This window comes from Sphingobacterium sp. HSC-15S19 (assembly GCF_050433745.1).
In the GTDB taxonomy this organism is placed as follows: Bacteria; Bacteroidota; Bacteroidia; order Sphingobacteriales; family Sphingobacteriaceae; genus Sphingobacterium; species Sphingobacterium siyangense.
Genome location: NZ_JBNPWQ010000016.1, coordinates 1 through 56,579, shown reverse-complemented (window position 1 = coordinate 56,579; position 56,579 = coordinate 1). Strand labels below are relative to the sequence as shown.

The 56,579-nt window shown below is 38.3% G+C and carries 64 protein-coding genes (1 of these 64 running past the window's edge); 24 read left to right on the top strand and 40 right to left on the bottom strand.

The window, feature by feature from the left end:
* The 6 genes from L1283_RS14665 to L1283_RS14640 form a co-directional block, all read right to left on the bottom strand.
* A protein-coding gene (locus L1283_RS14665; RefSeq protein ID WP_145327090.1) for a cryptochrome/photolyase family protein crosses the window boundary here: on the bottom strand, positions 1-792 show its 5' portion. The gene continues 507 nt to the left of window position 1, outside the view; the window shows 792 of its 1,299 coding nt (coding positions 1-792); its start codon is at positions 790-792; its stop codon lies off the left edge, out of view.
* A 159-nt stretch (positions 793-951) separates the two neighbouring features.
* A complete protein-coding gene (locus tag L1283_RS14660; RefSeq protein WP_088162051.1) occupies positions 952-2,007 on the bottom strand; it encodes an NAD(P)-dependent alcohol dehydrogenase in 1,056 nt (351 codons plus the stop codon).
* 242 nt (positions 2,008-2,249) lie between these two features.
* Positions 2,250-2,480, bottom strand: a complete 231-nt coding sequence (locus tag L1283_RS14655; protein WP_046674596.1) for a hypothetical protein — start codon at positions 2,478-2,480, stop codon at positions 2,250-2,252.
* Positions 2,481-2,487: 7 nt separating this feature from the next.
* A complete protein-coding gene (locus tag L1283_RS14650) occupies positions 2,488-2,781 on the bottom strand; it encodes a hypothetical protein (RefSeq protein ID WP_088162052.1) in 294 nt (97 codons plus the stop codon).
* A 153-nt stretch (positions 2,782-2,934) separates the two neighbouring features.
* Positions 2,935-3,522 (bottom strand): TetR/AcrR family transcriptional regulator, encoded by a 588-nt coding sequence (locus tag L1283_RS14645; RefSeq protein WP_070565398.1) that lies wholly within the window; start codon positions 3,520-3,522, stop codon positions 2,935-2,937.
* Positions 3,523-3,771: 249 nt separating this feature from the next.
* Positions 3,772-4,575 (bottom strand): AraC family ligand binding domain-containing protein, encoded by an 804-nt coding sequence (locus L1283_RS14640; protein WP_145327089.1) that lies wholly within the window; start codon positions 4,573-4,575, stop codon positions 3,772-3,774.
* Between the two features lie 73 nt (positions 4,576-4,648).
* On the opposite strand from L1283_RS14640, the gene L1283_RS14635 reads away from it, so the two are divergent.
* Both L1283_RS14635 and L1283_RS14630 read left to right on the top strand, forming a co-directional pair.
* The gene (locus L1283_RS14635; RefSeq protein ID WP_145327088.1) at positions 4,649-5,704 is read left to right on the top strand and encodes an SDR family oxidoreductase; all 1,056 of its coding nucleotides are present in this window, start codon (positions 4,649-4,651) and stop codon (positions 5,702-5,704) included.
* Positions 5,705-5,844: 140 nt separating this feature from the next.
* Entirely contained in the window at positions 5,845-6,528 is a 684-nt protein-coding gene (locus L1283_RS14630) for a dihydrodipicolinate reductase C-terminal domain-containing protein (protein WP_429626284.1), read from the top strand.
* Between the two features lie 739 nt (positions 6,529-7,267).
* Here L1283_RS14630 and L1283_RS14625 read toward each other — a convergent pair.
* Both L1283_RS14625 and L1283_RS14620 read right to left on the bottom strand, forming a co-directional pair.
* A complete protein-coding gene (locus L1283_RS14625) occupies positions 7,268-8,407 on the bottom strand; it encodes an acyltransferase family protein (protein WP_088162057.1) in 1,140 nt (379 codons plus the stop codon).
* 105 nt (positions 8,408-8,512) lie between these two features.
* Positions 8,513-9,310: a hypothetical protein gene (locus L1283_RS14620; protein ID WP_429626283.1), complete on the bottom strand. Its 798-nt coding sequence runs from the start codon at positions 9,308-9,310 to the stop codon at positions 8,513-8,515.
* Positions 9,311-9,899: 589 nt separating this feature from the next.
* On the opposite strand from L1283_RS14620, the gene L1283_RS14615 reads away from it, so the two are divergent.
* Together L1283_RS14615 and L1283_RS14610 are read left to right on the top strand one after the other, a co-directional pair.
* The gene (locus tag L1283_RS14615; RefSeq protein ID WP_157698512.1) at positions 9,900-10,958 is read left to right on the top strand and encodes a transglutaminase-like domain-containing protein; all 1,059 of its coding nucleotides are present in this window, start codon (positions 9,900-9,902) and stop codon (positions 10,956-10,958) included.
* 75 nt (positions 10,959-11,033) lie between these two features.
* A complete protein-coding gene (locus L1283_RS14610) occupies positions 11,034-11,486 on the top strand; it encodes a DUF1569 domain-containing protein (RefSeq protein WP_088162060.1) in 453 nt (150 codons plus the stop codon).
* A 60-nt stretch (positions 11,487-11,546) separates the two neighbouring features.
* On the opposite strand, the gene L1283_RS14605 is transcribed toward L1283_RS14610, so the two are convergent.
* Positions 11,547-11,993 carry a GNAT family N-acetyltransferase gene (locus tag L1283_RS14605; RefSeq protein ID WP_145327084.1) on the bottom strand — a complete coding sequence of 149 codons (447 nt, stop codon included), beginning with the start codon at positions 11,991-11,993 and terminating at the stop codon, positions 11,547-11,549.
* Between the two features lie 247 nt (positions 11,994-12,240).
* Here L1283_RS14605 and L1283_RS14600 point away from each other — a divergent pair, with 247 nt between their 5' ends.
* Complete coding sequence (locus L1283_RS14600; protein ID WP_088162062.1) at positions 12,241-12,786, top strand: hypothetical protein; 546 nt, start codon at positions 12,241-12,243, stop codon at positions 12,784-12,786.
* 110 nt (positions 12,787-12,896) lie between these two features.
* On the opposite strand, the gene L1283_RS14595 is transcribed toward L1283_RS14600, so the two are convergent.
* Positions 12,897-13,100: a hypothetical protein gene (locus L1283_RS14595; RefSeq protein WP_145327083.1), complete on the bottom strand. Its 204-nt coding sequence runs from the start codon at positions 13,098-13,100 to the stop codon at positions 12,897-12,899.
* Positions 13,101-13,386: 286 nt separating this feature from the next.
* Between L1283_RS14595 and L1283_RS14590 the strand changes: the two genes are divergently transcribed.
* Positions 13,387-13,587: a YqaE/Pmp3 family membrane protein gene (locus tag L1283_RS14590; RefSeq protein WP_075994862.1), complete on the top strand. Its 201-nt coding sequence runs from the start codon at positions 13,387-13,389 to the stop codon at positions 13,585-13,587.
* Between the two features lie 34 nt (positions 13,588-13,621).
* Here L1283_RS14590 and L1283_RS14585 read toward each other — a convergent pair whose 3' ends face one another.
* Genes L1283_RS14585 through L1283_RS14575 form a run of 3 tightly spaced genes read right to left on the bottom strand, consistent with a single transcriptional unit; the run spans position 13,622 to position 14,886 of the window.
* Positions 13,622-13,936, bottom strand: a complete 315-nt coding sequence (locus L1283_RS14585; protein ID WP_429626282.1) for an alpha/beta fold hydrolase — start codon at positions 13,934-13,936, stop codon at positions 13,622-13,624.
* Complete coding sequence (locus L1283_RS14580) at positions 13,933-14,406, bottom strand: alpha/beta fold hydrolase (RefSeq protein ID WP_429626281.1); 474 nt, start codon at positions 14,404-14,406, stop codon at positions 13,933-13,935. Before L1283_RS14580 ends, L1283_RS14585 begins: the two co-directional genes overlap by 4 nt.
* Before the next feature lie 45 nt (positions 14,407-14,451).
* Positions 14,452-14,886 carry an SRPBCC domain-containing protein gene (locus L1283_RS14575; protein ID WP_088162064.1) on the bottom strand — a complete coding sequence of 145 codons (435 nt, stop codon included), beginning with the start codon at positions 14,884-14,886 and terminating at the stop codon, positions 14,452-14,454.
* A gap of 304 nt (positions 14,887-15,190) precedes the next feature.
* Here L1283_RS14575 and L1283_RS14570 point away from each other — a divergent pair, with 304 nt between their 5' ends.
* Positions 15,191-15,640: a hypothetical protein gene (locus tag L1283_RS14570; RefSeq protein WP_145327082.1), complete on the top strand. Its 450-nt coding sequence runs from the start codon at positions 15,191-15,193 to the stop codon at positions 15,638-15,640.
* Position 15,641: 1 nt separating this feature from the next.
* Here L1283_RS14570 and L1283_RS14565 read toward each other — a convergent pair whose 3' ends face one another.
* From L1283_RS14565 to L1283_RS14540, 6 genes are all read right to left on the bottom strand, one after another.
* Complete coding sequence (locus L1283_RS14565) at positions 15,642-16,088, bottom strand: hypothetical protein (protein ID WP_088162066.1); 447 nt, start codon at positions 16,086-16,088, stop codon at positions 15,642-15,644.
* Between the two features lie 114 nt (positions 16,089-16,202).
* A complete protein-coding gene (locus tag L1283_RS14560; protein WP_145327081.1) occupies positions 16,203-17,405 on the bottom strand; it encodes a hypothetical protein in 1,203 nt (400 codons plus the stop codon).
* 210 nt (positions 17,406-17,615) lie between these two features.
* On the bottom strand, positions 17,616-18,110 hold the full coding sequence (locus tag L1283_RS14555; protein ID WP_088162068.1) for a hypothetical protein: 495 nt from the start codon (positions 18,108-18,110) through the stop codon (positions 17,616-17,618).
* A 21-nt stretch (positions 18,111-18,131) separates the two neighbouring features.
* Positions 18,132-18,299, bottom strand: coding sequence for a hypothetical protein (locus L1283_RS14550; protein WP_158638787.1), 168 nt, complete (start codon positions 18,297-18,299; stop codon positions 18,132-18,134).
* Between the two features lie 10 nt (positions 18,300-18,309).
* Complete coding sequence (locus L1283_RS14545; protein ID WP_088162069.1) at positions 18,310-19,068, bottom strand: DUF1266 domain-containing protein; 759 nt, start codon at positions 19,066-19,068, stop codon at positions 18,310-18,312.
* A gap of 33 nt (positions 19,069-19,101) precedes the next feature.
* The gene (locus L1283_RS14540; RefSeq protein ID WP_145327080.1) at positions 19,102-19,749 is read right to left on the bottom strand and encodes a hypothetical protein; all 648 of its coding nucleotides are present in this window, start codon (positions 19,747-19,749) and stop codon (positions 19,102-19,104) included.
* A 224-nt stretch (positions 19,750-19,973) separates the two neighbouring features.
* Between L1283_RS14540 and L1283_RS14535 the strand changes: the two genes are divergently transcribed.
* From L1283_RS14535 to L1283_RS14520, 4 genes are all read left to right on the top strand, one after another.
* The gene (locus tag L1283_RS14535) at positions 19,974-20,498 is read left to right on the top strand and encodes a Crp/Fnr family transcriptional regulator (protein WP_088162071.1); all 525 of its coding nucleotides are present in this window, start codon (positions 19,974-19,976) and stop codon (positions 20,496-20,498) included.
* Between the two features lie 51 nt (positions 20,499-20,549).
* A complete protein-coding gene (locus L1283_RS14530) occupies positions 20,550-21,107 on the top strand; it encodes a DinB family protein (RefSeq protein WP_429626280.1) in 558 nt (185 codons plus the stop codon).
* Positions 21,108-21,275: 168 nt separating this feature from the next.
* Positions 21,276-21,902, top strand: a complete 627-nt coding sequence (locus tag L1283_RS14525; RefSeq protein WP_088162073.1) for a hypothetical protein — start codon at positions 21,276-21,278, stop codon at positions 21,900-21,902.
* Between the two features lie 40 nt (positions 21,903-21,942).
* Positions 21,943-22,851, top strand: a complete 909-nt coding sequence (locus L1283_RS14520) for an alpha/beta fold hydrolase (protein ID WP_145327079.1) — start codon at positions 21,943-21,945, stop codon at positions 22,849-22,851.
* A 161-nt stretch (positions 22,852-23,012) separates the two neighbouring features.
* On the opposite strand, the gene arsC is transcribed toward L1283_RS14520, so the two are convergent.
* Positions 23,013-23,363, bottom strand: coding sequence for an arsenate reductase (glutaredoxin) (gene arsC / locus L1283_RS14515; RefSeq protein ID WP_088162074.1), 351 nt, complete (start codon positions 23,361-23,363; stop codon positions 23,013-23,015).
* 183 nt (positions 23,364-23,546) lie between these two features.
* Between arsC and L1283_RS14510 the strand changes: the two genes are divergently transcribed.
* Positions 23,547-24,455, top strand: coding sequence for a helix-turn-helix domain-containing protein (locus tag L1283_RS14510; RefSeq protein WP_088162075.1), 909 nt, complete (start codon positions 23,547-23,549; stop codon positions 24,453-24,455).
* A gap of 82 nt (positions 24,456-24,537) precedes the next feature.
* On the top strand, positions 24,538-25,539 hold the full coding sequence (locus L1283_RS14505; RefSeq protein ID WP_088162076.1) for an aldo/keto reductase: 1,002 nt from the start codon (positions 24,538-24,540) through the stop codon (positions 25,537-25,539).
* Positions 25,540-25,667: 128 nt separating this feature from the next.
* Here L1283_RS14505 and L1283_RS14500 read toward each other — a convergent pair whose 3' ends face one another.
* The 9 genes from L1283_RS14500 to L1283_RS14460 form a co-directional block, all read right to left on the bottom strand.
* Positions 25,668-27,404 carry a HAMP domain-containing sensor histidine kinase gene (locus L1283_RS14500; protein ID WP_075993223.1) on the bottom strand — a complete coding sequence of 579 codons (1,737 nt, stop codon included), beginning with the start codon at positions 27,402-27,404 and terminating at the stop codon, positions 25,668-25,670.
* Between the two features lie 24 nt (positions 27,405-27,428).
* Complete coding sequence (locus tag L1283_RS14495) at positions 27,429-28,550, bottom strand: histidine kinase (protein ID WP_075993224.1); 1,122 nt, start codon at positions 28,548-28,550, stop codon at positions 27,429-27,431.
* A 62-nt stretch (positions 28,551-28,612) separates the two neighbouring features.
* Positions 28,613-29,698, bottom strand: a complete 1,086-nt coding sequence (locus L1283_RS14490) for a porin (RefSeq protein ID WP_088162077.1) — start codon at positions 29,696-29,698, stop codon at positions 28,613-28,615.
* A 47-nt stretch (positions 29,699-29,745) separates the two neighbouring features.
* Positions 29,746-30,312 carry a K(+)-transporting ATPase subunit C gene (locus tag L1283_RS14485; protein WP_088162078.1) on the bottom strand — a complete coding sequence of 189 codons (567 nt, stop codon included), beginning with the start codon at positions 30,310-30,312 and terminating at the stop codon, positions 29,746-29,748.
* Between the two features lie 25 nt (positions 30,313-30,337).
* On the bottom strand, positions 30,338-32,347 hold the full coding sequence (kdpB, locus tag L1283_RS14480) for a potassium-transporting ATPase subunit KdpB (protein WP_145327077.1): 2,010 nt from the start codon (positions 32,345-32,347) through the stop codon (positions 30,338-30,340).
* A gap of 25 nt (positions 32,348-32,372) precedes the next feature.
* Positions 32,373-34,058: a potassium-transporting ATPase subunit KdpA gene (kdpA, locus tag L1283_RS14475; protein ID WP_075993228.1), complete on the bottom strand. Its 1,686-nt coding sequence runs from the start codon at positions 34,056-34,058 to the stop codon at positions 32,373-32,375.
* Between the two features lie 141 nt (positions 34,059-34,199).
* Entirely contained in the window at positions 34,200-34,277 is a 78-nt protein-coding gene (locus L1283_RS14470; RefSeq protein ID WP_075994865.1) for a potassium-transporting ATPase subunit F, read from the bottom strand.
* The gene (locus L1283_RS14465; RefSeq protein ID WP_075993229.1) at positions 34,278-34,655 is read right to left on the bottom strand and encodes a DUF7674 family protein; all 378 of its coding nucleotides are present in this window, start codon (positions 34,653-34,655) and stop codon (positions 34,278-34,280) included.
* 27 nt (positions 34,656-34,682) lie between these two features.
* On the bottom strand, positions 34,683-34,805 hold the full coding sequence (locus L1283_RS14460) for a hypothetical protein (protein ID WP_257786997.1): 123 nt from the start codon (positions 34,803-34,805) through the stop codon (positions 34,683-34,685).
* Between the two features lie 681 nt (positions 34,806-35,486).
* Between L1283_RS14460 and L1283_RS14455 the strand changes: the two genes are divergently transcribed.
* The 3 genes from L1283_RS14455 to L1283_RS14445 all read left to right on the top strand — a co-directional run bounded on the left by L1283_RS14455 (position 35,487) and on the right by L1283_RS14445 (position 37,676).
* A complete protein-coding gene (locus L1283_RS14455) occupies positions 35,487-36,218 on the top strand; it encodes a 3-keto-disaccharide hydrolase (protein ID WP_075994866.1) in 732 nt (243 codons plus the stop codon).
* A 384-nt stretch (positions 36,219-36,602) separates the two neighbouring features.
* Entirely contained in the window at positions 36,603-37,163 is a 561-nt protein-coding gene (locus L1283_RS14450; protein ID WP_341831860.1) for a hypothetical protein, read from the top strand.
* Between the two features lie 51 nt (positions 37,164-37,214).
* The gene (locus L1283_RS14445; RefSeq protein ID WP_145327074.1) at positions 37,215-37,676 is read left to right on the top strand and encodes a hypothetical protein; all 462 of its coding nucleotides are present in this window, start codon (positions 37,215-37,217) and stop codon (positions 37,674-37,676) included.
* Between the two features lie 75 nt (positions 37,677-37,751).
* Here L1283_RS14445 and L1283_RS14440 read toward each other — a convergent pair whose 3' ends face one another.
* From L1283_RS14440 to L1283_RS14425, 4 genes are all read right to left on the bottom strand, one after another.
* A complete protein-coding gene (locus tag L1283_RS14440; RefSeq protein ID WP_075993232.1) occupies positions 37,752-38,222 on the bottom strand; it encodes a hypothetical protein in 471 nt (156 codons plus the stop codon).
* A 160-nt stretch (positions 38,223-38,382) separates the two neighbouring features.
* Entirely contained in the window at positions 38,383-38,700 is a 318-nt protein-coding gene (locus L1283_RS14435) for a DMT family transporter (RefSeq protein WP_088162084.1), read from the bottom strand.
* A gap of 78 nt (positions 38,701-38,778) precedes the next feature.
* Positions 38,779-39,336: a Crp/Fnr family transcriptional regulator gene (locus L1283_RS14430; protein ID WP_145327073.1), complete on the bottom strand. Its 558-nt coding sequence runs from the start codon at positions 39,334-39,336 to the stop codon at positions 38,779-38,781.
* 17 nt (positions 39,337-39,353) lie between these two features.
* Positions 39,354-39,896, bottom strand: coding sequence for a DUF4269 domain-containing protein (locus L1283_RS14425; protein ID WP_088162086.1), 543 nt, complete (start codon positions 39,894-39,896; stop codon positions 39,354-39,356).
* A 123-nt stretch (positions 39,897-40,019) separates the two neighbouring features.
* On the opposite strand from L1283_RS14425, the gene L1283_RS14420 reads away from it, so the two are divergent.
* From L1283_RS14420 to L1283_RS14410, 3 genes are all read left to right on the top strand, one after another.
* A complete protein-coding gene (locus L1283_RS14420) occupies positions 40,020-40,388 on the top strand; it encodes a DUF1801 domain-containing protein (protein ID WP_145327072.1) in 369 nt (122 codons plus the stop codon).
* 189 nt (positions 40,389-40,577) lie between these two features.
* Positions 40,578-43,844, top strand: coding sequence for a TonB-dependent receptor (locus tag L1283_RS14415; protein WP_429626279.1), 3,267 nt, complete (start codon positions 40,578-40,580; stop codon positions 43,842-43,844).
* Between the two features lie 63 nt (positions 43,845-43,907).
* On the top strand, positions 43,908-44,852 hold the full coding sequence (locus tag L1283_RS14410; RefSeq protein ID WP_429626278.1) for an MBL fold metallo-hydrolase: 945 nt from the start codon (positions 43,908-43,910) through the stop codon (positions 44,850-44,852).
* A 42-nt stretch (positions 44,853-44,894) separates the two neighbouring features.
* Here L1283_RS14410 and L1283_RS14405 read toward each other — a convergent pair whose 3' ends face one another.
* A complete protein-coding gene (locus L1283_RS14405; RefSeq protein ID WP_145327068.1) occupies positions 44,895-45,494 on the bottom strand; it encodes a nitroreductase family protein in 600 nt (199 codons plus the stop codon).
* Positions 45,495-45,636: 142 nt separating this feature from the next.
* Between L1283_RS14405 and L1283_RS14400 the strand changes: the two genes are divergently transcribed.
* The 3 genes from L1283_RS14400 to L1283_RS14390 all read left to right on the top strand — a co-directional run bounded on the left by L1283_RS14400 (position 45,637) and on the right by L1283_RS14390 (position 47,693).
* Positions 45,637-45,933 (top strand): winged helix-turn-helix transcriptional regulator, encoded by a 297-nt coding sequence (locus L1283_RS14400; protein WP_198385931.1) that lies wholly within the window; start codon positions 45,637-45,639, stop codon positions 45,931-45,933.
* A gap of 34 nt (positions 45,934-45,967) precedes the next feature.
* Positions 45,968-46,534, top strand: a complete 567-nt coding sequence (locus tag L1283_RS14395) for a Crp/Fnr family transcriptional regulator (protein WP_341831858.1) — start codon at positions 45,968-45,970, stop codon at positions 46,532-46,534.
* A 73-nt stretch (positions 46,535-46,607) separates the two neighbouring features.
* Positions 46,608-47,693, top strand: coding sequence for a DUF418 domain-containing protein (locus tag L1283_RS14390; RefSeq protein WP_341831857.1), 1,086 nt, complete (start codon positions 46,608-46,610; stop codon positions 47,691-47,693).
* 107 nt (positions 47,694-47,800) lie between these two features.
* Here the strand turns inward: L1283_RS14390 and L1283_RS14385 are convergent, their stop codons facing one another.
* Together L1283_RS14385 and L1283_RS14380 are read right to left on the bottom strand one after the other, a co-directional pair.
* Positions 47,801-48,709: an NAD(P)/FAD-dependent oxidoreductase gene (locus tag L1283_RS14385; protein ID WP_286736154.1), complete on the bottom strand. Its 909-nt coding sequence runs from the start codon at positions 48,707-48,709 to the stop codon at positions 47,801-47,803.
* A 10-nt stretch (positions 48,710-48,719) separates the two neighbouring features.
* Entirely contained in the window at positions 48,720-49,328 is a 609-nt protein-coding gene (locus L1283_RS14380; RefSeq protein WP_313261389.1) for a class I SAM-dependent methyltransferase, read from the bottom strand.
* A gap of 267 nt (positions 49,329-49,595) precedes the next feature.
* On the opposite strand from L1283_RS14380, the gene L1283_RS14375 reads away from it, so the two are divergent.
* Positions 49,596-50,258: a DUF1349 domain-containing protein gene (locus L1283_RS14375; RefSeq protein ID WP_313261390.1), complete on the top strand. Its 663-nt coding sequence runs from the start codon at positions 49,596-49,598 to the stop codon at positions 50,256-50,258.
* Positions 50,259-50,309: 51 nt separating this feature from the next.
* Here L1283_RS14375 and L1283_RS14370 read toward each other — a convergent pair whose 3' ends face one another.
* From L1283_RS14370 to L1283_RS14355, 4 genes are all read right to left on the bottom strand, one after another.
* A complete protein-coding gene (locus L1283_RS14370; protein ID WP_145327064.1) occupies positions 50,310-51,089 on the bottom strand; it encodes a helix-turn-helix domain-containing protein in 780 nt (259 codons plus the stop codon).
* Between the two features lie 35 nt (positions 51,090-51,124).
* On the bottom strand, positions 51,125-53,680 hold the full coding sequence (locus tag L1283_RS14365) for a BamA/TamA family outer membrane protein (protein ID WP_429626277.1): 2,556 nt from the start codon (positions 53,678-53,680) through the stop codon (positions 51,125-51,127).
* A 90-nt stretch (positions 53,681-53,770) separates the two neighbouring features.
* Positions 53,771-54,196, bottom strand: a complete 426-nt coding sequence (locus L1283_RS14360) for a GNAT family N-acetyltransferase (RefSeq protein WP_286851808.1) — start codon at positions 54,194-54,196, stop codon at positions 53,771-53,773.
* A gap of 55 nt (positions 54,197-54,251) precedes the next feature.
* Positions 54,252-54,707, bottom strand: a complete 456-nt coding sequence (locus L1283_RS14355; protein WP_088162099.1) for a DUF1572 family protein — start codon at positions 54,705-54,707, stop codon at positions 54,252-54,254.
* A 499-nt stretch (positions 54,708-55,206) separates the two neighbouring features.
* Here L1283_RS14355 and L1283_RS14350 point away from each other — a divergent pair, with 499 nt between their 5' ends.
* On the top strand, positions 55,207-56,325 hold the full coding sequence (locus L1283_RS14350; RefSeq protein WP_429626276.1) for an ATP-binding protein: 1,119 nt from the start codon (positions 55,207-55,209) through the stop codon (positions 56,323-56,325).
* Positions 56,326-56,579 lie beyond the last annotated feature (254 nt).

Genomic DNA, 56,579 nt, shown 5'->3' with positions numbered 1-56,579 from the left:
AAAAAATTCACGCCAGATCAATTCAGACAACCAGGTCGCATTGTGTTTTAAAGCAAAAGTAACACATTGACGAACACTGATTGTTCCAAAACGAAGTGCGATCCCCAATTTGGTTGTGCCCATTAATGCCGGATAATCGCGGGTGGTATCATAATGGTCAATAATCGTCGCATTCAGCTCTGGTTCTTCAAAAATAAGGTCAGTCTCCAAAAATCCTAAATTCGCCAAAGAAATAATCTGCTGATGGTTCTGCTGAAAGAAAAATCCCGTTGTGTAGGTATTGGAAAGATGGTCCTCAGGACGTAATTTCTCCCGCCATTTTTTTGCATACGGCGTATAAACCGTATAGGGTGTTCCATCATTCTTTAAAATATCTCCTTTATCGAAAATAACCTGATCTTTCACAGCTTTGAAAGGAATTCCCATAGCTGTACAAAGCTCGAAAATCTCTTTGTCCCGACGAATTGCTTTCGGTTCATAATCCCGATTACAATAGATTCCCTGCACATCGAATTTTTCAATCAACTCCCTGTAGATAGCGATAGGTTTACCATAGAACGTATTCAAAGTTGCTCCACTTTCTCCGAGTATGGTATTGATACGGATTAAAGCCTGATGGATGTAATGAAGACGTCGATCCCTCCTATCCTCCAATTGCATTAGAATATCCTCGTCAAATATGAATATAGGCAATACAGGATAGCCCGAAGCTAAGGCGCGAGTAAGCCCAGCATTATCATCCAGACGTAGATCCCGACGAAACCAAAACACAATAATTTTATTTTTTTCCATAAAAACGACCAATAGTTGACTTCACTACCCCATATTAACAATTTTAAAGGGTAAAAGGTTAGCTCAATAATTAGGTGAAAATACCTATATAAACAAACTGAACCATCAAAGGTACTCGAAATTCCCCTTGATGGTTCAGCATTGAATAATTTTCTTGTGCTAGTTTTTCAAACTCGCCATGTCAATAACAAACCTGTATTTAACATCGCTTTTCAATAGTCTATCATAGGCATGATTGATATCCTGCATTTTAATCAGCTCTATATCGGATATAATATTGTGTTTACCACAAAAATCAAGCATCTCCTGTGTTTCGGCTATCCCTCCGATCATAGAACCTGAAAAACTCTTACGTGTTGGAATCAGACTAAAAGGAGCCACAGGAAGTGGATGCTCCGGAGCACCAACGAGAGTCAAAGAACCATCTCGTTTCAATAAACTTAAATAGGCATTGATATCATGTTGTGCCGAAACACAGTCCAAAATGAAATGTAATGTTCCTGCATGTTCCTTCATTTGTTCTACATCAGTTGACAAGATCACTTCGTCAGCACCCAAACGTTTGGCGTCATCAACTTTAGAAGCAGACGTTGTAATAACAACGACCTGCGCTCCCATTGCTTTCGCGATTTTGACTCCCATGTGTCCCAAGCCACCGATACCCACTATACCAACTTTTTTTCCTGGTCCCACATTCCAATGCCTCAAAGGTGAATAAGTGGTAATTCCAGCACATAATAAAGGTGCTGTCGCTGCGAGATCCAAATTTTCAGGAATGTGGAGCACAAAATCCTGATCTACTACAACACGTTCAGAATAACCACCAAATGTCTGTTTATTAAGGTGCTTATCGTGTCCGTTGTATGTTTGGATATTTCCATTTTCACAATACTGTTCCAATCCTTCCTTACAACTTTCACATTCGCGACAACTATCGACCATACAGCCTACGCCGGCCAAATCACCAACTTTAAACTTGGTTACAGCGGATCCAACTTTAGTAATTCGACCCACAATTTCATGACCGGGTACATTCGGATAAACGGTTCCGCCCCATTCATTTCGCGCTGTATGTAAATCCGAATGGCAAACTCCACAAAATAAGATATCAATCTCGACATCTTTATCCGTCACTTCACGGCGTTCAATATCCATCTGTTTTAGATCAGCCGTTGGTGCGCTTGTTCCAAAAGCTCTAATTGAAAATGTACTCATACTTGATAAAATTGTTGTTTTCTGTTTTAAATAAATGCATAAAATTCCTATGATGCAACACAGATTCCATCCGCACGATAAAATTAACCAATGGATGTGAAAAATGTTTTGAAGGAACGATATCAAAAGTAAAAAGTAACTTTCAGAATGATTTTGCTATAAAGCTCAAATTGATATTTCTTTACGGCTCATCGTATCATGCCTGAACATCTCTAATAGGCTAGCTTTGTAAATCGGAAAACCTAATCAGTATCCTCGACCTGTACAAATTGCATTGCCAAGCCCTGCTTCTGGCATATATTCAGAATAGAAAATTCCAATCGGGTGCTAATCCGAAGGACAAGCAAAAATTGCTGGTCATCCAACAATAAATCAATATTTTTTATCTCCGGGAAACTTTGATAGAGAAAATGATAAATCTCGCTGGCTTTCCACTTCAGCTTACGAGATAAAGAATAAACAACTTTATACATATTTAGATTATTTCAAAATTTTAACGGCAATTTGTTGTAATGGGTGGTTCAAAAAACGCATCTGTTTCAGTTCCTCAAAATCTCGGGCTAGTCGAACCTTTTTATTTTCATTTTCCAGCGCAAGAGCTAGGCTATCCAAGCGCTCCACATCGTTGTGTATTAATAAATAACAATCAATATCTGGATCCAACAATCCCATCATTTCAGGGCGGATTGTTTCCTCTGTCTCCACCATGACCAAAACGCATCTTTCTGATGCAAAGCTATTTACCGACTTTCCTACTTTCGCATTTAACACCATAGTTGTAATCCTGTTTATTGTCTGTATAAAAAGAATCGACCAATCAAAATAGACATATTTTGTATTTTTGTCGAAACAAGCTTCAAAAAAAAGAACAATAAATCTACATCCTTACTGTTCAAAATAATTACTTCGCGCTACACTGCCTAATTGTTAGCGCAACCCCTTAACACATATACTTGTCAACCAGGAAAGCCTAGCTTCAAAATCTGGAAAACGATCAAAAAGTAAAACTTCCTGCTCAAAACAACGTGATGTTGTCACTAACATTTCGGATAAAAACAGGATATCCTTTTCCTCTAAGGCCTGAATTTCTTCTTTCCTAACGGCTAATTCAATCATTTCACGAATCAACTTAATCTCGTCGTCCAGCATATAACGTGTTTTCGAAACCATCAAGGCTGGATCGGATTTCATATCTTCGAATGCGAGATGAAAACGTTTCGTAATTAAATTAATCTGACGTAGTTTTGCTTGTAAAAAACCGACTAAATTATCTTCCAGTGAAGCGTCCCTGTTATAAGTTTTACTCGCGACCTCAAACACTTGCTGACATAGATACTCAGCAATTGCATCAAAGACATCCATTTTACTGGTAAAATAGTAATATAAGGTGCTCCGCCCCTTTCCACAAGCTTTTGAAATATCCTGCATAGAAACCCTTGCAAATCCATATGTTTCAAACACTTTCATGGATGATAAGATAATTTCCTCTTTAATATTTTCCTGTTGACCTGTCATTACTCGACAAATCTACAAAAAATGTCGAAAAATCAACTCCCCCAGCCAAATTTTTTCGCTAGGCGTTATTGGCGCCATTTTCCTAATCCAGCAATAGAATTCGCTCCACAGGTTCAATTTTATTCATTTCTGTAGGGTTAGGTAGTAAAAGGTTCATACCGTTTCTCCATATTTTTATTGCATTTTTATCTTCTACGGGATAAATATTATAGATTAAATTTGATTTCAATGCTTTTCGATGGAAATGGGCTACGTTTTATGTATAATCTTCGTCAGGTGACTTACATCGGTCAGCCCAAATTCAACAGCAATTTCCTTTAAGGTAACTCTTCCTGTTGCTATTCTTTGACGTATCAATGTACTGCGGTAGTTTTGAATATAGTCCCGTAAGGTAATTCCCGCCTGACGTTTAAAATAAATACCGAGATAATCGTTAGCAATGTTAAAGTGCTCCGCCATCATTTGTATCCGCAGACAGTTGGGATCGTAAATATTTTTATGAATATAGCAAAACATAGCCTGCAGATCGCGACTTTTGGTACTACTACTACGCAATTCAGGCATATTTCGCTGCAGAACATGTGCAATGCTGAATAATTGCAACCAAATAAGTTCCTGATTTCCGATTTGATCTTTCTTAAATAAAAGGAGTATATCAAAGATCTGTTCTATCACCATCTTATCTTCCCCCGCTAATTGAAACCCCATCTGATGGGTTTCTCTACTTTTTATGATATATTCCAGCTGTTGTATTGCGGGCGTAGCACCCGAAGTGTCACGACCAAGGTAGGCGTCGGTAAATTTAAGATAAACAAAATGTGTGAGTTGTTCGATTTCAAAATAATGCTGATCATCTGGCCCAAGTAGAAAGATCGTTCCTGCCCCGTAGGGAAATGAATGTCCATTAACGATATGTCGTCCTGAACCCTCCCGAATAAAAATAAACTCGTAATGATTGTGATTGTGTTCAGGATGGTTCCATTCGAGCATCTTAAATCCTGAAATAAGCACCGGTTCAAACTGACGATAACGTTTCATTTCAGAAATATACATAATTATGTTGGATTTTTACATTAAACCCCACTAGGCTTCCAACTAACTTTGGCTTTATAAATAATAGACAAAGATGAAGACTAGAAAAAACACAGCTTTAGTTGTGGGTGCCAATGGCGTCATAGGCAACAATCTCATAGACTACCTTGAAAAGACGGAAGAATGGGAAATTATAGGTTTATCAAGACGAACAAATGCCGATCGGAATAAGGTGCGTTTTATCGCTGTAGATTTATTAGATATAGCCGATTGTATCAAAAAACTAGGCAACTTGGATGCAGGGACTCATATTTACTATGTTGCATATCAGGATAGACCGACCTGGGCTGAGCTGGTAGAGCCCAATATGAGAATGCTAAGCAATGTTTTGACTGTGGTGGAACCAATAGCAAGTAATCTTCAACACATCAGCTTAATGCAGGGGTATAAAGTATACGGTGCTCATTTGGGCCCTTTCAAGACACCGGCCAAAGAATCAGATGCCGGACATATGCCGCCTGAATTCAATACCAGTCAACAGCAATACCTCGAACAACTGCAAAAAGGTAAGAAATGGACTTGGTCGGCGATCCGTCCGTCCGTTGTTGGTGGAACGGCTCCCAATAATCCGATGAATCTAGCGTTGCTCATTGCTGTATATGCATCTATCTCAAAAGAACTCGGTATTCCGCTTCGGTTTCCAGGAAAAATTGGCGCTTTTCAGACATTGATGGAAATGACCGATTCAACACTATTAGCCAAAGCAACGGTATGGGCCTCGACCAATCCACAAGCGGCCAATCAAGCCTTCAACATTAACAATGGCGATCTCTTCCGCTGGAAGGAACTATGGCCCAAATTAGCAGCCTATTTTGATATGCAAAGTGCTGACCCGATCCCGCTATCACTCGAAACGATGATGGCAGATAAGGAACCTGTATGGCAAAAATTAAAAGAAAAGCATGCATTAAGCTATAACTATGCGCAGGTTTCAGCTTGGACTTTTGGCGACTTTGTCTTTTCTTGGGATTATGATTTTTTTGCCGACGGCACAAAGGCGAGACGACTCGGCTTCCATGAATTTATCGATACTGAACAAATGTTTTATCAACTCTTTGACGAAATGCGTGAAAAAAGAATAATTCCGTAATAGCAAAGACTAAATTTTACAGTCTATTTTTGTAACTTACCTCACTCAAGCACAACCTTTACTTCTTTACAAATTCATCCGGTATCTTTTTATCGATTCACAGTTAAAAGGATAGCGGATGGTGTGATAAAACAAGCAATATGAATACAAAAAAAGCCTTTGTAGTAGGATCAGGAAAACTGGCAAACGCAATATTGGAAGCCGATTATTCCATTCCCTGTGTAGAAATTTCACCTTGGCAACCATCCATTACAACGACGTCTCCATCTATTGTTATACATGCCGGATCGGGCCGGGAGTTACAAGATTGTCTTGATTTTTGCGCACGTACGGGCTCGGTATTAATTGAACTTTCGACGGGCCTAGAGACCGAAAAGCTCGAGACTGCTTTTCCACTTATCATTTGCCCGAATACCTCCATACTTTTGCTAAAAACGCTCCATATGCTTCAACAATTTGGTCATAATTTCAAAGACTATGAAATATCTATTATGGAGTCTCATCAGGCCTCCAAGAATACTGAACCAGGTACAGCTTATCATATCGCCAACTCTTTACAGGTCGCTCATGAACGTGTTGTCTCTATTCGCGATGCGAAAACACAAGCTTATAAAATAAATATTCCCGTTGCCTACTTAGAGAAACATGCCTACCATCAGATTGTGATCAAAGATAAAAATGATGAAATTAAAATTGAGACCAAGGTCCTCGGACATGATTCCTATTCAAATGGTGTCAAAAAAATTCTTGAAGCATGTGTCAAGAATAAATTGGACAATAGAAGGTATACTGTGTTGGATTTGGTAGCTATGGGGCTACTTTAGTTAAAACTTTCAATTTAGAAAGTAGGTTTCTATAAGAGGAGTAAAAGAAAATCCATTTGGTTTTCTTCGAAGCCACAACAATTTATAAAATGGGATTTGGGGCCAATTTTTTCATTGTTTTTATTTTTCTACCACTGCTGGTAATTTTAATGTTATGCGGAATTTTCACAGAAAGACGCTTCTTTGGTTACGCAATTTTATCTCTCATCGGTGGCGCAATTCTACTTTTTTCTTTGTCTCAACTTTTTCAATGGATAGCTAGCCCAAAAATCTTAAAAAAAGAAGATTATTATGGGACTTATCATATAAAACGTGACCTATTCCCAGGAAAACAAACTGACTGGCAATATGATAGCCATAATTTTATCATAAAGGATAACGATTCGATTTATTTCAACGTCGTAAGCGCAGGTAAAATATCCAAAGTTTACAAGGGCAAGATCGAAACAGTAAGTCCTTATGAATCCGCACGCTTAAAGCTGTGTATGGACTCTCCCACTCATCATATTCTTGCGTCAGATCCAACGGTGTACCGAAGTCCTTTAGGCTTTTATTTGGTATTTTATTCGTCGAAATATAACAACGTTTTTTTTGAAAAAGACTGACATTCAAGCGTTATTTAACATGACAAGATATTTTCTTTATGTACAGGTCACTGTCCTACGTAATATGCATAAAAAAACACCATAAATTGGTGTTTTTTTATTTTATAATGAATATAGGATTAGTTTGCCGGTGGCTATTTCCCTTTTGATCTTAGAAATCGTTTTGACAGATATCGCCGTACGGGTATATCGTATAACTTCAAACAGCCGTATGCAAGCACAATACTTCCGATCACAACAGCTGCTGCTCCTGGCAGAGATTCTTCAAAACTCAGATTTTCATTCTTGACCCAAGCATAGTATAGATAAATAAAGGGATAATGTACCATATACAAAGGATAGGATATATCGCCTAAAAACTTGCAAAGCCAACTTGTAATACCGCTTTCTCCCTTGCCAGATGCTCCTAAAACAACAAGCAAAGGGAAAACAACAACACAACATAACGTGTCGTACAGACCATTCATCCATAAATGCTCAGCCCCGCCAATGCGCGGCATAGCCAAAAGAGGTACTAAGATCAAACTACAAATCCAAAATGCCCCCTTGATCTGTAAAGATTTAAATATCCTCGATAGAAACAGGCCCGCTGTAAAAGAAAATAAAAGACGAAGTGAACCTGCCGTAAATTCTGTTCCTGTGAGTGAAAAACCAGCACATATATCTCCCAAGGGTCCCAATATCGCAAATGCAGCCAAACCTATTCCGAATAAAATAACGAGTCCGGCTAATGCTTTGGTCGAAAATCTTCGAATGACCAATGCATACAGGATATTACCGATGTATTCAAAAAACAACGACCAGCTTGGTCCATTTAATGGAAACATCTCCCCAAGCCCTCTCACCTCATGTCCAGGAATCGCAGGAATTAACAAAGCATTCAATAGGGTTGCGATTGCCAGCGAAGAAAATGTCACTTTTGTCACATCCCAAACAGAACAACCCTGAAAATAGAACATAACTGCTCCAATGATCGCTCCCATAACAACCATCGGATGTAAACGTATTATTCTTCGTTTTATAAATTCTTTTGTTGTCATCGTCTTCCAGCGATCATCATAAGCATAGCCCACGACAAACCCTGAAAGCATAAAGAAAAAGTCGACCGCCAAATAACCATGATTAATTCGCTGATCTAAATGGCTTGTTGCAAAGGCTTCAAAAATATGAAAGCAAACCACGGTAATAGCTGCGACCCCACGTAACCCATCAAGTACAGCATAGTGTGGTTTGGTATCTGCATAGGCGGAAGTCGGTATTTGAGTATCTGACATAAAAATAAAACGATTTGATTGATTTTTTTACAAGGAAGTAAATATAAACAAATTCGCTTATGCAGGTTTGTAACAAGTTTGACGGTTACCAATTATCTACATCTGTCATTTGATAATGGGAATATAATCCGGTAAGTAAACCTGCTCTTTTTGCATATTTTGGATGTAAATTTTAGAATAAATTTCCAAACGGATATCGGTGATGTCTGTAGTCGTCGGCTTGTCGTCTTCATCTTCTCCAAACGAAAAAATCTGTTCTTCCCTTCTATTTTTTTTATGCAAAAAATAGTAAAAGTCTTTATTTTCCCAACCTTTTATACCACTTCCCGCATCATCTTGAAGCTTCAATTTTGTAAACGTCTTCTGTAGATAGTTGTAGATATTTTGAAAATCATCTTTATTTTTTGAAGTCTTCAGTGCATATAGATAAGCAAATTCACCATTTTTATCCTCCGCCACAGTCAAGGCTGGAAAAGAAATTCCGTTTAATATCGCTACGGTATCTTTTTCTTCATTATAAGAAACAGTTGTATAACGATAACCGAAATCTTTAACTGGCTTTAATTTCCGTGTTCCCCAAGCTGCGGTAGATTCGATATAAAATAATGTTGGCAGACTCCCTTCTGAATTAAAAATAGCAAGCGTATCCTTTTTAAATATGGCGGTTTCAAAGACTTCTTTCAACTCTTTCTTATCCATACTTTTAACGTCCGCATGCAGCAACTCTTCGCTCCTTTTTATTTTGGGGCCATAAAATTTGGATGCATTAAAGGTCCTATCCAATTTTTCAAGTATCACCCGATCCGGATTTTGCGATTGCCAGGAATACAGCATACCAGATAAAAGGATCAGACAGCATACACTATAATATAGAAAATGAAACGGCTTCATCGGAATTGTCATTCAAATTATTTTTTGGGTTATGATCTTTACTTCGACGTAAAGATCTTCAAACTAAAATAAATTTGTATTCATTTGCAAATGAAATTGTGCGGGATTAACACCTTTTGACTTTTTAGAAGTGCAGCGCAATCCAAAAGTACATCGTCGTACTTCGTTCGCGTTGGGTCCACGTTGAGTCCACCTTAATAAAGGGCTGTCACTCCAAGAGAATGTCGGATTCATCTCGGATTCACAGGGACTGTGATACGGCTCTGTCCCAATGCAGGCAGCTATCGGGCTAGAACAGAGGCTCACAGGCTGTCAAAGAAGAAATTATGCAAATTGGGCTTCTAAGTTACGAGCCAGACTATAAAACGTATTTTTGCATATAAAAATCAATTTATCTATGTTTGAAATATACAAATCGTATTAATTTAAATAGATAAAGAACAAGCAAGCGTATATTATTATGTTCAAAAAGGTATTTTCTTTAGTTTTCTGCTGTTTATCTACAGCCATTTTTTTCAAAGCATCTGCACAAGATTTCAAGCTTTCCTCTTTACCAAGTCAGTATCAAAAACCGGTCAAAAACGCACTAAAAGCTGCCGGCATGAATCGTAATGAATTGGAGAAAGTACTAGAGAAACTGCCCAAAGAAATGCGTGAAGGCGCGGCTTTTCTCATAGCTTATATGCCTAAAAATGACTTAACGACGATTAAGAGTGATCATCTTATCCATAATATTGAAAAGGCTTACCAGGCAAAATCAACATTTTCCTGGGCAAAGGAAATTCCAGATTCTATTTTTCTAAATGAGGTATTGCCCTATCGTGTATTTTCTGAAGATCTAGACGACTGGCGTGGTGATTTCTACGATCGTTTCTCAAAATATGTAACAAATAGCAAAACGATAAAAGATGCCGTTGTAGCCATAAATAAGAATATCAGAGATGAAGTAAAAGTCGATTACAATACCCAACGAAAAAAAGCTGATCAAAATCCATCTGAATCGATAAGCCAAGGGATGGCATCTTGTACCGGATTATCCATTTTACTGATCGATGCATTGCGATCAGTAGGTATACCGGCCCGGATTGCAGGTACACCAAACTGGCATGACAATCGTGGTAACCACAGTTGGGTCGAGGTATGGATTAATGGTAAATGGTATTTTACTGAATATTATCCGGACAAAGACCTAAATTACAGCTGGTTTTTGGCCGACGCAGGAAAAGCCGATCCGAATAGCAAGGAACATTCCATTTATGCGGCTTCCTACAAACCGGCAGCTACCTCATTCCCAGCATGGAGCGAAACAGAAGTATATGCAGATAATGTTTCCCAGCGCTATATTGATCTATTCAATCAGCAATATAGCCAACAATTGAACGACAAATCTTACACCCGTCTAAACGTAACCATGTATCTCAGTAACGATCAATGTCAACCGGAAGGCAGAACAAAATGCAATGTAGATATCTTTCAAGGAAATGATCAAATTGGCGGTGGTTCGACCGCAACTAAACTGCAGGATGCGAATGATTATTTAACATTTATCGTGAAAAAAAATCAGTCTTATACCTTGAGGTACAGCAATAAAAATGGGCCCACCGAAAAGAAAGTAACTGTAAAAGATGAGCCTTTAAATGTGATATTATACTTCAATTAATATAGATTATTATTTCGTACGTTATCATCCCCAACCAAAGTTCCAGCAACCTGAAAACCAATTAGCATTTAAATTATGAAAAATATTTTTGACAAAACAGTGAGTGATGAAGTGATAGCACGGATTCAAAATCTTAATCCAGACAGCAGTGCCCAATGGGGTAAAATGACTGTCGATCAAATGTTAGCCCACTGCAACGTGACCTATGAATTAATCTATGAAGACAAGCATACTAAGCCTACTGGATTAAAGAAACTACTACTAAAATGGTTTGTAAAGAATCTGGTGGTCAATGAAAAACCTTATAAGAGAAATAACCCTACTGCTACAGAGTTTCTGGTAACATCCAGACGTGATTTCGAGATCGAGCAACGTAGGTTAATCGATTACATTAGAAAAACGCTGGAATTGGGCGAAAATTATTTTGATGGGAAGGAGTCCCATTCTTTCGGCAAGCTGAAAAGCTGGGAGTGGAACAACATGTTTTATAAACACCTGGATCATCATTTGACACAATTTGCCGTCTAATTAATCTCAGTTGCCAACTGGATCGCCAGGCGCAGAAGTGCCCTGACGATCCAGTTAAGGTTATCGCCACCAATGATAATAGTTATGCATGCCGTCGTATTCAAATCCACACCTCGGATAAACACTATTACCGATAACATTTGTTTTCTCGGTCTCAAGCATCAGACCACAAGCTCCAGTCTCTTCACACCAGACTTTACTACGATCTATAAGCCGAACCGAAAGACCTTTACTCCGGTGATCAGGATGCACAAATAGATCACTCAACAACCACTGTCGCTGCAATTTAGTATAATGAAACAATTTATAAAGCTGAACAAAACCAACAGCTTGTTCGCCCTGAATTGCCAAAAAGATTTCTGACTCTCCGTACAAAAATCGCTCCCTCAAAAATTCTTTGGCTTTTTCCAAATCCGATTCCTGTCTGTAGAAAATCCGATAAAGATTGAATAACGCTGCTGCTTGATCAAGATCCTCAAGACTTGCCTTTCTAATGTTATAATTCATTTCATTAAATAGTTTGATTTATAGTGCAAATGTATCGCAACTCTTTCGTGTCGACCTCATCCAGATAGCAGATGTACAGTGGTCCAATCTTCCGTAACATGGATTTCGATGCGACCAATAAACAAGTTCATAATAATTTCAAAAACAGACTTCATGCCTTTATAACAACAGTTGTCGAATTATAAATGCTTTTGAACGAATTGTAAGTCTTCTGTACGGTCAATTTATAAGGTCCCTATATTTAGATATGAAAAGGAGAAAATTAGCAGCCACAGACAGTGAAACCTTTATTAATTATTACCTACCTAATTGGCGATCCATTATCATCGGTAGTATCTTGATTTTAATGGGGATATCTACATGTTTCATCGCTTATCATCCGAATGATTCATTTAAAGAGAATTTCAGTGCTATGGTACTTGACTTTAAAGATGTATTTCGCTTTTTAGTCTCATTATTTATGCTGTTGCTCCACTTATCTTTTATTATCGGCGGCTGCCTTCTTCTAAAGAGCAGCAGGAAGATCATCCGAGCCCGAACAGATAAAAAAGGATTGTATTTTAAACGGATTAAAAAGAAGACCGGGAGTATGTGGGCTTTAGCAGATTTGGATGCGCTGGTATTCGTGCCCTACATTCAAATCGTTAATATCCGTATTATTGAAAGCAATTGGTTGGGTCCTAGACTTGAGCTTGAGACTTTTCAAGGTAAAGAAATCCTTACCATGTTGAACGTATTAAGCCGAAAACAAAAAGAGCAAATTTGCCAAACCGTGAAAGAATATGGTATTTAATGGAGATGTGGTCTGCTCTCCCCTGTTTAAACAAGTAAAGTTTACTAAAATCAGAAAAAACTGATTCTAGTAAACTTTTACTTTAAACGATTTGCGGGTATAATTTATAATCAATCGTTGGGCAACAACTGATCGACATATTCTCTGATCTCTTGGGGTAACATAAGATAAACCGATGTTTTCAGATTTGCTTTACTTGGTTCCCCATCGATGAAAATATTCTTAAATCCATCATTGAGCCATTTCCCCTCATCCTCTAGATATCCACGATATTTGCTGTCTAAATTTTCAATAATACTATTGTTGTTTCCCATGTTTTCCGTCATTTATTCTATGTAATCTGCATCTAAAATATTCGACAGGGGAACATCAACATTGGTGCCACACCTCCTTAAAATTTTAAAATTCATCTGTCGGAAGGCATATTTTAAGTTTTCTTAACATTTACCTATTCTACCAACACAAAACTACTACACATTAATTATCAACACATTACAACCAAACAAAAAAATAACTTAATTTGCTTTAATTGATATTATTCGCGATTTTTAATGGTGAATACCGTACTTTTGTATTTTAATGTTTATAACCCTATTATTTATGATATTAATAGCAGTCTTACTTCCTTGGTTATCGTTTTTCTTACGCGGTAAGATTCTAAGTGGCATTCTCTGTTTGATCCTACAGATGACCATACTGGGTTGGATACCCGCAGCCATTTGGGCGGTTGCATCTCGTGTTGACGGAAAAAACGAACAGCGCATACGTAAGATGGAACGTAATATGCGTAATTATCGATAAACCTTTGGCGCGAACTTATTCGATTGAACAGGTTTCAATTGGGTGCCAAAAAATGCTGTATTTGTCCTAGTGTAAAATCGATCAATTGGTCATTTACATCGCCATTAAAATCAGCCATCATATAGTTCCCATGATTAGCCGGTAAAATAAGCAGTCGGGCATGAGGAATCTGCTGTTGCATGGCAGCTAGATGTGTCGTTTTTACAACATCTTGGTCTCCCCCTATCAAAAATACCGGGCAGGTCAAAAGCCTTAAGGATTCCGTTTCGAAGTCTTTAAAGTTTATCATGCGCTGGCTATCTTTTTCATACATATTTCGAAATTTCTCCGGATCTGGATTCAGCTTCATAAAGTTCTCTTTGAGAAAAGGTGGTATATCGTTAATTGTTGAAGCTTCATACTTTCAAAAAAACCATCTAAAAGTCCCTCTCTTTTGGTATTTCCCGATGCTGCAATCAGCTTTTCCACCTTGTCCGGATACATCGTCGCAAATTTCAAAACTGTTGTCGCTCCATTACTAAAGCCAAAAAATGATGCTTTTGCGATAGAAAAGAAGTCAAGAACAGCCGAAATATCTTTCGCATCCTGCTCGAAGGTTTCGGGGGTGGTTCTGTGTTCGGATCTTCCATGATTTTGCAGGTCTATCACAATCAACTGGTACTGATCATGCAATCTTTTTATTGTCTCTTCAAAATCAGAGAATCCAGAGGAACCTCCGCCATGAATCAATACTAAAGGCCTTCCTGTGCCGAATATTTCGTAGTAAAGTTTTATTCCATTAGCAGGTGCATAACCGCTTTTCGATTCTATTTCACGCATAATTTATTCTATAAAGTCTATATTTCTGTCAGTAGCAACACGCTTCTACAACGATTTGTTTTCTATAAATTTTTTAAAACTTAGCAAGACCCCATCGGTAAAAGACTGTTGTAGGTCCAAAGGTGTAAACGTATCAGGTTCGAAAGTTTCCCGGATAATCGTATTGTTATCAATCGCTTGAAATTCAACAACACACGTTCTCCCTCCACTGGTACTTTCAATATACTCCATCCAAATAATCTCATCGTATACTCCTACATAATCAAATCCCTCGCGGCTATTTTTTTGTTCCATTCTAAAATTAAACATCCCGCCCTCTCTAAAATCAATATGAACAGCAGGACAGTGCCAATCGTCAAATGGAATATTCCATTGCATAATTGCATCAGCATCATTCCAGTATTTCCAAACATCGGCTAGTTGTTTTTCAACTAAAATAACCGAAACCAAATTTTTGACAGGACGATCTTTATGTTTCATAGGATGTTTTAAATGATAAGAATACTTTTGTCTATCTACATTGGTTTAAAATCATTCCGTCCAATGTTCTGATACAAAAGATCACATTGCGCGGCACCACAATATTAATAAACTATACAGAAATTCGACTTGTCCTATGACAATATTGACTTACGCTGCACACATTTTTCTGCGATACCGCGGAGCTGCACCTATAGCTAAGGAAAGGATGAAAGCCTACCGTAAAAGGTCGATTAAAGAATAAACAGACGACTGTGGTATATTTATTGTGTGAATATCATGAAATATATAAAAACCGATTCAAATGAGAAAACTAGCATTTATAGTCATGAGCCTTGTTACTTTTACATCTTGTAACAATGCCCCCAAGAACAGCGAATCCAAAGAAACAGCTGGCCAAGGTAAGGAAGAAGCAACTCCATCGATCGGCGGCAGCAAGGATGAGCACGGTTGTTTAGTCGCGGCAGGACAAACTTGGAGTGAGATCAAACAAGGATGTATCCAGGTATTCAATGTTGGCTTACGCCTAAATCCAACGGAGAAAGAAGAAGGAAAAGCTGTCATTAGTGCCTTTGTTGTCCTTAGCGAGGATAAATCAAAGCTAGAATTATTTTTACCTGATGACAGTAAAAAAACCATTATCCTGGATAAAGTCGAAAACGACATTTACCAAAAGGATAACTATAAATATGATGCTAAAAAATCAGCGCTTTACGTGAATAATACGATCAAGTACACAGGTGATGTTGAGTAGCCTAGAAAGATTGAACTATTGGCACAATTTGTACTACATAAGGCCCTGAGTAATGATTCCCTATCATTTTATTCTCATTCACCGTAATATGATATTGGCCAACATCTTTAAATCTATAGGCAAGCTCTTGGCCAAAGGGGCCATCAGCCGAACCATCGGGCATAAAAAGCTGACTAATTCGTACATTGGCTGTATCCGTGGGAGTTTTTATTTTGATAAGAACCGAATCCGCCTGATGGACTGAAATGAAAATAGTATCCGTTTTCCCTGATACCATACTCATTTCCTTAGATCTGCCACCACCAAAAAAGGTTACGTTAGAAGGTAAATCCTGTGCCTTGTGCTTAGATTCATTTGTACTGGACTGTGGCGGGCGCTGAGGTAATTGACAAGCTCCATACAGAAAAACTACCAACACATTCATGATCAATAATTGTAATTTACCCATAACGTTTTACTTAGGATAACAAAAGCTATTAAAATACGGTTTTAGTTACGCCAACTTTTTCTATACAAATCAAACGTTGATACTGGATTCTTTATACCCCTACCACTTTATCGGTTATCTCGTTTTATGAACTTCCTCCAGCATTTCAGTAATACACTGCATGAATAATTCATGGCCTTTCACGGGGTCATAAATGAACCCATGGCCACCAGCCTTCAGTGTCCGAAGATGCCAAGCCGGTGATTTTCGGCTAGCGTAGACAGCACTGATCTTCGCTATTGGATAGATGGTATCGTCAGCCGTGTGAAAAGAATATATTGGTCTATCGCTGTGTAGCCGTTCCCAATCGATCGGCTCAATAACGAGTTCACAATCGGCAGATAATGTGAAGAAGGCACTAAATGGTGTATTACTTTGAGCGGCAAACCAATAAACGGCTGTACCACCATTAGACATTCCACCAAGGTAAATTTCTTTGCTATTCAGTAAATAGTTTAGTTTGACTTCTTCGGTAATTGCTAACACCTGTTGAAAGGCAGAACGTTGTCGTACCCAACCGTACGATTTTTTTCCAAATGGATAAATTACAACAAATCCCAAATGATCTGCCAATTTAAAAATCGGCTCATCCGCTACACTTGGGTCCTCGAACTGGAACTCAGTGACACTTGAGACACCACCATGTAAGTAGACGATAGCTCTTACGTTGTTTTTATCTTTAAGCTCCGCAGGTAGATAGACCAAATATGGTACAAGACTATCGCCCATTTGATTCCAATATAAAACAAAGCCTGATTTGACCACCTCACCTGCCCCCCTTGAACTATTATGTTGAATCTTTTTTAACCACTCACGTTTAGCCTCAGCTTGTCGCTTTTTCAACTGCGCTACCTGTGTTGATAGCCGATCCAATTGATTTTGATAGGCAATTTGTTTTTTTAAATTTTGAAATTCCTCGGCCGATGAAAAATACCGGTACTCATCATCAGTTATTCCAAGTCCCAGCTTAATTCCTTCCTCAAACCACGCTATTGCCAAGTCCACACTGTCTACATTCGCCGCTGCCACCATCGCGTTGGCGTAATCATATTTTCCTATCGAATCTTTCTGTATAAAAGCAGCTTTAAAATCGTTCAGAGCAGCTTGGTAGCGCTTGTCCTTCAAATTTTTCCCCGCACTTTCCATTAATAATGAATAGGATGACATATTAGCCAAACGCATCTTCGCTTGTGGAATCTGAGACTGAGACCTCCCAATTGCAATTACGAAACAAAACACAAACACAAGAGAACCAGCATTAATTAACGTACTCATCATCTGAAAGTCTTTATAAAATCTCAATCATAAAAATTAAATGTCGAACCAAAGTAATCTAATTAGATCTCGAACACGAATTGTTCAAACGTCTTAAATATAGATGGCAATAGGGACTTCTCTTAATCTATTTCGGTGAAACAAAGAAAATCATCGGTGAATAATCATCTGATGGGGATAAGCGAAGGCACACCTAATTTCCTAATTCATAAGTTACATCGTCCACAAACTCCATTTTGATTTAATTGCATGTGGATTTAGTTCCCGTATTTTTTGATAAAAAACATAGAAATTTCTATTCCAGAGGGAATAGTTATGCGTAAAACTGAAAATGGACTGTCCCTTACTATCCAATTGAACGACAACTTGCCAGATATAGTGATTATTAATTTGAGTCGATGTCCTACGAAGTTCAATGATATCCACTAACCTAAAGGATCTACCTGCCCCGCCTCTTCGACCGACAGCGTAGAAATAATTTTCATCAAAAAAATAATCTTCGTCACTTAACAGATTATCTTCTATACCAAATAGAAAGGGTCGTGACGACAGTTTTCTTAATTTATCTGTTTCAAAATGATCATTCATCTCATAGCTTTTTTTAACACCGTATATATAATTTTTAGTTACATTTTTCTTATAGACTTGTGTCAACACGACAACGATCAACACACAACTGATAACCAAAACAATGCCTTTAAAATTCATTTATTCCAATAAAAAAGGAAATTAACTGACACAAATTACATAGAACGTAGGAATTCCCCCTTCATCTTTCTCGATAGCATCTAATCTTTCGAGATAGCTATGGTCGCGGATTTCTTTCTGAGCGATTTGTTGTTCCAATTGATAGCGCAAATCCAAAGCCGTAAAATGTAGTGGATGTGAAGGCCACATGAGACAACACTCAGACGGAATGATTACCATTCCACCATGCGACATTATTCCAAGGACTTCCTTTCTTTTCTTTAAGATACCCAATATACCTTTTCAAGTAAGATTTCCCAATTTTACTGTTTAACCCAACTTGATCTTCTCCTTCCATAAAATGATCGGAAAATAGCAACCAATCACTAAAATGCTTTTTCGCATATACTGACAACTTTTTGAGAACATCTAATGCCACAGGTTTTGATAGATATCCAACGTCCGTTGCGGATGTCGTAATATGACTTGCTACAGCAACAACAAAGGCATTCACCCCTACTTTGGAGATATCCCAAACGGCTGTATCGATTTTGCCGTTTTTTTCTTCCAATGCGGTCCCTGTCTTTTCTATTCCAAGTAAGGTAAAATATGAGCTCAACATTTCAAGACAGCTGTCTGTATCTGTTATACCAAAATCTCTTTTTAATAATTTGATAAAATCACTTCTATATTGATCAATTTTGGGATAATTTCCAAATTGATATAAGTGAATCGGATAATTTCCATCATCTCCTGTACTTCCGAATACCGTAAACCAGTCCCCAAAAACAATGACTCTAAATGCGGCTCCTAATGCATTACCAAACTGTTCTTCATAAGGAATATCCAGAAGTATATTGTTATCAATTGCTAAACTATCCTCCCTTTTTTTCTCTTCGGCTTTCAAAGTCAGTTCATCTTTGGCTTCATGCACACCTTCCTTTGCCGCATTCAATAATTCTCTTAAAAATTTAAACATAACGGTATTGATATTAACTACTTAAAAGAAATCTTACTTACTATATTTTGCTACAAGCGCATAATCATAGGGAATACTCATGGACAAGTCGCGTGCTTGCCAAATATCTCCTTCAGACGCCTGGTAAAAATCATAGGCATTTTTCAAGAAATTTTCACCGTTTGGAGCCTCCACCCAACTTTTCTTCTCTCGATTGTAAAGTAAAATCATACAACTCACGCAACGATAATTACCTGCTGTTTTTGGGTTTTCAAAACAAGTTCCAACTTTAATATTAATCTTCTGATTGATTATCACATCGGTCAATTTACGATCCGTGAGATGAATTAATGCGATTTGTGCATCCTCATGATCCGGTGGTAACTTCGCTATTACTAATCGTCCAAAATCTGTCTTTCTAATTTTTTCGATTTCTAAAGCCCTAAATTCTGGCGATATGCGATTTGTATCAATCGGGTATAGATCATCTTCTACAGCTGCCACTTCAGTCGTCGTTACTTCGGTAGCCCCAGCGGCAAGTAGCTGTTTATTGTTTTCATAATTTTCCCAATCTGCTGTATCGTAGGTAACCCACTGCTGTATCTTATAGAGCAAGGTTTCCCTCTTATTGACTTTGATAAAAAACGCCGCTATTAAAAATGAAACCAGCAAAATGAACAGGATAACAAGGACTCTTTTCACACTAAAATTATTTAATTAAGTATTTAAATCTGTAAAATCGTGAAAACATATTCCATGTTTTCATTTAATACCGTAAATCTGCACATAATTATTCAACCGGTAAATCTGGAACCCATATTAGGTCAAAACTTGGCGATATTTGTAGCTCAATAATCAATATTTGAAAACAGCAATACAATCGCTAATTTCGAAGACCTTTAATGATTCAATTAAATCCAACGTGTATGCATAAGCTGTTAGATCTCATATCACCTCGCATCTTTAAAAAAGAAATTTCTTTTAGGAGGAACGAATACATTAAAATGAATGGTTCGATTGATTCAAAGATTTATTTCATAAAAAAAGGCAGCATCAAAATCTCTATTTTTCAGGAAGATCATGAACAGATTATTCGCTTTGGATATGATGGAGATCTCATTGTAGCTATGGATTCTTTTATTCATGGTAGCTACTCGGATTATGCAATTCAGGCAATAAAGAAAACAGATATGCTAATCGCCGAGAAGGAAGATTTTATGAATTTTATCTATTCCACTTCAGAAAACACAAATTTATATATAACTATCTTGGAACAGTTGGTGTTACAGCAGCTTGAAAGAGAACGAGATCTATTGCTGGACTCCCCAAAAAACAGGTATGAAAGACTCATTAAACGAAATCCTAGATTATTTCAACTAATTCCTAATAAGCATATCGCCAATTATCTTAGAATGAGTCCCGAAACTTTATCAAGAATCAGTAAATCTTGAGTTAAATCAATTTTTTTCCAATTTATTTTCGAGTATTTTATCAAAAAAAAGATGAAATGTAATTCATTAGAACTACTTGATCAACTGGAAAAGCAAGTACAAGAACATATGTCATTTGTCAATTCCCTAGAAGCCCTTTCTCAGGAGACATTACGTAAAAGACCTCATGAAGGGTCCTGGAATATCCTCGAATGCATACAGCACCTGAATCTGTACGGAAGTTTCTATTTACCTGAAATCACAAAAAAAATATCCGAAAGCAATCTTGGCCACAATGTTGATTTCAAAAGCGGTTTTTTAGGAAACTATTTTGCTAATTCTATTTTACCAAATGATAAGGAAAAAAAGATCAAAACTTTTCGAAAAATGGATCCCAGAAATCTTATGCAGAGCGCCGAACCGATTCCAGTTTTTTTAGAACAGCAAAATAGACTACTTCATCTACTCGATAAGGCAAGGTCAAAAGATTTAACTAAAATTCGCATTAGGCTATCTTTCAGCAACTGGATACAGCTCCGTTTAGGAGATATATTTCGCTTTATTATTCATCACAATACCAGGCATATTGTACAAATAAAGAATATCTTATCGTTAACTACAACACATTAAAATAGGGTCCTAAAGAAGCCCACGCCATATACACCAAAAGCATGTGGGCTTACCGACAAATAATATTGACTAACCGAGGTAAACCCTATATTGACCGAATAGCACTATCATGATACATGATTATGTATTTATTTTAGACAGGATCAGATAACCAATAAAATAAAAACAATGCATAGAATTATAGGAATATGGATCGTCTTCTTGATTTGCTTTTCTCAAAATAGTATTGGACAAGTAAAAGATTCAAACTATTTTCTCGAAAAAGATAATACTAAGGTACCGCCGCAGGCCAACATTTTACCGCTACAAAATTTCAACTTCCACGTCAAACCCTATCAGGCTTTAGGAACCAAAGTGATCGTAGATTCATTATCGCTCGGAGCAGATAATTATATCATTTATACATTTAGCGTAACCAAATCTCCTCATGACAAGGAATATTATTCTTTCTGCAATATTGTCGTTAAATTAACCCCGCAGGAGTCTATGATGACTTTAGCTCAAACGAATAAAATTTACGCTGGAAATGTCTCAAGAAACCACCCCGACTATTTTGGTCAGGGCACTTTAATACGGGATGATTATCGTATTGATTTTATAGCATTTACGCAAGAAAACCATGATATTAGCGTAATTAACACTAAAATTTACAACCTTTCAAAAGGTAGAACCATATTGTTGGAACAAGATACCTTCCACCAATTTATGCTAAATGATTACCAATTTTCGGACATTGGACTACAATCAACCAATGACCTTAAAGAACATATTGCAGGACTAATAAATAAACGGTAAACGCGAAAATTCATCCTTTCATTTGAACTTTAAAATAAATATGAAAACCTGGACGATCATGCTATTCTTCGTTTCCATTGGGGGCATACAAACGTATGCGCAGGAAACGGCTAATATTAAAGGTATACGAACATCCTATTGGGTAAAGGGGTTGGAAAAAAGAAAAGCCAACGAGCCAATCGTCATTTTTGAAAGTGGCATCGGCATGAGCGGGAACAATTTTTCCGTCCTTTTTCCCAAATTAATGAGTAATATACCGTATTTCAGTTATGACAGAAATGGCTTAGGAAATTCGGATCCTGATCCATCCTTAAAATCTGACCAAGATGTCGTGGACAAATTACATTTAATCCTATCCGCTTTAGAAATTAAACCGCCCTATTTACTCGTCGGGCATTCGCTGGGCGGAGCTTTTGTTAGGCTGTTTACAGCTAAATATCCGGATGAAATTGCCGGCTTAGTCCTCATCGATCCTACCGATTTTATGTTAACAGAAACAGAAGACGCAATTGCTACTGAAACATCAAATAGCCAGATAGGTTACCAACAACTCTGGGTAAAAATGCTTTCAGATATGATAAACGACAAAAACCTTGGTGAGGGTGTAAAATTGGAAATGAAAAGAGAGCTGGCAGTCAGCGAAAAACATTTTTTTAAAGAATATGCCGATTTACCGCTTCTAAAAAATATCCCTGTTACCGTATTCATCGCCTACAATCGACCTATCGAGCGATATGAAAAAGAAATGAACAGTAAATTGGGAATAAATGATAGATTTTGGTTTGATGCCTATGACCAGCTTCGAATCAAACACTATGCAAATCTAATCAAACAAAATAACAATTGTGAACTGATTCTTTTACCAGGATACAGCCATGGGATACACCAACAAGACCCTGATAAAGTCGGTGTAAGCATAAATAGCCTCTTTAAAAAAATAACCCACTAAATCATGTCGATTAAAATAATATCATAGGAGATATCTTTAACCGTTCAAAAAAAAGCCAAAATTAGTGATTAGAAAAAAAATTTAAGTACATCCAACACGGCTGCAGCTATATTCAAAAAATGTTTCATACAACGGAAAACACAACAATCAAGCCAGCATCATCACTTAGCACCAATGAGTGCTAAAACTTTTTCGATAGGTCGACCAATTACTGCTACACCGTCCTTTACAACGATAGGGCGCTCAATCAAGATCGGATACTCCAGCATCACATCGATCCATTGCTCATCTGTCAAGTGAAGATTTTGGAATTTTTCCTGAAAGACCGGTTCTCCTTTTCTGATAAGTTCCAAAGGTTTTAAAGCAAGTTGACCCAATAATTCAATCAATTGGCCTCTCGTCGGAACATCGTTTAAGTACTCCTGTACTTCTATATCCACAGCTTGATGCTGTAGCAGCTCCAATGCATTACAACTCTTACTACAATTTTTATTATGATAAATTTTAATCATGGTCGCAATATGTAAAGGATATCCTTGTGATAAAAAATCAATTATTGGATACCCTCAAAAATAGTAACAAAATCACAAACAGTTCAAATAAAATGCCATTGGCTAACTAAATATTCGAATTCATTTTCGAGAAACTGATCCGTTTATGACGTAGGATTGTTTCTCTTTTTTTAATTTAGTAATATGAAATCAGCCGAAAGTGTGACAGATTTTTACAAAAGGCAACCAGGTTTAACTCATCTGGATTTGCCGCTAAATAATACGGGAATTGGGCATTTCAATGTTTTCAGCAGGGAATCCTGTACTGTCGTCTCTCCGTACAATCGCCGCGATTTTTATAAAACCTCCCTTATCATAGGGCGTGGAAAACTATATTACGCAGATAAGTGGATACAAATCGATAGACCTGCCATGTTATTTGCGAATCCGGTTGTTCCATATGCTTGGGAACCCGAATCCTCAGAACAATCCGGATGGTATTGTGTATTTACAGAAGAATTTATACAGCATAGTGAACGGATAGAAAGTCTAAAAGACTCTCCCCTGTTCAAGATAGGTAGCAATCCGATTTATTTTCCGGATGAAACACAATTAGCAGAAATTTCTACAATCTTCCAAAAGATGATGGTTGAAATGAACTCGAGCTATATCCATAAAGATGATATGTTGCGAAGTTATCTACATCTTCTAATTCATGAAACGATGAAATCGAGTCCCGCAGCGAGTTTTGGATCATATACCAATGCATCGACCAGGGTATCGGGACTATTTCTTGAGCTGTTAGAAAGACAATTTCCAATCAATACCTTTCAACTTAGCCTGCAATTGAAAAGCCCAGCAGATTATGCGCATGCGCTTTCGGTTCATATCAATCACCTCAATAGGTCGGTAAAAGAAGCCACAGGCAAAACCACCAGTACACATATTGCAAACCGTGTGGTCCAAGAAGCCAAAGCTTTGTTGCTGCATACCAATTGGAATGTATCGGATATTGCCTACAGCCTAGGATTTGAATATCCATCCTATTTTACCAATTTCTTCAAAAAGCAAACCGGGATGTCTCCAAACCAAGTCCGAAGCAATACTGTTTGAATTGTATAACAATCTGTTTGATTGTCTTAACTCGCTTCGTTTGTTCCATATGTACTTTTGTATTGAACAAAATGTAATCATTATGAAATATAGAAATCTTGGAACAACAAATGAAAAACTCTCTGCGATTGGATTAGGTTGTATGGGAATGAGCTTTGCTTACGGACCTACGGACGAAAAAGAGAGCATTGCAACATTGGAAAGAGCATTGGACCTCGGCATTAATTTTTGGGATACCGCGGATATGTACGGCAACGGTGCCAATGAGGAACTTATTTCAAAAGTGCTTGTTCCCAACCGTGACAAAGTTTTTATTGCAACAAAATTTGGATTTCGCTTTAAAGATGAAATAGCAGGTCCAAGTGGTACGGCAAACACCTATTTCGATGGCTCGCCCGAATGGATAAAATTAGCGGTAGAAAAAAGTTTAAAACGCCTTGGAATCGATACCATAGATCTTTATTATGCGCACCGCGTAGACCCCAATATTCCTATCGAAGAGACCGTAGGCGCTATGGCAGAATTGGTTAAAGAAGGAAAAGTGAGGTATTTGGGTTTAAGCGAAGCATCTCCCGCATCAATCATTAAAGCAAATACCGTACACCCTATAGCTGCTTTACAGAGCGAATATTCGCTCCTTACACGTGATGTAGAACAAGAAATCTTACATACCGTAAGGAAATTGGGGATAAGTTTAATTCCTTATGCGCCTCTAGCGCGTGGATTATTTTCCAATTCTTTAAATTTAGAAGATCTTGCTTCGGACGACTTTAGAAGAACCTTACCTCGAAATCAAGGTGAACATGCATTGAACAATGCACATTTAGTCGCCAACTTCTCCCTAGTGGCAAAAGATAAAAACTGTAGTCCAATACAACTCGCTTTAGCCTGGGTACTGGCACAGGGAAATGACATCATTCCTATTCCAGGAACTAAAAAAAGAAAATACCTGGAGGAAAATGTTGGTGCCCTTGATGTACAATTATCGAATGATGATTTAAAAAAAATAGATGAAATACTTCTTAAATACCCCAATATCGGAGCACGATACAGTGAAGGTGCTATGGCTTTAGTCAACCATTAATCCATTTTTGAGATTATAAGTGGCTTGCCGGCGCCACTTATAATCTCAAAAATTGTTCTCCTCTCATCCGTCCTTATTATGTTGTCATAATGTGCTGTATGAACAGATACGAATCGTTTAATATGGTATTAATTATCGGAAATCGCAGTACGCAATGAAAAATAGAAAGAACTTCCTGCGCCATAATCACTTTCAACACCAATTTCGCCACCTTGCGCTTCTATAAACTCCTTACTAATACTTAAACCAAGTCCTGTTCCACCCTTTTTTGACCCTGGCACACGGAAGTAACGCGCAAATATTTTATCCAGATATTTCGGCTCGATCCCTTGCCCACTGTCGGTAACGATAAATTTTGTTTTAAGTTCGCTGTTTTCCACTGCGATACGAATAAGCGAATCCTCATGGGAGTAACGTATTGCATTGGAAAGAAAATTTGTAAGAACCCAGGCCGTTTTCTCATTGTCAGCAAATATAGCTTTCACATTAGGTCCTACCTCGATAACAAAGTGGATATTTTTTTGATTCGCAGCAAATTGATTTGCCATGATAGCATATTCAATAATAGGCTGTATTTCTGTCGTATGTAAGTTAATTTGAATAGAACCACTTTCAACCTGCGTCATATTTAACAGTTCACCGGTTATTTGAAGCAAGCGGTTAGAATCATCTTTTATTCCATTTAACAACGTGAGCTGCTCGGTATTCAGATGACCTATTTGCTCGTTTTCCAACAATTGAACCCCCATCTGAATCGCCGCAATAGGTGTTTTGAACTCGTGCGAAACAGTACCGATGAAGTTTGTTTTTGCAAGATCAAGTTCCTTAAATGGCGTAATATTCTTTAGGATAACCACCTGCCCGATAAACTTTGGCTCAAGTTCACCCGTAGGCAAAACATTGATATCGATAACATCTTTTTCAAAATAGCTTTCTCTATCATCTGCATAAATTTTAACAGCATTTTTTTCACGTTTTTCTACAGGAAGAAAAAGATCTTTAAAAATATCCTTAGCAAGATCATTTTCATCTGAAACCGCTAAAGCAGATCTTCCGAGAAGTTGATCTTTATGTAGATTTGTGATGCGAAGTGCTTCCTCGTTGACAAAAATGACACGTCGCTCTTCGTCGAAGCCTATCACCGGATCATGCATATGATCAACAAGAGACTCAATTCGTCTTTTTTCCTTTAAAATTTTTTCAAGTTTACTTTCAGCGTATTCTTCAAGTTTCTCTGCCATGGAATTAAATGAAGCGACGAGTTCGGCAAACTCACCTCCACTCTGCACCTGAATACGCTCTTTGTAGTTCTGTCCTGCAATCTGTCGAATACTCGCTGTCAATTTTGCAATGGGGTCAGCTATATTGGACGGCAAATTGACCAGCAATATAAAAGCAATGATAAAACAGAGCGCCCCGGCAAATGAAATGACCAAAATTGCATGTTCGGCGGTGCGATCCGCAATAATACTCTTCCGAGAAATTGCCGTCATATTTTGTTCCATTAACAAGGCAATATCCTTTCTGATAGACGAGACAATAGTAACATCTAAGGGCTTATCTCGCAGTTTTAAAAAATGTTTGGCAATTGCGTTTGTTGTTTGCTGCTCTCCGACTTCGGTAACATTTTTCCGTTGTTTGTCAAGATTAATCTGGAAATTATTAAAAGCAGCTTTTTCAACAGGAATTTCCTCCAATGCCAATAACATATTCTTGGCGTACAGCAGCGTATTGTAGTTCGCTGTCAGTATATTTGCGGTATCCTTTTTTAACCGGTTTACATACCAACCACTTAGTGCGGCAAGTAGAAAGATCATGAGAAAAAGTGATCCTACACCAAAGGTAAGTTTCGTTTTTATTTTCATCTTATTCACAATTTGTCTTTATCATTAAGACAATATAATCAGGTCGATGTCTTCGGTCGACAGTTGTGCCAGCAGTTTGCTAAATGTATCCTTAGCAAGTAACATCCTTAAAAGAGATAATCGTGGTTTTCCAATGCAAACTGTGGTGATCTTGCGGAGCTCGCACAAAGCGATGATCTCTTTTGCCACACTGTGACTTTCTACTTTGATAATTTCTCCACCAAGTTCTGTCGCCAGTTTAAAGTTATTGATCAGGTGTCGTTGTTTGTTTAAGGCTATCCGATCTCCGCGCTCTTTTGGCAACTGTACATAGAGCAAAAACCAACTGCTATTATAATATCCTGCTAAACGTGCTGTTTTTCGGATGACGTTTTTTGCTTTTATTTCATTAGAACTTATACAAGCCAGGAAACGCTCCTTTCGCACCCATCGTTGGGGTTGAACTTCAATCTCTACTTTGCGTTGAACCTGGGAGGCAACTTCCTTCAAAGCCATTTCACGCAATTGTAAGATATGTTCGCTTTTAAAGAAGTTTTGAAGCGCTGCCTGAATTTTTGACGCGTCATAGATCTTGCCCTCTTTTAGGCGAATGATAAGCTCTTCTGCAGTAAGGTCAATATTAACGACTTCATCTGCGGAATCAATAACACTATCGGGAACACGTTCTTGTACTTCAACACCTGTAATCGCTTTGACCTCTTCGTTTAAACTCTCAATATGCTGGATATTAACAGCGCTGATCACATTAATCCCCGCTTCAAGAATCTCCATAACATCCTGCCACCTTTTGGTATTTTTACTGCCTTCAATATTTGTATGTGCCAACTCATCGATAATAACAACCTCGGGATGTGAATTCAAGACAGCATAAAGGTCCAGTTCCTCCAACTGTTTGCCTTTGTAAAAAAGATGGCGTCGGGCGATAAGGGGTAGACCGTCGAGCAATTGATGTGTTTCCTTCCGATTATGTGTCTCAATATAGCCAATACGCACATCGATTCCTCCCTGTAAAAGGGTATGTGCATCCTGTAACATACGGTATGTTTTTCCTACGCCTGCACTCATACCGATATAAAGTTTGAAGCGACCTCTTCTCGATTTCCGAATAAGGTCCAAAAAGTGTTCAGCGCTTTTCCTCTCTTCCATTTTTATTGCCTTTCATTTCAGAAGGTTCCTGCCGATCCAACACACGGCAGGAACGATTGTTTTTAAAAACTAACGGTAAGTGCTGTTACAGCCGTTACACTATTTTTCACCAACTTATTTGTCCGATCAAGGAAAATAGCATCTTTATTCGTGAGATTACGTAGTTCCGTACGCCAAAGAACATTGGGAAGAATGGCATAATCTGCATTTAAAGAATAGCCAAACGTTTGAAAACCTTGCTCTGTAGTCGTAGAAACGATCACACCATGCTTATCGTTGTAATATTCTCCTCTTGCTGTTAAGCTAAATTTTTCGGTCGTCGCGTATCGTGCAATTAACACTGGGGTGTACCATACATTGTACTTCGAACTACCTTTTGCTTTTTGTTCAGCTCCAATATCAAATCCGAATGTGATTCCCAGCTTTTCGTTCATTTGATAAATTGCATATAGGTTATGAAAATAGCGCATCTGTCTGACGCTATCCGCTTTATCACTGCCTATAAAAGAACCACTATTGATGGTCCATTTATCTGTCGGTTTATAGACCAATTGATGCCCAAATGCTGGTAAACTGCTACCATCTACACGTTGAATCCGCTGCCATCCGTTTAAAATCAGCCCACTTAAAAATAGTTTTCCCGATGCGGATGTATAGGATATTTTTGCTCCTGTTTCAAAATAAGGTGAATTATCCGCAAAAATACTCCTTGTTACAGTCCAATTATCCTTTCCTATAGCACTTTCAAAGCCCAAATGGGAAGAAAATATGCCAGCATCGATCCATAAATTATGTTTTTTCGAGATACGTATACCGGCGTTCGCTTCGTAAATATTTTTTAAGACTCCGGGTTCCGCACCGTAGTTGGCATTCATATATGTACCAACACCTAAAGCAAGATTTGCACGGGTATTTGTTGTTTCGTATGCAGCTTTTAAAAGTGCCAAGTTTATGTTTACTTCATTCGTCCTATTGTGACTATATACAAAGCCTGGACGTGTATTTCCAAGTGGATTGTTAAAGTCCCGAAGGTAATATGCTTCAAGGTAACCACTGATAGACAATCGGGTATTTTGAGTCGTATCTTGCTGTGCAAATAATTGTGTTGCCCCTGCGAGTAAACAGGCCAACATCGCTAGTTTTTTCATGTAAATTGTTCTTATAAAATGTATATCGATAACCCTTTAGGTCAATTTTATTTTTCAACCATCTTGTCCAAAGCAATATTTAGTTCAAGGACATTGATTTTGCGAGGTCCAAACATATTCCATAAAGGCGTCTGAACGTGGGCATCAACAAGAGACTGTAGGCTATTTACCGATATACCTCTCGCTTTCGCAACACGATCAATTTGTATTTTTGCGGCCTCGATGGAGATATCTGGATCCAAACCACTACCACTGGCTGTAACAATGTCTACCGGTACCTGTTCGCGTTTTACAGTAGGATTGTGAACTAAGAAAGTATCGATACGGGCCCTAACTTCCGAAAGATATTCCCCATTAGAGGGTCCTTTGTTACTTCCACCCGATCCAGCAGCATTATAACCAACAGCTGAAGGACGCGACGAGAAGTAATCATCCCGCGTAAAGGCCTGTCCAATATTTCTGTAATACTTTTGCCCATTGTACTCAAGCATTTCCCCTTTTCCATGATTGGGTGCTATTTGAGCTATTGCCCATACGAGGGCTGGATATACCACTGAGAGCAGGAGCAATAAAACAATTGTAATCTTTATTGCCGGATATATATGAGTTTTCATCTTTGCTTTTATTATTAAAAATGTATTAGATAAATAGGGAAACCAGTAGGTCTATGACCTTGATACCAATAAATGGAACGAGTACTCCACCAAGTCCAAAAACAAGCAGATTTCTCCGTAACAGTGCGCTTGCACCTATAGGTTTGTATGCGACTCCTTTCAATGCCAAAGGAATCAGTAATGGGATAATAATTGCGTTAAAGATGACAGCTGATAGTATGGCACTTTGTGGACTACTGAGCTGCATAATGTTTAAACCTTGAAGTGCGGGTATTGCTGCAATAAACAAGGCCGGAATGATAGCAAAATATTTGGCGACATCGTTTGCAATACTAAACGTCGTTAGCGTACCTCTGGTCATCAACAATTGTTTGCCTATCTCCACAACCTCTATCAATTTGGTTGGATCATTGTCGAGATCGACCATATTTCCGGCCTCTTTTGCAGCTTGTGTACCGCTGTTCATCGCTACACCAACATCGGCTTGTGCAAGTGCCGGAGCATCGTTTGTACCATCCCCCATCATGGCGACCAATCGTCCATCAAGCTGTTCTTTTTTGATATAGTTCATCTTGTCTTCAGGTTTCGCTTCGGCTATGAAATCATCCACTCCAGCTTTTTCCGCAATATATTTGGCCGTCAACGGATTGTCTCCCGTCACCATAACAGTCTTGATACCCATTTTTCGCAACCTTTCAAAGCGTTCATGAATTCCGGGTTTTATCACATCCTGCAATTCTATGACACCGAGAACCTGTTCATTCTCTGCAACGACCAATGGGGTTCCCCCATTTTGAGAGATAAGCTTTACGCGTTCATCTATTTCCTGAGGGAACAGATTTCCAGCCTTTACAATGATATTCCGAATAGCATCTGTTGCACCTTTACGAATACGTGTCTGTGCAAAGTCTATTCCTGAGCTACGGGTCTCAGCGGTAAACTTAATGAATACAGGGTTTTCGATCTTATAGCTCGATGGGTCGACACCAGCCAATTCAACAATTGATTTCCCTTCCGGTGTTTCATCCGCCATGGAGCTCAATGTGGCTGCACGTACCAGAGCTTCCTTCAGGACGCCATCTGCGGGGTAAAAATTTGTCGCCTTACGATTTCCGATCGTAATAGTTCCAGTTTTATCAAGCAACAAGACATCAATATCTCCTGCCGTTTCAACTGCCTTGCCACTTTTTGTTATGACATTTGCACGAAGTGCACGATCCATTCCCGCGATACCAATTGCCGATAAAAGACCTCCTATTGTTGTTGGAATCAAACAGACAAAAAGTGAAATAAACGAAGCAATGGTGATACCAACATTGGCATAATCCGCAAATGGTTTTAAGGTCACCGTTACGATAATAAATACAAGTGTAAAACCTGCCAGAAGGATTGTTAATGCAATCTCATTAGGTGTTTTTTTGCGGCTTGCCCCTTCAACCAATGCGATCATCTTATCCAAAAAGCTCTCCCCCGGTTCTGTCGTTACCTGCACGAGAATTCGATCGGACAAAACCTTGGTACCACCGGTAACTGAACTTTTATCACCTCCAGCCTCGCGGATCACCGGTGCTGATTCTCCGGTAATTGCACTCTCATCTATGGTTGCCAATCCCTCAATAATCTCCCCATCCAATGGAATTACATCTCCCGCCTGGCAAACAAAAACATCATCTTTTTTCAGTTGAGCGGACGAAACTACCCGACCATCACGCAGGGTTGCTGGAGTTTCCTCCCTAGTTTTCCGAAGACTATCTGCTTGCGCCTTACCGCGGGCTTCGGCAATTGCCTCAGCAAAATTTCCAAACAATAAGGTTAAAAATAGAATAAGAAATACCGTAAAATTATAACCAAGTGTACCTTGTGATTTTTCCCCAGTCATTATCCAAAGACAAACGACGGCCATAATCAGCGTCCCGATTTCCACGGTAAACATCACTGGATTACGGAACATTATTTTAGGATTTAGCTTCACGAAAGATTGCTTTAAAGCTTGTTGTACAAGTTCTTTCTGAAACAATGTTTGTTGATCGCTCATTTTTAGAATTCTTTAATTTTAAGTACTACATGGAAAAATATTCCGCAATTGGACCCAATGCCAACGCAGGGAAGAAAGAGAGTGCTGCAATAATCGCGATCACAGCGAATACCATTAAACCGAATGTACTTGTATCTGTTTTTAGCGTTCCCTCACCCTCAGGTATAAATTTTTTCTCAGCCAATAATCCCGCAATAGCAATTGGGCCTATAATCGGTATAAAGCGGCCGAGTAACAATACGATACCTGTCGAAATGTTCCACCAAATTGTATTATCTCCAAGACCTTCAAACCCGCTACCATTGTTAGCTGCGGATGAAGTATATTCGTATAATATTTCACTAAAACCATGAAATCCAGGGTTATTCAATGTAGAAGCACCTTGGGCTGGAAACGCTGTAGCAAGTGCTGTACCGACAAGGATTAGAAAAGGATGGGCAAGAGCAACAATCATAGCAATTTTCATTTCCCGCGCTTCAACTTTCTTACCCATAAACTCTGGTGTGCGCCCCACCATCAAGCCACTAATGAAAACGGCGAGTATAATAAAAATGAAGAAATTGAGTATTCCCGCGCCTACACCGCCATAAAAAGCATTCACCATCATCGCTATAAGTTCGTTCATACCAGATAAGGGCATGTAACTATCATGCATAGAATTGACGGAACCCGTCGAAATCATCGTTGTAACAATACTCCAAAACCCCGATGCCGCTGCACCAATACGTATTTCCTTTCCCTCCATGGCGCCCATAGACGTGTCAATACCCATCTGTGCGATCGCTGGATTTCCAGCCATCTCCATTTTTATATTTGGTATTGTCAGGATGATAAACCCAATGGTCATCACACCAAACATCATCCATGAAAATTTACGCTTGCGAATAAAAAAGCCGAATGCAAATATCATCGCCATCGGGATAATAAACTGGGCAATCATTTCCACCATATTGGTCAAATAATTGGGATTTTCAAATGGATGCGCACTGTTCGCACCGAAAAAACCACCTCCATTTGTACCAAGATGTTTAATTGGGACAAAGGCAGCTACTGGTCCTCGGCTTACCTGTACGGTATCTCCAGCGACAGTAATCATGCTGTCCTTACCTTCGAAAGTCATCGGCATGCCTTGGAATACGAAGATGGCAGCAACCAAGACAGAGATAGGCAGTAAAATCCGGGTGCAAGACTTCACAAAGAAATCGTAAAAATTGCCCAATTGTGTTGTTGTCTTATCCCTAAAAGCTTTGAAAATAACCACTGCAGCAGCCATTCCCACGCCTGCGGTAACGAATTGAAGAAACATGAGCCAAATTTGTCCTAGATAGCTCACTCCTGATTCACCGGAATAGTGCTGGAGATTACAGTTGACCAAAAAAGATATACTGGTATTAAAGGCCAAATCAGCAGTCATTCCAGGATTCCCATCTGGATTTAAAGGCAAATGTCCCATATTCATCAGGATAGCCATGCTCAATAGGAACCACAGTAGATTAATTGTCAAAAGAGCAACGAGGTGCTGTTTCCAAGTCATCTGGAGGCTAGGATTAATTCCTGTCACCCGATAAAAAAATCGTTCCAATGGTTGAAACAATGGATCTAACCAGGTTTTTTCATTGCCATATACCTTAGCTATATATTTCCCAAGGGGAAGTCCGAGTAGTAATGTTACGATGAACATCACTATGATTCCAAGAATCTCTGTATTCATTTCTTTAGTTGATTTGTATAAAAAGTGTATCATGACCGATCGTCATCTAACCTCAAGCTCTTCTTTTCGCTATGTAACACGAAAAGAACTGACTGAAAGCGGGATTTCATCGCCGACGATAGAGAATGAGTAATCTTGTTATTAAAATTTTTCTGGCTTTAGAAGTACATAACAGATATATGCAAAAACCAGTAGTGCTACAATAAATAAAGCTGTCATTTACTTTGATATTAATAGATTATGAATTTGTTGTCCTTTAAGGACCTCTAAAAATGGTATTGGTAGCTGAGCTTCGATTACCGCCCATGCATTGACCGAACTGATGCGCCGAAGACCTCCTAAAGATCTTACAAAGAGATTTTCCAGAATGTATTTGACATAATGGTTTCCTCGCCCATAAATCATTCCGAGGAAATGAATATGCTGGCAAATTTTGTCCGTACTTTGCAATATAATTAAGCTCCGAAGGTGATTAATAACGGCCTGTAGGGCTCCTGCAAAATTGTGCTTCCGCAATAAGAAATTAATCTCTGATCGGATTTCCTTATAATGGAGCGCCATATACAAACCTGCACCGTATTGATTTAATTTTTTCATGTTGTGCGTAAAACTATACTTCAAAATCTAACCGATATAGAGTTGAAAAATCATTGCAATAATCAACACCACTACTATGATCTTCGCTATACGGTCTCCCGATAAATTATGTGCGGAACTTCTGCCTTTATTTTCTTGCTTCTCTTTCATATTATTTCTTTCATATTTTGCCGAAAAAATCGACCATTTTATAGAATAACCAGAAGAACAAAATTCCAGTTATGACGAGTATGATTGTTATTACCATTGTTAAATTTTATTAGTGAATCGCGATTTCATTTTGTTAAACTCAATTACATACCAGCAGCTTTACCGATCGTCCCTCTCGGAGGACTCTTGCCACATACTTTTCTTTTCCGTCCTGTTTTCATATTTACATTCATTTGTCCCAATAAGCCAAACAATGTTCCACTATGCCATAAAACATCATAACACACTGTTATTCAGATGTTATAAAAAATAAGCCACAAAATAGCGTTGGCGAATCCTATCATTTTGATAAGGTTATTTTATCAAAATGAGAATGACTATGCTGAAAATGTGATCAAATCATTATAATGTGTAACTTGTCATTTATACTTGAAAGGTGACCAAAAAACATAGAGGGCTTGAACCAGTCTATTCTATAAAATGACGGAAAAGAATGTTTTAAAAATTCATAAATGAATAGGAGAATAGGTGAACCTCCGAATGAGTATTAGCAGAAGTACTATGTAACAAATTTGCAAAGTAACATGAAATTATCGCCAAAAGTTCATATTAAAAATTATTTTAGGGGATACATATTAAATGGGAAAACTTATTAAAGAGACACTTATACAAATAAAAACAATGATAAACTTAAACCTTTTCAAAAAAATCATCTTATCGGTCTTTATGGGCTGTATTTTACTCTCCTGTCAAAATGAAAAAAGCAGTCCGAATACATTAACAGAAGAAGAGCAAAGTAACGGCTGGCAACTTCTATTTGATGGTACCACGCTTAACAATTGGCATACCTACAATAATAGTAAAAATGCTCCTACAGCCTGGGTCGTTAAAAATGGGACTATTTACTGCAATCCAAACAGTGAAAGCCAAAAATATGACTTAGTATCGGACAAAGAGTATAAAAATTATGAGTTTAAGTTTGAATGGAAGCTCGAAAAAGAGGGAAATAGTGGCGTTTTTGTCAATGTACAGGAAAGACCGGATATCAATGCGACCTACCATTCAGGACCAGAATATCAATTGTTAGCAGATTCCCATCCTGATTTTGATAAGCCGCTAAAGCGTTCCGGCTGTCTTTATACATTTCTACCGCAGCAGAACTTTGTCAATATTAAAGCACAGGATGATTGGAATGAATCCAGTATTATTCAGAAAGACGGAAAGGTAACGTTCTACCTGAATGGTAAAATCACTGCTGAAATGGATTTTAATTCCGCTAAATGGAAAGATTTGGTAAAACATAGTAATTTCAAAGATTATCCAGAGTTTGGTAAACATATTAGTGGGAAATTAGCACTACAGGATTGGTCCAGAGGTGTTTCATTTAGAAACCTAAAAATAAAAACCTTATAATAAAAAAGTCCTTAGCAAATGCTAAGGACTTTTTTTTATGCAATAGCCTCAGCCCCATCATCCCGCTTTAACCCTCCTATTATCTTCCTGTTCCGCTTTCAATCCCCGCCTTTTGTCGACTGTCTTTGCCAATGAAATCCGTCAGGAGTTAAGCTCTCCCATCGCTAGACATTCAGTCCTTAATAAAGGATCTGCACCTTGATTTGAAAAAGATGCCTTATACACCCCAAAAACTTCACAAGCCTTTAGTATGTTAAAAAGAATTTAAAATCAAAATATGAATTAAATAAGAAATAAAATACTATGTAAAATAAATTGTAGCGAATTAAATTTCAAAAACGTTACCTATAGTAAGTCACATAAAATCCTGACTTAACTATATTAATGAAGAAAATTATATTCATCGTCCTAGTCTCCTTGATTTCGTTGGAAGGATATGGGCAAGAAAACATGCAAAAAAAATTAGAAATTCGAGTGGGGTATGGACTTATTCCGGTCCAAGAGATCGGTACAATGCTCGGTGAGGGAATATTTATGGGTTTACTCGGAAGAGAAGTAGAACATTCCAGCGGAACTGGCACATTTACTGCCGGGTATTCACGTAATTTAAACAAAAGACTGTCTATAGGCATCGACGGATTTTATGGTAAAAATACGGTTTCTTACAAAGATGATCTTGGGGATTCAAAATGGAATGTTTTTGGGGGGCTTTTGAATATGCGATATAGCTATTTGAATAAAACTAAACTTGAACTATATGGAAAAGGAGGTTTGGGCTATGCAAAATTTAACAATAGACAAAAAGAAGATAGAGAAAGCTTCGGTGCGCTATCCTATCAATTTACACCGATAGCCATTCGTTATGGCAATAAACTAGGTGTCTATGGCGAATTTGGATTCGGTTACCTTGGGATTGCAAATGTCGGGATATCCTTCAAATTGTAAATTATCCAATTTTGGTTCATTAACAGTTAAAACAAAACAAACAAAAAAAATATGATGTTAAAACTTACAATATCAGTAATTGCTGTCGCACTCGCTGCAAGCAGTTGTTCAACAACATTAAATACGAAAAAAATGAATACGGATACAACTGGTCTTTCCGTAAAAATTCAATCAACAAATGCTATTGCAGTTAAAAATCCAACGGGCAAGATTCGTCTGTATGCAGTTTCGGCCCAGATAGCAGATGTACCAGCTACAATGATTCTGGAAAAGAGTTTTACAGCGAACCAAATACCTTTTGATCTCAAACTCGATTTACCTAAAAATCACCTTAAGCTCATCCAGCCTAAAGTCAGTGACGCTGAGCCCATAAAATACTACGTAACATTAGATTGGGATTCCAACGGAGACGGCGAAAAGGGAAAAGGAGATATTGCGATTGACTTCAACAAAAAGTTTCCTACTGTGGTCATTGGACAAGAAAATGAAATTTTTGTCGCAGAATCCAAATAATAAAAAAGTTTCCCAAGAGGTATTCGTCGGAGAACGAGATAGCTCTTGGGAAACCACACTTCAATTAGCAGTAAACTACCGCCAGTCAATTCTTGTATCTATCCAAAAACAATCTCTATTCCGCCGAAATAAGTCGTCCGGTCTTTGGTGATTGTAGATAAGTTCTTCCAAGGCGTTAAAATTATAGCGAAACATGTCTTCATCTTTTGATTGAATGGGGCGCAGAATTGAATCTTCATCATCGATAAAAATGTCGGATTCAAAAATATTGATTCGATGCGCATTCACCCATGCAATAGCCGTCTCCTTACTCATGCGCTCCAATGCTTTGGTCGCTTCCTGAAATTGTTTCATTTCCCAGGGAAGATCTTCGGGATAATGTGAGGCAATATAGTCTTGATAAGCTTTTATATCACCTTCACGGAGACATTCGTTGCGAAGCAACAGCCTTGTTGTATCCCGAGCAAAGCTAATATACTCCGGTCGCATAAATAGGCCGTACCTTTTACTATACAATTCTATTTTTTCAGCTAGTTCTTGCCTCATAATTTAATTGCGCAGCAAAAATCATCCCAACCTACTCTCTTCTAATGAGTTTAGACTAAAAAAAATAGATTTTATATATTTTTAACAATCCAATTGAAGAAAATTGAGCGCACATTCTATTTTTTTATGTAGACTGCGATAAATAACATTTCCAGTATTTTTAAAAAATCTTTAAGCCAATAATTCCTGCGACGATCAATGTTGCAGACAGGAGTCTAAATACATTGGCCGAATCTCCGAAAAAAAAGATTCCGACCATTAATGTGCCCACTGCCCCTAAACCTGTCCATACGGCATATGCTGTACCTATAGGAATAGCTTTTTGAGCATAAAATAATAATCCGCCACTAATGCTCATGGAGACAATAGCTAATAGAATCCAACCAAATTTATTTGAATCTGGCTGTTGAGCCATTTTTAATCCGAGCGGCCAGCCAATTTCAAAAATGCCAGCAATAATCAATGCAATCCAATTCATTTTCAATAGTTTAAATTTCTAAAGCAAAGATAATCGCTATATAAGGGGCATTTTTTGACTTATATCAAAATCGTGTACTTATCGCCGTATCCGGCTAAGCGTTTCCTGTGTAATTCCTAAATATGATGCAATATGGCCAAGATTAATTCTATTTAACAAATTTGGCTGTAGGCGGATGAGAGATTGATATCGTTCTACTGCAGATTCGGTATGCAGGGACATAATCCGTTCTTCAAGAATAATACAAACCTCCTCAGCAATCTTTCGGCCTATAAGATTTAGTTCAGGATAAATCCTATACAATTCATTCAAATCGTCCACAGAAATTGCATAGATCTCGGAGTCTTCCAAAAACTGAATATTTTCAAAAGAGGGCTTTTCAGTATAAACGGGCAAAATCGATCCAAAAATCTGGTTTTCTTCACCAAACCAACTGTTCATTTCACGTCCATTTTTTAAGAAATAAGCACGAATCAGTCCTTTACGCAAAACAAAATAGCTTGATAAATGCTGCCCTTCCCTCAAAAAATGCTCACCCTTTTTCTTAAAAAAATAACGAGTTCTATTTTCTACCGCTTTCTCAAGCGCTTCATTGAGATAGCCATATTTTTTAAATTGTTCAATTAGGGGATTCATACTATTTTAGATTAAAATCATTCATAGTTTATCGAATTATCTGCTGGATTATACTTTAGAAGTTCTGTATATGCATCGCCTTCAATTCCCAATAGCTGACAAAATGCCGGCTCAGTTTTTACCCCGCTCCTTTTGAGCTGTCTGACCTGCTCAGCGAATTCTTCCCCCCTCAATTGAATGATTTCATGCTCTTTAAGCATATGTAAATATCCATTCTGAATTTCAGTTGCTTTATCCGTCGCATAAATTTCAAAAAGCTGTTCCTCAATCGAGAAGCTGCACACGATTACATGACCGGTAGCCCGCTGTAACCGAAAATGTGCATGCTGCGAAAAATTAAGAGACAGCTTTTCTTCAAGAGCATCAAAATCATCTACACACAGAATAATGTCTATATCGCTCCCATCAATATCTACCTGAATCGGTATCGTACCAACTACAATCGGACTGTAGCCCTCAAGACGGTTAATAATCTGATAATCCCTCAGTAACCGATAGGCTTTTTTTTGCACTTTATTTCCACTCTTCAAATACTCTATATTTCTAAAATTTATGGTCATAAGCAAATCGATAATTCGATCACACAAAATAGGTCAGAATATACTAAACAACAAAAGAAAATTGTAACTAAATCATATAAAAAAGGATAAGTCTTGTATCTTTATTTGCAACACATCATTCATATGCAGGAGATCCAACATTTCTATCTGAACCAGAAAGAACCAAATAAAAGCTGTCTTTTAGCATTAAGACATATTATCCTTCAACAGGATACGGATGTGAGTGAGACCATAAAGTACGGTATGCCTTGCTTTTGCTATAGAAAAAAAGCATTCTGTTACCTTTGGACCGACAAACGGACTACATTTCCGTACCTACTGATGGTTGAAGGTAAACATTTGGACCAGGTACAACTGGAAGCAGGTCAGCGTCTTCGGATGAAAACATTGCCTATTGATCCACAGGAAGATCTTCCGATAGACACAATCGAAAGTATTCTGACGGCCGCCTTAAACCTCTATCGCAATGGCACAATTAAAATTAAAAAATAGCCATCAACCAGTGAAATAACCTATCATCAACCATTAAACGATAACCTATATAATTACCAAATGAAGGCCTCATATAGCAGCGATTGTGGAAATATTTAAATAATATTTACTTAACACAAAATCAATAATACTCTCCTACCTTTATCGCGGTTTAAAAATCACCTAGTCATTTAAACAGCTACAAAACAAATGAGAAAACATTTGATTACCAGCATTTTGCTAAGCACAATTGGTACATCACTTACCTATGCGCAAAATGAAACCACCTCTGCTCTGAATGGAACCGTCAGAGAGGGAAATTCGCCAATCAATGGGGCGACAATTGAAGCCATACATTTACCTTCTGGGACAAAGTACGTTACTTCATCGCGAAGTGACGGTCGCTACAATCTCCCCAATATGAGAATTGGTGGCCCTTATCAAATCACCGTAACTTATCTGGGTCATTCACCCAATATCAAACAGATCGAGAAACTAGCTTTGGGACAAAGCTCAACATTAGATATTCAGATGCAGTCCGCATCGCAAGTGCTGGATGAAGCTGTCGTTGTAGGAACGAGACAGGGAAAAGTCTTCAACTCCGGCCGAACAGGTGCAGCACAAAACATTTCCCGAACAGCGATTCAAAATCTACCTACACTCAATCGAAGCTTTACAGATTTTGTCAAACTGACGCCTCAATTTTCGATGCAATACGGTAATCCTTCGTTTGCAGGGAGAAGCAACCTTGCAAATAACTTTACGATCGACGGAGCGCTATTCAATAATGCTTTTGGATTACAGGGAACTATCGGAAGTCAAACAAACTCGCAACCCATCAATATGGACGCCTTTGAGGAGATTTCAGTAAACATCGCTCCTTATGACGTCAGACAAAATGGTTTTACCGGCGCTGCAATTAATGCTGTAACAAGAAGTGGTACAAACGAAGTACAAGGTTCATTAAATTATTATTTCAGAAATCAAAATTTAGTCAACAAATACAATTCGGCCGGGTTAAGAGCACCTGTCAACAACTTCAGCTTGAAAGGCTATGGTTTTACCGTAGGGGGGCCAATTATCAAAAACAAGCTATTCTTTTTTGCAAGCGGTGAGCTTGAGCGAAGAACAGACCCAGGAACAAATTTTATAGCTTCACGTGGAGGAAATACGGGGCCGAATGTTTCAACCGTATCTGCGGAGAAACTTGATGATCTAGCCAACTACCTAAAATCGATCGGCTATAATCCTGGATCTTATCAAGATTATCCTTTAGATACACGCAGTGACAAATTTTCCGTTAAATTAGATTACAATATCGATCAAAAAAATACTTTAAGCGCCAAATATTTCTACTTTCGTTCCTATCGCGACATCCTACCATCCAATAGTGGTGCGCCAAAAAATAATCGGCAACCGTCCAACCTTGGCCTACCTTTCAGCTCAGCAGGCTACGGTATAAACAACAACATGGACAATGTGAATTTAGAATTACGCACACGTATCAGTAGCAAATATTCAAATTCATTGACCGTAGGTTACAATGTCATGAACGATTTTAGGGAATCCAAAGGTGGTCAGCCATTTCCTTTGGTAGACATCATGAACCCCGACGGTAGTAGCATGACAGCATTTGGTTACGAACCATTTACAGCATTTAATAGTTTAAAGACGAAGGTATTTCAAGCTACAAACAACTTTAATATTTATGCCGGAAAACATGAGATTACATTGGGAGCCAATTTTGAAAACTACAAAACCACCAATGGATTTGCCCCGAACTATTATGGAGCCTATACATTTGCCAGTTTAGATGATTTCTACAACTCTGCAAAAAATAATGTTTCTAACGCAACCAAATACCAAATCCAGTATTCTGTTTTACCTGATGGATCATTTCCTTATGCAGAGATTTCAGCACGTATGTTTGGCCTATATGCACAGGATGCCTATGCTGTAAATGAGCATTTTAAATTGACTGCTGGATTGAGAGCCGATTTGACGAACATATCATCTCCCAATGATCTGAAAAATGATAATGTAACCAAGTTAAATTTTGATCAAGGTGAAAAGATCGATGTATCAAAATATCCAAAGAGTGCAATTCTTTGGTCGCCGCGAATTGGATTTAATTGGAATGTCAATGGAACAAATCAAACGCAGGTACGTGGTGGATCGGGAATTTTTACAGGTCGTCCGCCATTAGTATGGATTTCTAATCAGGCCGGCAATAATGGTGTCATGTTTGGTTCTGAATCCATCAATAATCCAACAAATAGACCGTTTACACCTGATGTGGATGCTTATCGCAACGTGAACCACCAAACTGCAGCCAACAACTCCAGTTATAACTTGGCGGTAACGGATAATAACTTCAAATTTATGCAGCTTTGGAGAACGAACCTTGCCGTTGACCAAAAATTACCGGGCGGTGTTATTGGTACTTTTGAAGCCATGTATTCGAAAGATATCAATTCGGTTTATTTCCGTAACGTCAATCTAAATACGACGGACGGAAAAGCTTTAGCTGGTGCCGATAACCGTATGCGCTATACAACACCACGTATCTATGGCGCCGCACAACCGACTCCTGAAAATCCTAACATTTCCGACGCTATTGTGATGTCCAATACATCAAAAGGCTATAGCTACACCCTTACAGGAACATTATCGAAAGAATTCAAAGGTGGTTTCTTTGCAAATATCGGTTATACCTATACAGATTCAAGATCTGTGAACGATGGAGGATCTATTGCGCAGTCAATGTGGCGTGATCGTTATGTTTCGGGCAATCCAAATAGTGCCGATCTTTCTTATTCAACTTATCTGGTTAAAAATAGATTTATTGCCAACTTCTCTTACCGTAAAGAATACCTGGATCATTTAGGAACGACATTCTCCTTATTTTATCAACTACAGGATGGGCCTCGTTATTCCTATACCTATGGCGGTGACCTGAATAATGATGGTTTGTCGGGCAATGACTTGATCTATATCCCGAATAGTAAAGCTGAAATTGCTCTTGTTGGCGACAATGCGCAAGACACTCGGACAGCTGATCAACTATGGTCTCAATTGAACGGCTACATTAATCAGGACAATTACCTGAATGCACACAGAGGCCAATACGCGAAACGTAACGCATTGGTAGGAAAAATGATCGGAACACTGGATATTCGTATCGCGCAAGATGTGTTTTTAAATACCAGCGGAAAGAAACATCAATTGCAGATTACTTTTGATGTATTTAATTTCGGTAATATGATCAACAAAAGCTGGGGAGTTGCCCAATTTGCCAACAAAGCAAACGGTATCTTAAATTACAAAGGATCGAATGCTCAGGGACAACCAACATTCTCATTCCCGTATTTAGATGCAACAAATCAGATTCCTTTAACCAACACGTTCTCGAACAGTGTGGATGAAACTTCACGCTGGAGAATTCAGCTGGGTGTACGTTACCGATTCAACCAATAAACAAAAAATAGTGTAAATTTGAACCCATCCTATAATAAAGGATGGGTTTTTAGTTTAATAATCATGAAAAAACTAGCGCTTTCCATTTTTACATTTCTTGTGACCATGACCTGTCATGCACAGCATTTTGACCTTGTCCCGCTGGGAATATATGGTGGCGAACAAGAAGACAATCTTTCTGCTTATTTAGTAGGAACTCCAAAAGACACGGCCTTCCTTTGCCTCGATGCCGGAACCATAAATACAGGCATCAGAAAAGCCATTGCATTGAAAAGTCTAAATGGTTCGGTCGAAACAATTTTACATAACCAAATAAAGGGATATTTAATTTCCCATGGACATCTCGATCATTTATCGGGTCTTATTATTAATTCTCCTGCCGATAGCAAAAAGAACATTTTTGCTATTGATCCGGTCCTTCAAATTCTACAAAATCACTATTTTATCACGGATACCTGGATCAATTTTGGCGACCAGGGCCAAAAACCCATACTAGGAAAGTATCATTACAACAGTTTACAAGAGGGGCTGGAAACGCAAGTACCAAATACGACATTATCTTTGACGGCATACGAGCTGAGCCATGTAAATCCATATAAAAGTAGTGCTGCCCTCGTCCACTACGACAACCACTATCTCCTTTACCTTGGTGATACCGGTGCCGATCGGGTGGAAAAATCCGATCAGCTAGATAAGCTCTGGAATACCATTGCCCCACTGATCAAAAACAAACAATTAAACAGTATATTGATTGAAGTCTCCTTTCCAAATAATCAACCGGAAAATTTACTCTTTGGTCACCTAACCCCCAGTTTGTTGTTAGAAGAACTGCTAAAGCTCAAAGAAAAAACGGGACTGAAAAACTTGGAAGGGCTAAGCATAGTGGTCACACACCGAAAACCAACTGGTAACAACCCTGAAATCATTAAAAACGAATTGCTCAAGAATAATCCACTTAAAGTAAATTATATTTTCCCCGAACAGGGCAAAAAGATAAGTTTAAACTAATGTAAAAAAGATGAAACCGATAGTGGTTTCATCTTTTTTTACCTAGAGTTCTTCAATTATATCTGCAATTGTCAAGCGTGATTTTGCGGTAATGGCAGGCTGATTTGCATCCTCCACATGTCGATAGCCAATAGCAACTGCAAACAGCGTCTGATAGCCATCGAGTTCCAGTATTTCATCGTAGACGGAATTTTCAATTCCTTCCATTGGGGTTGCGTCAATATGATTTGCAGCACAGGCTGCAAGGAAAAATCCCAAAGAAAGATACACTTGTTGCTTCATCCAGGATTGAACATGGACCTCCCCTTTCGACTGCAAAAATTGCTTATAGTAATTAATCGATCCCTCTGGAAGCGTGTTTGCGATTTGCTCTTCAAAGCGATCTACATCGGTAAGTGCACTAAACACAACCAGATGACTTGCCTCATTTATCTTCTGTGCGTTCCAATAGGATGCGGCAGCGAGTTTTTGTTTCATGTCCGCAGAAGAAACAAAGAAAAACTTCCATGGCTGGCTATTGATGGAAGATGGACTCAATCGGATTATTTCCTTTAATTCAGCGATTTTCTCCTCCGGAATTAGCGCTTCTGAATTATACTTTTTCGTTGTGTAACGTTGCTTTGCAATTTCTAAAAAAGCCATAACATACAAGATTAAATTAACTATATTTTTTATAGTTGCAAACTTAAATATAGTGTTATATATTTGCAATAACGGTCAAACTTGATAGTAACAGATGTATTTGATAGACAACAAACAATACCCATGCAGTACCAGCCTGACTATGAAATACATAGGCGGCAAGTGGAAGGCAGTGATTTTGATTCATTTAATTGAAAAAAAACGCTATAATGAACTGAGAAAAGAATGCGCCTTAATTACAGAGCGTACATTAAGCTTACAATTAAAGGAACTTGAGGCTGATGGTTTAGTAAAGCGTACAGTACATACCGACAAAGCTCCTTTGAAAGTAGATTACGAACTGACAGAATTCGGGAAAACACTTGTTCCACTACTTGAGTCGATCGCAGAATGGGGAAGAGAAACAGCCGGTCGGACCGAACGGATTCAACAAATGTAACATCAGCAACTTTCGATCACTCAAATCAGCCAAAATGAATGAGCATCTAAAAAAAATCAATACTTTAATTGACGGTTTTGATGCGGAAACAGACTCAGCATTACAGGCCATTTCCAAAACCAAAAAATACAAAAAGGGCGAATTTCTTTTATATCAAGGTGAGGTCTGTAAGACTAGTTTTTGGATAGAGGAAGGTATTACGAGGAAATACTATATGAATGAGAAAAAAGAAGTAACGACTGAGCTACTTTTTAAACATGATCTCGCAGTCGCCTTTAGCAGTTATGTTTCGAATCAGCCTAGCAGGGAGTTTATTCAGGCAATTACAGACGTTACTGTCTCGTGTATGGATAAAAACGCCTTTCAGTATCTCAAAATAAATCATCCTCAACTCATTCAACTCGATCTTTTAATGACAGAATACTATACAATGTGGTTAGAAAAGCGTCTTTTTGAATTTCACACCCTCAGCGCCATGGAAAAGTATAAGCTACTCCTTAAGGAGCAACCAGATTTCATACGCCATATACCGCTTACCTATATTGCTTCTTATCTGGGAATTTCCCTGGAAACATTAAGCAGGGTCCGCACAAAAATCTAATTATTTGATTTAAGTCAAATGCCAAACCAGTACATCTTTCAAAATTTGCAGTACATTTTGAAAATCAACTATCATGGCAGAAAAAATCAGATTTTTAGGATTTGATATCCTGAGAGCTTACGCAATCTTTGGGATGTATATCGTCAATTTTAATCTCGTTCTTGGAGATCCACAACATACCAGTTGGCTAGGTCAGTTTCTCACGCTCTTTAGCGGTAATTCGAGTACAATATTTGTTGTCCTATCAGGCATGGGACTTACTTTGCGAACAGAAAAATCTATTTACGCTTCTCCGCAAGAACAAGTTAAACTAAAGACTATTGTGCAGAAAAAAGCAGGTTTTCTATTTGTTCTCGGATTATTATTATCTATTTGGTGGCCTGCAGATATCCTTCACTTTTATGGATTTTACATGTTTATCGCCTCCTTCTTGCTATTCGTTGATAAACAATACTACATATATGGAGCAGTTTTCTTCGCGATCATTTTTCATCTTTTGCTCATTTTAATTCCTTATGAAACTGGATGGAATTTTGATACACTAACTTATATCGACAATTGGAGCCTAAAGGGTTTTATCAGAAACTCTTTATATAATGGCTGGAATTCTATTTTTCCATGGATGTCTTATTTCATGATCGGTATGTACCTGGGTAAACTGGACTGGACCAACGTCATCGTTCAAAAAAAACTGTTTCTCATAGGATTGGTATTATACCTGGCAGTACAAATTGCACAATGTATTCCTCAAAACCTCATTGGCATAACAGCTTACTCCTTTCTAAATGCGGATTATCTTCCTCCGGTACTTCCATTTTTAATCAGTACAATAGGTTTTAGCCTGCTACTTATTAGCACCTTCATGTACATTAGCCGCTTTATTACTCCCAATACATTTGTCAACTGTCTCGCGAAAACTGGCCAGATGACATTAACGCATTATATATCCCATTTAACATTGGGCATCTTATTATTTTCTTTTTTGGCCAGCAAGGGGGTGTTTCATCAAGTAATCGACCAACAAGCAACCTTATCACCAGGGATGATTCTCTTCCTATCATCGACCTATTTTATCGGCAGCTATTATTTTAGCAAAATTTGGACAAAAAAATTTAAGAACGGTCCATTTGAATTTCTTTTAAGACAAGCATCGAACTAGGGACACGCTTAAAGACAGCATTTACGCATCAGGAAGTTTTTGTGATATAAACTTCCTGATAAATTAACAAAGTGCGATCACAGCCGGAAAACCGATCAATGCGGCCACTAAAAAACCTCGTCGACAAGTTCTTTATTAACCATTGCTCCAGCTAGGTTTCCTGTCGCAACAGCATTCGCCACCGAACGCATCATACTAGAATTATCTCCACAGGCAAAAACTCCTGCAAGTGAAGTTTTTTGAAAATTATCTATTTTGATATGTCCCTGTTCCGTTATTTCACAACCTAGTGCGGCAGGAATAGCCGAATGTTGCCTGAAAGGAATGGCCGCATAAACAGCATCAAAGGCAAGTTCACGACCGTCTTTTAATTGTACCTGCTGAACCCATCCATTCTTGTGCTGGATTTTACCTATTTCTTCTTCAATAATCGAAATACCGTGTAACTTCAGTTTTGCTTTCTGCTTAACATCAAAACTAGCCTTACCCGAAGTCAATAGCGTTAAGTCGTTCGAGAGATTATTGACCAATCCCGCTACATGAAGTGCACGCTCTCCATTGGCCATAATAGCAGTTTTTCCTTTTCGAAATTCATAACCGTGACAATATGGGCAATGGATAACCGAAATTCCCCAACAGGCTGAAAATCCTTGTATACTAGGCATAATATCTTCCACACCAGTCGCAAAAATGAGCTTTTTAGCCTGAAAAACGTCCCCATTTTCGGTGGTTATTTCATACCCTGTAGCTGTCTTCGTGCCGCTCACAGCAAGCCCTTTCTGGAACTTGACACTCGGGTAGTTCAGAACTTCTTCCCTTGCTTTTTTCGCTATACTGAGCGGCTTTTCACCATCATGCGTGATGAAATTATGGGAGTGCGGCGTCTGTCGATTACAAGGTAGCCCACTATCGATAATCAACACATTCCGCAAGGAACGTCCCAATGCCATCGCTGCAGAAAGCCCCGCATAACTTCCCCCAACAATAATTACCTCATAGCTTCTATCATCTTTCATATATACATTATTAAATATTAATCCTTTTCTGACAAATGATGAAGTAGAATGGAAAATTTTCCTCCACTTCCCTAATTTCCATTAATCCATAGGGGTCGAATTCGGCATGAATGGAATCAACATCGTAAAAGAACATATGTACTCCACCAAACATTGCAAATCGATCAGTGCCTATGGCCTCCCCCTTTCCGTAGATGCTTGCTTGCTTTGATACGGACGTAAAAATCATATAACCTCCTTCAGCCAATTGGTCAAAACAATGCTGGATTAACGCATTACGTTCTTCAGCATCCAATAGATGAATAAGCCCGTAACAAAATATACCCTCATATATATCCTGATCAAAAGGCATTTCATTAACCGAACCATGATGGATAACCGTATCTGCCCCAAAGGATTTCCGGGCGAGCTCTATTGCCGTTTTCGAGATCTCAATGCCTGTAATTTTTATTCCGTTTTCCGAAAAAGGGCGACCATTGCGACCGTAGCCGAACCCAGGAATCAGTATATTTTTGATGTTGTGTTCCAAAAAAAAGCCTACTGCAAACGTTGTAGACTTTGCGGCTTCATACCCCCACATTTCTTGCTTCTCTATAAAATTACGTTCCCAAAATTCCATACTACTGTTGCTTATATTGTTTAAAATTGAAATCGATCCTGTTAGCTTTACCAATTCGGTACTACAATGGATTAAAAGTCAACTCAGCCAAGATAGTATTTTTCACTATTGCAACTATGTAGCAAAAACATTAAATGCAATTAAATTGCAAATAAATTACAATAGGATGAATTATTGAAATCATGGTTATTTATCAGTATTGAAAACCTGTGCTATGCTTAAATATCTTTGCTGATGAAAAATGAATATCATCACAAAAACAAAAACATGAAAACTATAAAGACATTTTTAGCAGCTTCATTATTTCCATTGCTTACGATACGGGCCAGTGCACAAAAATTGGATAAGATGCTTTGGTTTAACGAACCAACAGAATGGAACATCAAAGACAATTCGCTTTCGATGTTTGTTACGCCTAAAAGCGATTATTGGCGTATCTCTCATTATGGATTTACAGTAGATGACGCGCCCTTTTTCTATACGCTACGCGGGGGAGAGTTTGAAGTCAAGGCGAAGATCTCGGCGAACTATCAAACCCGGTTCGATCAAGCAGGTATTATGCTACGCATTGATCATGAAAACTATATAAAAGCAGGAATCGAATTTGTTGACGGAAAATACAATTTAAGTACAGTCGTTACGCATAAAACAAGTGATTGGAGCATTGTTCCGATCGATAAGGAAATCTCCTACATCTGGATCAAAGCGATACGTCGATTAGATGCTGTAGAATTTTTCTATTCCTTTGATGACAAGGAGTATATTATGATGAGAAATGCCTGGCTACAGGATAATCACCCTGTTATGGTCGGTCTAATGGCAGCTTCACCAGACGGCAATGGCTTTCAGGCCAAATTTGATTATTTTACGATCAAACACCTTGCAGACCAACGTCGAAGCAAATGGCTGAAAGAGAATAATTCAAACTAAAAATACCGACGCCCATCTATAAGGCTGCCTCAGGTGGGCGTTGTCTTAAATCTAGTCAGTATGATCCCGCTGCATCTTGTTAAACACACTCACTGCTTCATATGAATTTCGTACACGAAGCTTTTGGAGTATATTTTGCCGATGCCGATTAACTGTATTTATACTCAGACCTAGTTTTTCGGCAATTAGCTTGCTAATCATTCCCTCCTTGATACAGCTTAAAATTTCTTTCTCGCGTGTGCTAATCGAAGTTTTTGCGCCATAACCATCCAGGTGATGAACCACGCCCGTTACCTGATTGAGAATATAATTTCGGAGATTGACTGATGTTTCAGTTTCTGGTAATAGGGTATAACAGCATAAAGCCAACTGTGGAAATTCCGGTCCCGGGGTATCCAAGTAAAAAATTTGATGGGACAGCTGCATGATTTGCCCCTCTCTCCCCTCGACCCGCAGGACACTGTTTGCTTGATAATTAAATCGCTCCGCCAGATCCATTTTTTTGACCAAGTCAAGAAATTGAAGCTCCAAAGCATGCTTGATGGCCAAATCGTCGGGGTAAACACGTTCGAGAAGAAAATCTTCCCAAATACCGTTTATTTCCAGTTTCTTTTCATCTGCAGGAAGATGAAGTCGCTCCGCAATTGTCCCTAAATATGTATAACTCCAGTTCGCTGTCAGGTCACTCAGTACAGCTATACCATTATGAATGTCGGCAAAAGTTTTTGCGTAACTCTTATAGTGTTTTAGCACAGACAAATCAATGCTGCTATTTCGTAGTCCACGCTCCGAAAAATTCTTATCTAATTTTTTTTTGATCTCCGATTTCATTTCATTTCACACTTAAAAAGCTTCATTTTAGGTCTTTAAAAAGAAAGTCCAACCCGAAGATAAGGCAATGTTGCTTCTTTACTAAAACCAATTACCCCCTGAATAGTGAGCAGGTCTCCAGGCATAAAATAAATTCCACCGCCGTACCCCATATGCCAGTCATTGGAATTTTCATGACTCATCCATACCCTTCCGACATCATAAAAACCAATTGCCCCGACTGTTCCTGGGACGATATAAGAAGAGTAGCTAAATAATTTTAATCGCATGTCAAAATTATTATAAAGCGCTGTTTTCCCAGTGAACCGTCGGGAATTATACCCTCTTAAGCTCATTTCCCCTCCAATTTGCGCATGCTGATAAAAATAGGGATCTCCCCATACCGCATCAAATCCCACACGATTTGCGAAAGTAATATAGTTATCGGCAACCGTTTTATAAAAACTCATGGAATGCTGCAATTTTGTATAGTTGCGGCCCTCCCCTCCAATTTCAGCATTCCAGCCCAGCCTGGTATGTACGTGTACTCCAGATTTAGGATTGGCCATATTATCACGTGTATCATAATCTATCCCGCCAGTAAGCCCAGTGAAGAAATTACTCCCATAGATAGGTTCCGATGGATATTTTTGATGGAATTCCTCAAAATAACGTCCAACATTATTCGATTCTTTACTCGTATAATATTCGGAAGAAGATCCATAGAACACCTTGAATTTAGGTTCTAGGTACTTTTCCAGAAAAATGTCACCGCTCACAAGATCAAATCGATTTCGGTAATACGAAATGCGCTTTGAATCCGATTTATCGAAAATAGTATTGTTTCCATATCCAAAGAAATTACTCAGGTTTTTGGGACCAAGGGACGAAAGATGAATATAAAGATCATGCCCTGCAATGAGATCTTTATAATTCCCTTTGTAATCAAACATAAATGATTCGCGACCGGTCAAATAACTGCCTAGAAACTGATGCCGATAGGCATAAGGCTTCTTTCTGAACCCCTGATTCTCGATCATATACCCCAGTCCAAAAATAAGTCCACGATCAACCCCATAATCTAGGTTAAAAACGACCCCTTTACGGTCATAGATAAAATTTTCATAGTCAAACTTATGGACAGCGCTGTCTTTGCTCAACTTCAGATGAATAGCATCATCAACCTGCATAGCACCCGGCACCTGATTTTTACCATCATAGATATAAACTTTGCTACCATTGGCAAATTTATCAGTTGTACGATATAGATTCTGTCCATCCCCCCCAATTAGCCGGATCTTTATGGGCGATTTGCCCGATCCATGTAACTTATATTCGTCAGTGCCCGATATGCCATATATACGAACTTCTTTGGTCTGATCAAGTACAAAGGTGCGTTTTAGCAATTTTCGTCCTTCGGTACCATCTTTTTTCTTGTTGTGGATATTGACAGTGACCGAGCCATCCTTATTGTAATCGACATCCACAAATTCAGATTTGGCGGACAATGGTAGTTCAACGACACGCGCAAGAAATCGATAATAGGTCAGTCCGCTTTCCATCAGCTCGTCCCTTCTTGAACGAATATTTGTTTCCAATTCATTCGCACTCATTTTCACAATTGTATCAGGCATCGTTAACATCGCTTGATGAATCAACGAATCCGTCAGTGTTTTCTGAACAAACTGTATTTCGTCAATCCATTCATCCTCTGTAAGATGAGTGAGAAAAAAATGATCAAAAGTACTCGCATTAAAATTCCAATGGGGCACATTTCGAATATGTGGACTAAAGGGTTGCAAATGAGCCTTCAGCCATTGATAGGAAAGTAATGTGGGAAATACCCCCGAAGTTTTATAATATACCTTATCCCGATCCCTTGGGACGGGAGTATAGATCTTTTTACCTTTTTCCTTTTCGGGATCCCAACGCCAATTATCCTGATGACGATCCCAGTCCCCAAGCGTAAAATCGAGCATCCGCGCACGTAGTGTGAGCTTCTGATCAATTTGCGTATCGTTGTCTTCCAACACTTTACGCATTACTTTTGCGCTATTATCTGTTTTTTGATCCTCAAAAGGGGTGCGCGCCTCAAACATGTAGGCCCTATTTTTAAATACCTCACGATACTCGCCGAACCTAGGGTCATCTCCTACAAAAACCAGTTCTGGCGAAGCTGAAGGAATACCTAAGGCTTTATTAAATGGCGGAACGGTCAATGCACCAAATGGATGATGTATCGAAATCTGATCTTGTACTATATCTTTTGCAAATGTCTTTCGAAGGCTTTCCGGTAGGCTACGTTCAGGGTATTTCTGAATAGACCTAAGAACCCACTCCCTACCCATAGAATCTACCAGTCGAAGTGACTGTGTCTGCATGCCACCACCCAACTTAACAATCTGAAGCCCGCCCCGCTCTGTAGCGAGATCCATCACACGCATCTTAACAGGAGTATTATATAATTTACGGTAACTATCTCCAAGCCAAAATCGATGCAGTAAACCCACTCGGTCATATTCAGGTGCGATCACCGTGGTAATACTGTCCATACGTTGTGCATGCGAATTAAAAACACAGCAACAGGCAATTAATGTAAAGATTCTTCTCATTTTATCTAAGTCGGGTCTTCGAGAAATCAACAGTCGATACAGGTAGAATGTTTGATGGTCTCGATATCTAATTGGGCTAAAGTTCACCTTTTAAAGCAAAGAATCAAAAACTTTCTGCTCCTTTTTTAGTATAAAACCACTATTTTGATAAAACTTATGGCTCTCGGTCCGAATGATATTGCATCTTACACGCAAACGGTAGCAATCGAGGGACCTAGACCAATCGGATGCCGCATGCAATAATAATCGGCCTAGCCCCCGACCTCGATATTCTTCATCGACAACCAAGCCAATGATTTCTACATAAACACCAGTCTCCATACTGATGACCTGATGAAGTTGAATCCAGCCAACTGTTTTATTGTCAATAATCCCCACAAATACAGCATACTCCTGCTTCCGCAACAGATCCTCCAAAATAGTTTTCGTTCCTTCAATATCGGCTGGATAACCCAGCTGTTCGGTCAAGGTTGCGAGATCCGGAGCATCAGATAATACCGCTTTTCTTATGTCCATACTATAAATTTGTTTCCTATGTTGTAGAACAAGAATAGGTTTACCAATACATTAACTATACCTCAGGTTGATCCAGCAGTCGCCGGTGATAGTTTATTTGGCCAAGGTGATAAGTTAGATGGGTGGTCAGATGAACAAGCAAATACTGCGTTGTTGTTTTTTCCTCAAACACGAGTATGGGATATATCTCAAGAAGGTTCTCCTCCGACAACAGATCCAGAGAACGTGTAACCACATCAATCGTATCATCTATCTGATCTAATAATCGTGTTCGAGGAATGTCTTTTAACGAAAACTCAGCCGCTCGATCTCTGATATACCCAGTCTTGCCTATTTCAGTACCAATATATGTTTGAAGATTTCCGATCAGGTGTAAACATAAGTTGCCAGCTGAATTGGAAATATCACGTTCAATAAGCCATATATTTCCTTCCTGTTTGTACAAAGAAATTTCATCACGCAGCCTGTTTAAGTCCCGTCGGAAAAGGTTTTTTAAAGTTTCTATAAGCATAGACTAAATTTAGGTATATTTTCTACCAAAAAAGCAACTTCTATATCAACACATCAACTTTAGCCGTCAATGGCCATATGTATACGAATGAAAAGTATACATCTCCACATGATATTATGTAATTTTAAACTACTTAAAGCCCAGTAACCATGAAGATAGTTTCAAATTCCCCAAAGAAAACTTGGGTAATTTTTAGTGTAATGACAGTTGCGGCCACCATTCTCTTCGCTAAATGCGATAGTCCATCCGATGGAAATGACAGATTGGGCTTTCCAATTCCTTTTTATGAATATATTGGCGGCAAACGCTCAATTGAACCTGAGAATCGAAGTAGTTTCAATTTTATTTGTCTTCTTTTCGATCCTATTATCTATTTGGACTTGCTTATTTTTTCACATTTTTAATCAAGAGATCTAAAAAATAGTGTACATTGAAATGGAATTAATCGACCAAATTATTTCCATCTTTTTTACAAGTTTTAAGCTAAACCGCCTTTACGATGAAGAGGAGCACAAAAATAACCAACCAAAGTATCGAATCTGCAGGACTTCCCAAAGACCCTAAACATGCCATTGCTGAATATATCTGGAATGGATTTGATGCAAAAGCCACACAGATCGAACTCTCCATAGACAGTAATGAATTAGGCTACATTAATCGTATAAGCATACAGGACAATGGTGAAGGCATACCCCTAGAGACACTTTCTTCCTCATTTGGAAACTTTTTGGATTCTATAAAAAAGAACAGCCTCAAACGCAGCTCCTATACAAGAGGAAAAAAGGGAAAGGGCCGATTTTCTTTCTCGCTTTTTGCAACGCGTGCAATTTGGAATACTGTTTTTCAGAAGGATGAATATTTCTCAAACTACCGAATTCAAATCGATCGCGAAAGTAAAGAGCAATACGATATCAGTGAAAGCTCGCCGGTAGGACATAAAAATACAGGAACACAAGTTACTTTTGAAGGCGTTTTTGGACTTAATGCTACTGTTTTTGAAAGCGATGACTTTAACAATTTCCTCGCACAAGAATTCGGTTGGTTTCTTTACTTGAATAAGGAAAGGGATTACGCCATACGCGTCAATGGAAAGCTGTTGGTTTATGATCATTTAATCCAGGAGACAGACCAGCTTTCGTGGACAGGCTATAGCCCGGATCGTGATACTTCTTATCATTTCACCATCAATTACATTCGCTGGAACCAGCAAATTGGTGATCGATATTATTATTATTTTCTTAATAGTGATAAAAAGGAAATTGCCAAAGTACTTAGCAGTTTCAATAATAACGCGATCAATTTCCACCACTCTGTCTATGTGGAATCTACTTTCTTTGATCATTTCGAACAACAAGATATCCTCCTATCTACAGAAGATAATCTTTTCTCGGGGAAAGCCAAACAAGTTATTTATCGAAATTTACTTGCTGAATTACGTGATTTACTCGATAGAAAGCAAAAAAAATATGTACTTGAGCACGCTGTCGCTGTAAAATTAACAGATCTTGAAAGAAAGGGCCTACTACCCGCCTACAACAACTCGGAAGAGGATAAAAAAAGAAAAAACCTATTGTTAGCATTAGTACAGGAATTATATATTGTTGTAAATGGTAAATAAGAATGCAGCATAATTGGTAAGTTGGAGTGCAGCATTTTCGGCACTAATAAATACACAATCCAGTCCAAAAGTATGCTATAAAATTTACTTGTCCAAGAACGTTTTTCTATTCTGCATTCTATAGCTTTCTCCAGACTTATGGAAAGCTTTCCATAATAAAGGCTATGACAACAATATGGATATGTAAAGTCCATTATCAGATCTCTTCTCAAAATTCATTTATAGCCAATTATTAATACGACTACACATAATTG

Bases quoted from the DNA above. Each gene is read 5' to 3' on its own strand.
- L1283_RS14660 (WP_088162051.1), bottom strand. From the start codon at position 2,007: ATGAGTACATTTTCAATTAGAGCTTTTGGAACAAGCGCACCAACGGCT.
- L1283_RS14655 (WP_046674596.1), bottom strand. From the start codon at position 2,480: ATGTATAAAGTTGTTTATTCTTTATCTCGTAAGCTGAAGTGGAAAGCC.
- L1283_RS14650 (WP_088162052.1), bottom strand. From the start codon at position 2,781: ATGGTGTTAAATGCGAAAGTAGGAAAGTCGGTAAATAGCTTTGCATCA.
- L1283_RS14645 (WP_070565398.1), bottom strand. From the start codon at position 3,522: ATGACAGGTCAACAGGAAAATATTAAAGAGGAAATTATCTTATCATCC.
- L1283_RS14640 (WP_145327089.1), bottom strand. From the start codon at position 4,575: ATGTATATTTCTGAAATGAAACGTTATCGTCAGTTTGAACCGGTGCTT.
- L1283_RS14635 (WP_145327088.1), top strand. From the start codon at position 4,649: ATGAAGACTAGAAAAAACACAGCTTTAGTTGTGGGTGCCAATGGCGTC.
- L1283_RS14630 (WP_429626284.1), top strand. From the start codon at position 5,845: ATGAATACAAAAAAAGCCTTTGTAGTAGGATCAGGAAAACTGGCAAAC.
- L1283_RS14625 (WP_088162057.1), bottom strand. From the start codon at position 8,407: ATGTCAGATACTCAAATACCGACTTCCGCCTATGCAGATACCAAACCA.
- L1283_RS14620 (WP_429626283.1), bottom strand. From the start codon at position 9,310: ATGACAATTCCGATGAAGCCGTTTCATTTTCTATATTATAGTGTATGC.
- L1283_RS14615 (WP_157698512.1), top strand. From the start codon at position 9,900: ATGAATCGTAATGAATTGGAGAAAGTACTAGAGAAACTGCCCAAAGAA.
- L1283_RS14610 (WP_088162060.1), top strand. From the start codon at position 11,034: ATGAAAAATATTTTTGACAAAACAGTGAGTGATGAAGTGATAGCACGG.
- L1283_RS14605 (WP_145327084.1), bottom strand. From the start codon at position 11,993: ATGAATTATAACATTAGAAAGGCAAGTCTTGAGGATCTTGATCAAGCA.
- L1283_RS14600 (WP_088162062.1), top strand. From the start codon at position 12,241: ATGAAAAGGAGAAAATTAGCAGCCACAGACAGTGAAACCTTTATTAAT.
- L1283_RS14595 (WP_145327083.1), bottom strand. From the start codon at position 13,100: ATGGGAAACAACAATAGTATTATTGAAAATTTAGACAGCAAATATCGT.
- L1283_RS14590 (WP_075994862.1), top strand. From the start codon at position 13,387: ATGATATTAATAGCAGTCTTACTTCCTTGGTTATCGTTTTTCTTACGC.
- L1283_RS14585 (WP_429626282.1), bottom strand. From the start codon at position 13,936: ATGAAGCTGAATCCAGATCCGGAGAAATTTCGAAATATGTATGAAAAA.
- L1283_RS14580 (WP_429626281.1), bottom strand. From the start codon at position 14,406: ATGCGTGAAATAGAATCGAAAAGCGGTTATGCACCTGCTAATGGAATA.
- L1283_RS14575 (WP_088162064.1), bottom strand. From the start codon at position 14,886: ATGAAACATAAAGATCGTCCTGTCAAAAATTTGGTTTCGGTTATTTTA.
- L1283_RS14570 (WP_145327082.1), top strand. From the start codon at position 15,191: ATGAGAAAACTAGCATTTATAGTCATGAGCCTTGTTACTTTTACATCT.
- L1283_RS14565 (WP_088162066.1), bottom strand. From the start codon at position 16,088: ATGGGTAAATTACAATTATTGATCATGAATGTGTTGGTAGTTTTTCTG.
- L1283_RS14560 (WP_145327081.1), bottom strand. From the start codon at position 17,405: ATGATGAGTACGTTAATTAATGCTGGTTCTCTTGTGTTTGTGTTTTGT.
- L1283_RS14555 (WP_088162068.1), bottom strand. From the start codon at position 18,110: ATGAATTTTAAAGGCATTGTTTTGGTTATCAGTTGTGTGTTGATCGTT.
- L1283_RS14550 (WP_158638787.1), bottom strand. From the start codon at position 18,299: ATGTGGCCTTCACATCCACTACATTTTACGGCTTTGGATTTGCGCTAT.
- L1283_RS14545 (WP_088162069.1), bottom strand. From the start codon at position 19,068: ATGTTTAAATTTTTAAGAGAATTATTGAATGCGGCAAAGGAAGGTGTG.
- L1283_RS14535 (WP_088162071.1), top strand. From the start codon at position 19,974: ATGCATAAGCTGTTAGATCTCATATCACCTCGCATCTTTAAAAAAGAA.
- L1283_RS14530 (WP_429626280.1), top strand. From the start codon at position 20,550: ATGAAATGTAATTCATTAGAACTACTTGATCAACTGGAAAAGCAAGTA.
- L1283_RS14525 (WP_088162073.1), top strand. From the start codon at position 21,276: ATGCATAGAATTATAGGAATATGGATCGTCTTCTTGATTTGCTTTTCT.
- L1283_RS14520 (WP_145327079.1), top strand. From the start codon at position 21,943: ATGAAAACCTGGACGATCATGCTATTCTTCGTTTCCATTGGGGGCATA.
- arsC (WP_088162074.1), bottom strand. From the start codon at position 23,363: ATGATTAAAATTTATCATAATAAAAATTGTAGTAAGAGTTGTAATGCA.
- L1283_RS14510 (WP_088162075.1), top strand. From the start codon at position 23,547: ATGAAATCAGCCGAAAGTGTGACAGATTTTTACAAAAGGCAACCAGGT.
- L1283_RS14505 (WP_088162076.1), top strand. From the start codon at position 24,538: ATGAAATATAGAAATCTTGGAACAACAAATGAAAAACTCTCTGCGATT.
- L1283_RS14500 (WP_075993223.1), bottom strand. From the start codon at position 27,404: ATGAAAATAAAAACGAAACTTACCTTTGGTGTAGGATCACTTTTTCTC.
- L1283_RS14495 (WP_075993224.1), bottom strand. From the start codon at position 28,550: ATGGAAGAGAGGAAAAGCGCTGAACACTTTTTGGACCTTATTCGGAAA.
- L1283_RS14490 (WP_088162077.1), bottom strand. From the start codon at position 29,698: ATGAAAAAACTAGCGATGTTGGCCTGTTTACTCGCAGGGGCAACACAA.
- L1283_RS14485 (WP_088162078.1), bottom strand. From the start codon at position 30,312: ATGAAAACTCATATATATCCGGCAATAAAGATTACAATTGTTTTATTG.
- kdpB (WP_145327077.1), bottom strand. From the start codon at position 32,347: ATGAGCGATCAACAAACATTGTTTCAGAAAGAACTTGTACAACAAGCT.
- kdpA (WP_075993228.1), bottom strand. From the start codon at position 34,058: ATGAATACAGAGATTCTTGGAATCATAGTGATGTTCATCGTAACATTA.
- L1283_RS14470 (WP_075994865.1), bottom strand. From the start codon at position 34,277: ATGACAGCTTTATTTATTGTAGCACTACTGGTTTTTGCATATATCTGT.
- L1283_RS14465 (WP_075993229.1), bottom strand. From the start codon at position 34,655: ATGAAAAAATTAAATCAATACGGTGCAGGTTTGTATATGGCGCTCCAT.
- L1283_RS14460 (WP_257786997.1), bottom strand. From the start codon at position 34,805: ATGAAAGAGAAGCAAGAAAATAAAGGCAGAAGTTCCGCACATAATTTA.
- L1283_RS14455 (WP_075994866.1), top strand. From the start codon at position 35,487: ATGATAAACTTAAACCTTTTCAAAAAAATCATCTTATCGGTCTTTATG.
- L1283_RS14450 (WP_341831860.1), top strand. From the start codon at position 36,603: ATGAAGAAAATTATATTCATCGTCCTAGTCTCCTTGATTTCGTTGGAA.
- L1283_RS14445 (WP_145327074.1), top strand. From the start codon at position 37,215: ATGATGTTAAAACTTACAATATCAGTAATTGCTGTCGCACTCGCTGCA.
- L1283_RS14440 (WP_075993232.1), bottom strand. From the start codon at position 38,222: ATGAGGCAAGAACTAGCTGAAAAAATAGAATTGTATAGTAAAAGGTAC.
- L1283_RS14435 (WP_088162084.1), bottom strand. From the start codon at position 38,700: ATGAATTGGATTGCATTGATTATTGCTGGCATTTTTGAAATTGGCTGG.
- L1283_RS14430 (WP_145327073.1), bottom strand. From the start codon at position 39,336: ATGAATCCCCTAATTGAACAATTTAAAAAATATGGCTATCTCAATGAA.
- L1283_RS14425 (WP_088162086.1), bottom strand. From the start codon at position 39,896: ATGACCATAAATTTTAGAAATATAGAGTATTTGAAGAGTGGAAATAAA.
- L1283_RS14420 (WP_145327072.1), top strand. From the start codon at position 40,020: ATGCAGGAGATCCAACATTTCTATCTGAACCAGAAAGAACCAAATAAA.
- L1283_RS14415 (WP_429626279.1), top strand. From the start codon at position 40,578: ATGAGAAAACATTTGATTACCAGCATTTTGCTAAGCACAATTGGTACA.
- L1283_RS14410 (WP_429626278.1), top strand. From the start codon at position 43,908: ATGAAAAAACTAGCGCTTTCCATTTTTACATTTCTTGTGACCATGACC.
- L1283_RS14405 (WP_145327068.1), bottom strand. From the start codon at position 45,494: ATGGCTTTTTTAGAAATTGCAAAGCAACGTTACACAACGAAAAAGTAT.
- L1283_RS14400 (WP_198385931.1), top strand. From the start codon at position 45,637: ATGAAATACATAGGCGGCAAGTGGAAGGCAGTGATTTTGATTCATTTA.
- L1283_RS14395 (WP_341831858.1), top strand. From the start codon at position 45,968: ATGAATGAGCATCTAAAAAAAATCAATACTTTAATTGACGGTTTTGAT.
- L1283_RS14390 (WP_341831857.1), top strand. From the start codon at position 46,608: ATGGCAGAAAAAATCAGATTTTTAGGATTTGATATCCTGAGAGCTTAC.
- L1283_RS14385 (WP_286736154.1), bottom strand. From the start codon at position 48,709: ATGAAAGATGATAGAAGCTATGAGGTAATTATTGTTGGGGGAAGTTAT.
- L1283_RS14380 (WP_313261389.1), bottom strand. From the start codon at position 49,328: ATGGAATTTTGGGAACGTAATTTTATAGAGAAGCAAGAAATGTGGGGG.
- L1283_RS14375 (WP_313261390.1), top strand. From the start codon at position 49,596: ATGAAAACTATAAAGACATTTTTAGCAGCTTCATTATTTCCATTGCTT.
- L1283_RS14370 (WP_145327064.1), bottom strand. From the start codon at position 51,089: ATGAAATCGGAGATCAAAAAAAAATTAGATAAGAATTTTTCGGAGCGT.
- L1283_RS14365 (WP_429626277.1), bottom strand. From the start codon at position 53,680: ATGAGAAGAATCTTTACATTAATTGCCTGTTGCTGTGTTTTTAATTCG.
- L1283_RS14360 (WP_286851808.1), bottom strand. From the start codon at position 54,196: ATGGACATAAGAAAAGCGGTATTATCTGATGCTCCGGATCTCGCAACC.
- L1283_RS14355 (WP_088162099.1), bottom strand. From the start codon at position 54,707: ATGCTTATAGAAACTTTAAAAAACCTTTTCCGACGGGACTTAAACAGG.
- L1283_RS14350 (WP_429626276.1), top strand. From the start codon at position 55,207: ATGAAGAGGAGCACAAAAATAACCAACCAAAGTATCGAATCTGCAGGA.